The following is a 57,671-nucleotide window of genomic DNA, read 5'->3' as shown; positions in this document are numbered from 1 at the left end:
AGGCTGATTTGGTTCCCTGTAAGTGAAATTGACCACTAATCTATCAGCAGTCAGTTCCAGATGGAGCAGAGCAGACATAAAGGATGTATTCAGATGGGGGAGCACAGGCCAATCTGGAAAAAAGGCCTGTGTTTGTTTGCAGAAGAGAAGGTGAGGAGGCTTATCCCGTCACCATCAACCGGATGGCATCCAGTCTCAGGACCGCTTTCTGAAGGGATTGATGGCCCAGAGCCGCCTGGGTCTTCAGGTGCTCAATCTCTTCATCACGAACATTGGGGTTCACGGCTTTCAGGGCGGCCAGCCGCTTGATCTCCTCGGTGACATCGGTCAGCAGGTTCTGGCAGGCTTCCGTTACTATGGGCTGAACCCGGTTCTTGGCGTAATCTTCCGCTTTTTCCAGCATGTTCAGGAAGGGCTCACGCTGAGCCTTCACCAGTTTTTTCGCCACGCCTTTTTTCAGGGGTTGCAACTGAGCATTCAGAGTATCAAACGCCACTTTCCCGGAAAGATCGTTCATGCCAGGATCTATCAGGCAGCGAACCGGAGTGGCAGGCAGATAACGATCCAGCTGGAGTGTTTTGTCGGCGCTGGTTTCCACCACGTAAATGGCTTCCAGCAGCATGGTTCCCGGCTTCAGTGCCTTGTTTTTCAGCAGGGCCACTGAGGTGTTGCCCAGTTCAGTGGTTAACACCAAATCCATGCTCTCACTGACAATGGGGTGCTCCCAGGTGAGAAAATGCATATCTTCCCGGGACAGGGCCATTTCCCGGTCAAAGGTCACGGTCATGCCATCGGCAGGCAGTCCGGGGAAGCTGGTGATCATGTGGCTGCCCGGGCGAATCACCAGGCAGTGTTTTGAATGGTCCTCGGACTCAACGCCAAACCCTTCAAACAGTTTTTCCATGAATCGCTTAAGCTGTCTGGGCTGCTCCTGCTCCTCAATATCATTGATCATGTCTTCATTGGAGACGGTGCCACGGGAGTTGAGCTCCAGCAGTCGGTCACGTCCTTTATGGAGGTGATCCAGTTGCTCCCGGTTCAGTTTTGCTGCCTTTTCCAGAAGTGGGGCAAGGTCCTCCGGGGTAATACTGCTGTCAGGTTGGAGCAGAGGGTGCAGTTCCTCCCCCAGTTCACGTTGCACCATGCTGCCCGCCGGGCAGGTGTCGGCAAAGGCATTGATGCCCTGGTCATACCACTGGAACAGAACCTCCTGGCCGGTTCCCTGAAGGTAAGGCACATGGATTTTAATGGTTTCGGTCTGGCCGATCCGGTCCAGGCGCCCTATGCGTTGTTCAAGCAGGTCGGGATGTGCAGGAAGATCGAACAGCACCAGGTGATGGGCAAACTGAAAGTTGCGCCCCTCACTGCCTATTTCTGAGCAAACCAGCACCTGGGCACCGTACTCTTCATCCGCAAACCAGGCGGCGGCGCGGTCACGCTCTACAATGCTCATGTTTTCATGGAACACGGCTGCTGGAATGCCGGATAGGATACGAAGGGCGTTTTCAAGATCCAGGGCGGTGTTGGCCTGGGCACAGATGACCAGCACTTTCTGTTTTTTCAACAGCTTCAGCAGGTTGATCAGCCAGTCTATACGGGGATCCACTTTCCACCAGGGGTCCATATCATCCACACAGATCTGAGCCTGATAGGCCAGCTCGGGGTAGAGATTGTGCTGATAATCCGTTTCTTCTTCCAGAGCAATCTGGTAAAGCTCCGGCAAGGGTTGGGGGTAGCCCTGAATAGCGCGTCCCGGGAAGCCTCCAACGGCAGCCCGGGTATTTCTGAACAGGACCCGCCCGGTGCCATGGCGATCCAGCAGCCGGTTGAGAAGCTGGTGGCGTGCGGCGGACTCATCGGCCAGGCCCAGGCTGTCAATCAGCGGCTGGCAGTCTTCTCCGAGAAAGCCCGTCAGGTGCTTCCGTGCGGTTTCCGGTAGTGCCTGGCCTTCGTTGTCCAGAAGTTCCTGGACGGCTTCAGCTACCGGCTCATAGCGCTTTTCTTCGTCCTGGTAGGAGGTCAGATCATGAAAACGGTCCGGATCCAGCAGTCGCAAACGGGCGAAATGGCTTTCCGGCCCCATCTGTTCCGGTGTTGCGGTTAGCAGCAACAGCCCGGGGATCTGCTTTGAGAGCTGTTCTACACACTGGTACTCAGGGCTTGGTTCGTCTTCTGACCAGACCAGGTGGTGGGCTTCATCAATGACCAGCAGGTCGTAGTCCGCCTCCAGAACCTGCTGCCGACGCTCTTCATTCTGGCTGAGAAAGTCCAGGCTGCAGATGATCAGCTGCTCTGAATTAAAAGGGTTGTCGTCGTCTGTATGACGGCAGCGCTCTTCATCAAACAGGCTGAAACGCAGATTAAAGCGCCGGAGCATTTCCACCAGCCATTGGTGAACCAGGCTTTCTGGCAGAAGAATCAGAACCCGGCTGGCGCGGCGGCTGATCAATTGCTGATGCAGAATCAGACCTGCTTCAATGGTTTTACCCATGCCCACTTCATCGGCGAGCATAACTCTGGGGGCATGGCGCTGGGAAACTTCCCGGGCGATATGCAACTGATGGGGGATCAGGCTGGTTCTCGGCCCCACCAGCCCCCGCATTGGGGATTTGCGCAGGCTGTGGTTGTAATTGAGGGTTTTGTAGCGCAGGGTGAAGTTGCTGTTCTGGTCAATCTGACCGGCCAGCATGCGATCCTGGGGTTTGTTGAACCGGATGTGGTTGCCCAGGTTGGATTCTGGCAGCTCACGGATAGCGCCATCCGACAGCAGGCCGGTATAGGTCAGAAGACCATCCTGTTCAATCACTTCGGTGACGGATAGGGTCCAGCCTTCATGGCTCTCTACTCGATCTCCCGGATTGAAACGAACCCGGGTCAGGGGACAGTTGCTCCTGGAGTAAAGCCGGGTTTCACCGGTCGCGGGAAACAGGAGGGTGACCATACGACCGTCGAGGGTGAGCACGGTGCCCAGGCCTTGTTCTGTCTCGGTGTCACTAATCCAGCGTTGTCCAGGAACGAAGCTCGTCATGTTTGACTACTAACCTTGTCTGACAAACAGCCCCGTTGGCATTCGACATCATTAAAGATGCCGCTCAATAAGCGCCGAGGGCTGTGTTCAATAAAACTGTGTACGATGAAATCCACTGATTGCCGGAGCCTGCCATAAGGCCCCCTGGGGATTTCGTAATGATCATACTCCCTTGGGGCTGGTTTTGCCCCGGGTTTATGATCCTTGCCGCTCTCTTGGCACCCGGATAGTGTTATCAGGGCACTGTAAAAAGCGCGCTATATTAGCGGAATCCGGTGAAAATGCACTACTGTGAAGACCGAAATTCCAGCATCAGGGGGAGTATAGTCAGCATACATCAGTTGCCGCCTGCCTGAGCGGGAGCTTTGGCAGGCGGGGGGGGGCTTATTTTCCAGGGTTGTCGAACCAGTCGAGTTGATTTGAGGTGTCTGGTGTGGACTGAGTTTGCTCTTCCGTTACGTTGGAATGAGGTACGGTTCCTGGGTCGCGGTCCTTATTTTCGGGTAATACAGGGTAGGCATTGATTGGTGAGTCTTGGGCAGCCTCTTCCATTGAGGCGGATGGACTCTTTTCCTGACTTTCTATGTCTCTCTGCCACTGGGGCTCCAGGAATTTTTGCTCATAATCGTATTCCCACTCAGAGGCGAATTCGCCAGCCCAGCCACGATTGGCAATTTCATCCCGTAAATCCCGTTTACCTTTGTTTGAATTTGTTCCTTTTTTCTGGTTTGGGTTTTGGCTCTTTTTATTATTTCGCTTAAGAGGCAGGTTGGGGGCAGATTGTGGCTCCTGCTTTTTATGGTTTGGGAATGGGGGCTTTTTGCCTCCACCATCGCCGCCCATACCGGCTGAGTTTGTTGTTGCATAGCCTCTGGAGGTCCAAGTCTGGGTACCACCTTCAGTTTGGCCTCTTTCAGGTGGCGGATTGGTGTCCGGGTTTCCAGATGGGTCAGCGGTGTGGGTACGGACAGGGTATTCAGTATCAAAATCCTCAATGGGCTGCAGCCATGCTGTACTGCCCTGAATATGAATGTCAGTTCCCCCGGTCAGGGTATAGGTTGATGTTGTGCCTGATTTGGCTGTGAGAGGGTATTCACCAGGAAAGATCAGAGGTTGTCCAGTGTATAGATAACGACCTTCAGCGGTTAATTTCCTGATCATTATCGGGCAATTACTTTCGGCAGGTGTGGAGTAAGGTGTTTCAGGAAGCTCAGGTATACAGGGTCTGATGGTGTTCAGTGCTATTAATATCGGGCTTTGAGGGTTGGTCTGGTGTAGAGCCATGGTCGTCCAGTCATTGATGTAAGAACTGTCTTCAACAGAAGCAAAGGTGATTTCAATTCCTTTAGAGGAGAATAAAAGGGTTTTGTCCAGAGGGCGGTATTGTAACTGAAAGACAATGGATTGTTCTGAGTATGGATCAATACCTGTAAAAACTGTTTTCATTATCCACCTGTCTTTCAAATAGAAAGTATCCATATGCCACTCTATTCTCTGTTTTTGATTTGAGGGCAGGGTGGTGGACAAATCAGGAAGGGTTTTTATCTGCGTTTTGAATGAAGCTGTTTTTTCAAAGGCCAGGCTTGCCGTTTCTTGCTCAGAAGAAGAGGGGCTGAAAGTTCGAAAATCTACTGGCATGCCCGGTAATTTCAAGGCGTAGGCTTTAAGTCCATCCCCGGCGTAGGAAGTACTGCCTGTAATGGGAATAAGTTGCTCGCTGCCCAAGCAAAGGGTGGGTGCTGCCAGGGCGGTAATCACTGCCGCTGTTTTCATCATTATCATCAATGCCTCATGCTGATTAATGGATAAGGGCGTTCGTCCCTGAAAATAAATAGGGATCAAGAATCCTGTGGCGATGAATATAGATGAAGTTTTCAAAGCTGACTTTTTTTATGCTGATAAAGAGTGTACTTCCCAGCTTTTATAAGGGTGTTTTTGATTCAGGCTCTTTTCCTCTACGTTGGGTATTGGTCAAGAAATCTGAGAGGAAGAAGGGCTTTATTAAAAGGTTTCTGAAAGAAAAGCGCCTTCGGGAGGTGAAAGGATTTATCAGGGGGGAGTAAAGAGGCCAGTTTACCACTGGCCTTGTCACTTCATCGCTTTCAGGCGACGGCTTCGGCAATGCTGACGGTATTGTCTTTCTGGTCAGGGGATTTCTGAATCTCCTGGAGCAGATCCGGTTTGCCTTTAAAGGCTTTGGCCAGAATGTCCTTGTTGCGGGACATCAGCAGGCCGATCTCTTCTGCCAGGGCTTCGTCGATCTCAAAATGGTTTTCCAGCATACCGGTAATGCCATCGGCAAGCTCAAGCATCCGGTCGTGTTCTTCAGCGGCTTTCTTGTCTGTAAACATACTTCCATCCCGGTCAACTCGCCACATGGGGGTAATGGACATGGGCTCTCTCCTGTATAAGGCTTATAAGTACTGTATATAAATACAGGTTTCGTGTCTAGCAGCCTGTCGTAAGTCCGACAGGCTGCTAGCTCCCCCTGTGGCCTGGCTCCTGGGAGTTACCGGCTCCGGCGCGGCTTCTGGGTGAAGCGTTTGCCCGATTTTGGTTTTCTCTGGACCTCGTTTTTCTTCAGGCGCTCCTGGGGCTTTTTCACGTAAGCCGGTGCTGGAGGCAGATCCACCAGAGCGGCCAGTTGGTCAATGTCTTCCTTTCCCAGTTCCTGGAACTGGCCCTGGCGCAGGCCGTCGGGAATGATCAGACTGCCAAAGCGCACTCGCTTCAGGCGGCTGACGGTGAGTTCCTGGGATTCCCACAGGCGGCGGACTTCCCGGTTACGCCCTTCAAGAATACAGACATGGAACCAGTGGTTGATGCCGGAACCACCGGAGTCCACAATATCCGTAAACCGGGCCATACCATCTTCCAGTTCCACCCCGTCAAACAGGTTTTTGACTTTCTGGGGGGTAATGTCCCCCATGACCCGGACCGCATACTCTCTTTCAACGGTATTGGAAGGGTGCATCAGTCGGCTGGCAAGCTCGCCATCTGTGGTGAACAGCAACAGGCCGGAGGTGTTGAGGTCCAGCCGGCCAATGGCAATCCAGCGTTCGCCCTTGAGCCTGGGCAGCTTGTCAAACACCGTAGGGCGGCCTTCCTTGTCAGACCGGCTGCAGATTTCGCCTTCCGGTTTGTTATAGGCGATAACCCGTCGTATACCGGAGGCGTATGCATCCAGTTTCACGGGGCGGCCATCAACGGAGATGGCATCGGTCAAGGTGGCACGGTCGCCGAGCGTTGCCGTTTCACCATTGACCGAAATCCGGCCGTCGGTGATCCAGCGCTCCATCTCACGGCGCGAGCCAAGGCCGGCGCCCGCCAGGATCTTCTGCAGTTTTTCGCCTTGCGGAGGGAGTGTGTCTTCAGTTGTCATGGGGTATTGGCGGGTGACCGCCTGTTTCTCAATAGGGTGTAAAGAAGGCAGGGAGTATAGCGGTACGCTGTCAGGCAGACAATCCGCTGTTCCCGAAATGGATGGAAGCCAGGGATTGTCTGGTATTGGGTGTTACGTTGAGTCGGCATTTCAGGTTAATGGAATGTTTCATCCGACTCGGTGGGAGGGTTTAGTTCAGGGTCAGGAAGACCAGAGGTGTCATCTGCCTGCAAGGCACTATTCTGATCCACTGGCTCCTCTTCATAACCTGGATGAGATGATGGGGCCTGCTCCTGGGCTAAAGGCGGTTCCACCGGAGAAGGGTTGCTCTCCTCTTCCCCCAGATCCAGGGAGTCCACTTTCTGTTTTTTGATCATGTCATCAAAGCCTTCAGGCAGATCCGCTTCCATGGCATCCAGTTCTTCAAACAATTCCTGGGCGGAGCGTTCTTCAATGACTTCCTGCTCTTCAGTTATTTCTGCGGGATCGGCTTCATCGCTGGTTGAGGCCTGGGCTTCCAGTTCTTTGGCGGCGGCCTCAAGATCCCGGATTTCAGAGAGCGTGGGCAGCTCATTGAGGTTCTTCAGGTTGAAATAATCAAGAAACTGTCGTGTGGTGGCAAACATGGCCGGTCGCCCTGGAACGTCCCGGTGCCCGACCACCCGGACCCACTCTCGCTCCTGAAGGGTGCGGACAATATTGCTGCTGACACTGACGCCGCGGATCTCTTCGATTTCCCCCCGGGTGATGGGTTGGCGATAAGCGATCAGAGCCAGGGTTTCCAGAAGGGCACGGGTGTATCGCTGGGGTTTTTCTTCCCACAGGCCGCCAATCCAGGGAGCCAGCTCCTGGCGAACCTGGAACCGGAAGCCGGAAGCCACCTGTTTCAGTTCAAAGCCTCTCTCTGCGCAGGCTTCAGAAACCGTGACCAGGGCTTCCCGGATATCATTGCCGTCGGGGCGCTGGTCTTCCGGAAACAGGCCGGCCAGCTGGTCAAGGCTGAGAGGCTTGTTGCTGGCCAGGATGGCCGCTTCCAGGATCAGGTGCAGTTCGGGTTTTTCGATCATCTATTCAATCCGGGCTTTGACGTGGATTGGGCCAAAGGGTTCACTCTGTACCAGTTCGATCAGGGATTCCTTGATCAGTTCCATAATGGCCATAAAGGTGACGACCACCCCCAGGCGGCCTTCGTCCACCCGGTAGAGAGCGACAAACGGGGTGAATCGCTCCGGTGAGAGCATGGAGAGCACTTCGCTCATGCGTTCCCGTACGGAGAGGGCTTCCTGTTCCACCTGGTGGTTTTCAAACATATCCGCCCGGCGTATGACTTCGCCCATAGCCAGCAGAATCTCCTGAAGTTCGACCTCGGGGTGGGCCTGGGTTCTTTCATAGTCCGGAGCCTGGACATTGACAGACCAGGTATTCCTTCCCATGCGGGGCAGGGCGTCTATGTCTTCTGCGGCCTGTTTGAAGCGTTCGTATTCCTGCAGCCGTCGAACCAGTTCTGCTCTGGGGTCTCCTTCCTCTTCCTCCCCTTCACTGACCCGGGGCAGCAGCATGCGGGATTTGATTTCAGCCAGGGTGGCGGCCATCACCAGATATTCTGCCGCCAGCTCGAACTGGGAGCTCTGCATTAACTGCACATACTCCATGTACTGACGGGTAATTTCTGCCACCCGGATATCCAGGATTTCCATGTTGTTGCGTTTGATCAGGTACAACAGAAGGTCCAGAGGGCCTTCAAAGGCTTCCAGAAATATTTCCAGGGCATCTGGGGGAATATACAGGTCGTCCGGCAGCTTGGTGAAAGGCTCGCCTCGAACCAGGGCCAAAGCATCCCGGGTCATGGCTGATGATCCGGGCTGTTCGACCTGGGGTTCACCCTCTTTTCCATCAGAGGTGATGGGTAGCGCTTCTGATGATTCGGCCACGGCTTCCGTCGTGGTCATGGGCATTTCACCTCGTGTCTTTATCCATTAAGTACTCTGCAGGGGCTGCATGAGTTATTGGATTGTGCAATGGCTGATCAGTTCCATCATGCCTGCAAGAGGGCCGGGCTGTCCAGTGTACAGCCCTCAACGGTAATCCAGGCCAATGGCTTCCCGGACTTCCTTAAGGGTATCCTGGGCTTCATCCCGGGCTTTTTCACAACCTTCAGCAATGATGTTTTTAACCACGTCCTGGTTGTTCTCCAGCTCCCGGGCTTCGATGCGGATGGGCTCAAGTTCTGCCTGAATGGCTTCAATCACCGGTTTCTTGCAGTCCAGGCAGCCAATACCGGCACTGGTGCAGCCCTGGTGAACCCATTCCTGCCGTTGCGGGTCGGAGTAGAGTTCATGAAACTGCCACACCGGGCACTTCCGGGGATCCCCGGGATCATTCCGGCGGATTCTGGCCGGGTCCGTGGGCATTTTCCGGATTTTGGTATTCACCTCATCAGCCGGTTCACGGAGGGTAATCGTGTTACCGTAGGATTTGGACATTTTATGCCCATCCAGCCCCGGCATTTTGGCCTGGGGGGTGAGTAAAGCCTGGGGTTCAGGGAGAATCACCTTGCCGGTCCCTTCCAGATAGCCAAACAGTCGCTCCTGATCCCCGAGGGTGATGTTGTTCTGTTCCTTCAGCAGAGCCCGGGCGGTTTCCAGGGCTTCTTCATTCCCCTGCTCCAGATAGCTTTTGCGAAGTTTCCGGTAAATGGTTCCCTGTTTTCGCCCCATTTTGCGGATGGCCAGCTCGGCATTTTCCTCAAACCCCGGTTCGCGACCGTAAAGGTGATTAAACCGGCGGGCGATCTCCCGGGTCATCTCAACGTGAGCTTCCTGGTCGCTGCCAACGGGCACCATGCCGGCGCGGTAGGCGAGGATATCGGCGCTTTGAAGCAGCGGGTAGCCCAGAAAACCGTAGGTGGAAAGATCTCTCTCTTTGAGTTTTTCCTGCTGGTCTTTGTAGCTGGGTACCCGCTCCAGCCAGGACAGAGGTGTCATCATGGACAGCAGCAGGTGAAGCTCTGCATGCTCAGGCACTTTCGACTGAATGAACAGGGTTGAGGAGCCTGGGTTGATGCCCACGGCCAGCCAGTCCACCACCATGTCCATCATATGCTGCTGGAGGTTCTCTGGATGCTCGTAATGGGTAGTCAGGGCGTGCCAGTCTGCCACAAAGAAAAAGCAGTCGTATTCGTGTTGCAGCTCCAGCCAGTTTTTTAACACTCCGTGGTAGTGGCCAAGGTGTAACTGGCCAGTAGGTCGCATGCCGGACAAGACTCGCGACTGGGGGTCTACAGCGCTCAAGGGATTCTCCCGAAATCTTCCTGAAAAGACAGGGTACGACAGTTTTAATCCAGTGGAAAGAGAGGAGTTTTCCCGGGTTTCCGGTAAAAATGTAAAAACTTGAGTGCTCAAAGATGAAAATTTTCAGCTTTTGGCCGTTATTTTCTGGGAAGCGCGTAGAAAACGGTTAGAGAGATTTCAGGCAGTCACCTAAAACATCATCAGGGACGATAACTATGATCATACCAAAGGCAGGGTTTGCTGCTTTACTTGTGTTGTTTCTTTCCCAGGCCATTGCAGGGCCTGATCCCCGGTTCCGGGAAGACAGCCCTGCCGCCAGGGATGCCCGGACAGCGGTGGAGCAGGTCCTGATCCGGGCGTATCAGGAAACTCTAGATTCTGGGCTGCATTCTGCCGAGCTGCTGACGAATGCCCCTATATCCGGTAAAACGGGGATGAGGGGGCGTCATCTGCTCTCCTTTTCCGCCTTTAACCAGTTCCCACACCTGGCTGAATGGGGGCTGGAGCATGAAGCTTATATCAGTCTCGGTGACAAAGATGAAGCCAGCATGTTGAAAATGGCCCTGGTTAATTTTAACCCGGGCATGGTTCAGTTTGCCCTTGAGCAGCAGGCCAGCCCAAACCTGCTGATGGGGGATGGCGGGGACACGATGCTGGGGGTTCTGGTTAAGTGGGAATGGCCAGCGGTTGGCTTTTTCATGGCTCGTGATTATGGCGCCAGACCCGTTTCGGAAGACGAGAGAAAGAAAGTAGTCAGTTACCTGAAAAGTCTGCCTGAAGATCAGCTGACTGAAAATCAGGGGTTCTGGGAGTGGTTGCTGCCTTTCTGGTTTGGGCGGGGGCAAAGTCTGGTTGAATACTTTGAAACCGTTGAGTTGATCGAAGAACCGGTCCTTCGTGCAGGCAGGGCAATTGAGATTGATACCGTTATGGCGGAAGTGATGGACCGGCATTTATTGGAAGCCATTCGCAGCGGTGAGCTCCCGGAAGACACTTTACTGGCCTTTGACTCCATGGGGAAAAATTTTGACGCCTTTCTGGCATTCAATGGTTTTCCCCGGACTCTGGGGTACAGGCTGAAAAACTCGGATAAGGGCTCTGAGCTGGTCAAACGGAAAGATCAGGACGGGGGAGATCTGCTGATTGCTGCAATCAAGAGTTTAAATGCAGACACGGTTGAGGCGGTGCTTTCGCAAACCCGTGAAACCGTTAACTCAGAAATATCCGCTGGCGAAGGACAATACAGTGGAGGTGACCGGCCACTCCACATTGCGGTCAAGTGGAACGTGCCTTACCGTATTTTTGAGTTGCTAATGAACAATGGAGCTGACCCGAAGCAGATCAATGGTAGTGGCAATAGTCCAGCCCAACTTCTGCGGAATTATTACCGTCAGGAATGGGTCAAGAGCAGGCAGGAAGAAAAATATAAGAGCGTCCTTGATCTGTTGGAAGGGAGACCGGTTGCTCCCCCGGCTCAGCCTCCTGCCCCGACTCCGAAAAAGCCCAGAAAGCCACGCCGGCCAAGAAGGTAACCTCAAAGGGTTGATCAGGCGACCTGGAAGGGGGTGGTATCCCCCTTCCCGGTTCTCAATACTTCCGGCACATCCTCCAGCAGGCTGATGACAGAGGTAGGCTCCATACCTCGATAGCCCCCGTCAATAATCAGATCAAGCTGTGGCTCAAGGGTCGCGCGAATATCATAGGGGTCCAGCATCGGTTCCTGGTCACCGGGCAGCTGCAAGGTTGAACTCATCAAGGGTGTCCCCAGTTCCGCCAGCAGGGCCTGCACTATGGCGCATTCGGGGACCCGGATACCGATGGTTTTTCGTTTCGGGTGCATCAGGCGCCTGGGCACTTCCCGGGAGCCTTTCAGAATAAAGGTGTAGGGGCCGGGGGTGTGGTTTTTCAGCATCCGGTACTGGGTGTTGTTGACCTGGGCGTAGGTGGCCAGTTCTGACAGGTCTCTGCAGACCAGAGTGAAGTTGTGCCGATCATCCAGCCTTCGAATTTGCCGGATACGGTCCACCGCTTTTTTGTCGCCAATATGGCAGCCCAGGGCATAAGCGGAGTCGGTTGGGTAGGCAATTACCCCCCCGGATCGAATGATCTCCACAGCCTGGCGGACCAGGCGCAGCTGGGGGTTTACAGGATGAATCTGAAAAAACTGGCTCATGGCAACTGTCAGCATTGTGTTGGCCTGCCTGGAAATCGGTCGAAGTGGATTTCTCAGGTTGTCGGCCAACCACATAAAGGGATGAAGAGTTTGGCTCCTGGCGGAAGAATAGAGGTTCATGGAGGCGGCTGCTTCATGGGTGGTCTCTCATTGGCAAGAGACCATTTGGCAAGGGGCCATGAAAACCGTTATTACGCTGAAGCGGTGGACGATCATAGCACTGCTGATCAGCTGAAAGAAGAGGCTGCGGGGTTGTTTTACCAGTCAGCCCAGACGGGAGTCGTTCCAGCAGGGAGAGTAGGAGGCAGCCGGCCAACATCGACCCAGGGGTAATCAGGGTTATGAAAGTCGCTGCCCTGGGAGGCCTTGAGTTCAAACTGCTGGCAGTAGCGTGCCATTTGCTCAACCTGACTGGGAGGGTGGTTGGAGCCCTGAACTTCCATGGCATGGCCTCCCGCCAGTTTAAAGTCTTTGATCAGAGCTCTCAGCTTCGTGGCCGTCATACGATATTTTCCAGGGTGGGCGAGAACGGCTGTTCCACCGAGAGCCCTTATCCAGGCAACGGCCCGACTCATGGGAGGCCAGAAAGCCTTAAGATTACCAATCCGACTGTTATCCAGGTACTTTCGAAAGGCGCTGTCGGCATCCGTGCAGGCACCCATCTGTATCAGCCAGTGGGCAAAATGGGGGCGGCCAATCTGAATCTGATCCGGATCCAGTGTGAATTGGTTTGGGCTTTTTTTCTGTCGTTGCATGGCTACTGACAACACCTCGGAAAAGATCCTGTCTTCAGGGAAGTCCGGCAGGCGGCGGGATAACCTCTGGGCGATATGAAGCGACCGCTTTCTTCGGGCCTCTCCCTGGTGTCTGATGATGGGGGGCAGGTCGGGGTGGTCCAGAGGAAAATTAAGCCCGACAATATGGATTTCCGCTCCGGACCAGGTGGTGGACAGCTCAATACCGGTAATCACCTTCAGGCTCCCGGCAGGCTGGAGGCCTTCAGCTGGTGGGTGCTTTGCCAGGAAAGTATGGGCGGCTACGGTATCGTGGTCGGTAATGGCGAGTATCGACACCTCTCTTTCAATGGCTCGCTGGCAGAGTTCAATGGGATCAAGGGAACCATCAGAAGCGGTGGTGTGGCTGTGTAAATCAATGGAAATCAAAATTGTACAATGCCCTGAAGTTCTTTATTTTCACTGTATAGTCCTGAGTTCATGATAAAGCCTTTTGCCAATGAAAAGCATAAGTTGCTTTACCGCCGGACGTTGCTGAGAATCACAGGATTGAGGTTCAACCTGAAATTGTGGTTTGACTGTTATTGCCCACGGGCTCAAACTGCCAACCAAGCTGAGCAAGCCTCTATGATCGGCGAGCTGTCAGCCTGTTATGTTACCCTGACTGGCCAGATATGAAACAATTGATTGACTTTATACCCCTGATTCTCTTTTTTGTGGTGTACAAAATGGACCCTGCCATGATTGAGGCAGGAGGTCTGACCGTTGAGCTGGGGGGGCCCTTTAGTGCCACTCTGGTTCTGATGCTGGCTTCAGTAATTGTTTATGGAGGGATGTTTCTGAAGCACCGGCAGCTGGAAAAAAGCCAAATGATCACGCTGGGTGCAGTGGTGTTGTTCGGGGGGATGACACTGGCGTTTCATAATGAGGCCTTCCTCAAATGGAAGGCGCCCATCGTCAACTGGATATTCGCCGCTGCGTTTCTGGGAAGTCAGTTCATTGGTGAAAAGACACTGATTCAGCGAATGATGGGACACGCCATTACGCTCCCGGATGAGATATGGGTGAAAATGAATCTCAGCTGGGTGGTGTTTTTTGTGCTGCTGGGGGCTGCAAACCTGTTTGTTGCGTTTACCTTTCATGAGATCTGGGTGGATTTCAAGGTCTTTGGCAGCCTGATTCTGACCTTCCTGTTTGTGATTGGCCAGTTCCTGTTGATTTCGAAACACATTCGGACCGAGGAGAAGTAGATGATCTATGCCATCATCAGTGAGGATGTTGAGAACAGCCTGCCCAGAAGGCTGCAGGCCCGGCCAGCCCACCTGGCCCGACTGGAGCAATTGAAAAAGGAAGGGCGGTTGCTGATGGCTGGACCCTGTCCAGCCATCGACAGCGATGACCCGGGTGAGGCCGGGTTTACTGGCAGTCTGGTCGTCGCTGAGTTTTCTTCACTGGAAGAGGCTCGGGCCTGGGCCGACTCTGATCCTTATATTGAAGCGGGTGTATATCGACAGGTTTCAGTTAAACCTTTCAAGAAAGTACTGCCTTAAATTGGAAAGCGATGTCTGTGAGTGGTCAGTGAATAGTCCGATGTCTATTGTGAAAGACGCCTTTCGTTCGAGCCTGTTTTTATCAATCCTGTGCGGGAAACACGTTTTTTATTGGTTGAGAAAAGTGCGTGGGGTTGCGATTCTGACCCTGGTTCTGTCTTCTCAGGCCACGGCGGAAACCCGGTATATCACCGATGTTACCTATGTGCCCATGCGATCCGGGCCTGGGAATGAGTATCGCATCATTCACCGGGGGCTGAAAACCGGGACCAGGCTGGAGCTTCTGGAAGAGAGTGCTGGAAATGGTTTCAGTAAAGTCCGAAGCGTTGGACAGGAAGGCTACATTCCTTCTCAGTACCTGATAAAAACGGTTCCTGCTGAACAGTTGTTGCCTTCCATTCAGGAAAAAATGGCAAAGCTCAGTGCAGAAAACACGGAGCTGAAAGCGATGCTGTCGGAGAGGGATGGCTTGCTGGAAGAGGTGACCGGACAGCTGAGTCGGACTGAAGAGCAGCTGAATCAGCAAAAGGTTGATATGCGTCGTCTGAAAGAAATTACGGCGGATCCGCTGGCGATTGATCGCAGAAACAAACAGCTGGTCGAAGAGAATCTTCGGTTGACCAATAACAGCCAGGTGCTCGAGGCTGAGAACCGGCAGCTGTTAAAGGACAATCGTATCCGATGGTATCTGGTAGGTGGCGGCACGGTTTTGCTGGGTGTTCTGCTTGGCTTGTTGCTTCCTTTGATCAGGCCCAGAAAGAAGGACAGTAGCTGGGTCTGATCTCGAACGGCTTTTGCCTTTCACCAGGCAACTTTCTTTCTCTGGTGCGAGAATGAAGTTGCCTGGTTGTCAGCTACCATTCCAGGCGTCACAACATCAATAACGGTTTTACCGGTCGTTATGACCCAGGTCCCTGCCCGGGTCAATGCAATCCCTTACGGCCTGTTTTATTTGTTTCGGTTGAGGGAAGCCGCCGTCCCGCTTTCTTTCCCAGATCTCAGCCCCGTTGAGGGTAATGACAAACACCCCGCCGGTGCCGGGTTTCAGTCTGACCTCCCCAATATCGGTTGAAAATGTACTCAGCAACTCCTGGGCCAGCCAGGCTGACCTCAGCAACCACTGGCACTGGCTGCAGTACTCTATCTCTACAATGGGCTTTTCAGTCATGGACTCCTCCCTTAGAATCCGCCGGTTATTGTTATGGCTTCAAAAGCAGAGCTTGAGAAGGTTACTGGACATCAGGAATGAGTAAAGTAGAGCCCATGGATTCCATCGTCAATCCGGCTATTGAGCAATATTGTCACGATTTCACTTCTGGAGAGTCTTCTGTTCTGGCAGAACTGGCTCAGGCAACCGTTGAAAGGACACGTTACCCGGGTAATCTTTCGGGCCGGCTGGTTGGGCAGACATTGAAAATGCTGGTTCAGATCAGTGCCAGCAAAAGGGTTCTGGAAATTGGCATGTTTACCGGCTACGCAGCCCTGTCTATGGCGGAAGGCCTTCCACTGGATGGTGTCGTATATGCCTGCGAAACCAATCCCAGGGCGATTGATATTGCCGAAGAGTTTTTTGACCGTTCACCCCATGGTAACAAAATTCAGGTTATGTTCGGGCGGGCACTGGATACGATTCCCACTATTGAGGGGCCTCTTGATCTGGTGTTTATTGATGCGGACAAAAAAAAATACCGGGATTATGTTGACCTGGTACTACCCATGTTACGCCCGGGAGGACTGCTGGTGATTGATGACGCTCTCTGGAAGGGAAGAGTGATGAACCCCGAGGACGAGCGGGATCAGGTTATTGCTGATCTGAATGAGTACCTTCAGGGACACGATGGGGTGGAGAATGTTTTGTTGCCGGTGAGGCACGGGCTTAACATAGTTAGAAAGAATATTAATATTTCACAATAGTCTTTGTAGTTATAATAGCGTGGCCATATAGTTCCTGAATTGCACATCGACTTGAGAGCAGGCTATGGATCTGGATGCCATTAACCGGGAGTTATCCTTAAAAACACCGGAAGAAGTGATTCGCTGGACCCTGGACAGGGCAAAGCAACCGGTGCTGACCACCAATTTTGGCCCCCATGAGGGAGCCATACTCCATATGGCTACCCGGGTAATGCCTGACGTACCGGTAGTGTGGATTGATTCCGGTTATGGAACCCGTGCCACCTACCAGTTTGCGGACCGGCTAATTAAAAGGCTTGAGCTGAATATCAGTGTTTACCATCCACAATACAGCCGGGGGTTTCGTGATGCGGTTCAGGGAAGCGTTCCCGAGGTTGATACTCCGGAACACGATGAATTCACGCGACAGGTGAAACTGGAGCCTTTTGCCCGGGCTATGACCTGCGTTTCTCCGGACTACTGGTTGACGGCGATTCGAAAAGATCAGACGGCTTTCCGGCAAGGGTTAGAGGTCATTTCCCGAACACGGGAGGGTTTTTACCGGGTGGCGCCGTTACTCAACTGGACAGAGTTGGATGTTGAAGAGTACCTGGTGACTCATGATCTTCCCATTGAGGAAGATTATTTCGACCCCACTAAAGTATTCGGTCACCGGGAGTGTGGGCTTCATACTTCTTCGTGACCCATAAGCCCGACAGGCTCCTATGGTTAAAACAGAGAGTATCCTGCATTGGGTCTTGGGATAGCCTTCGGGCTGATTAATATTCTTGGCCAGCGATGTCTGGGGTGGCAGCTCTGAGGATGCTCTTCTGTGACGATATAGAGCAGGGAGTCGCAACCGTCTGTGGCCACCAGGCCCTGAATGAACTGGTCAGTGGCCAGTGGGAACCAGTGACTTTTACCCTGAGCATCTTTTTCCATAAAAGCCTCCACCACAATCTTAACCGGCCGGGGATTGAAACGCGCCCAGGTGCCTTTTTCAATGGATTCCCGGCGTGCCCAGCCACCCATTGGAAGGGAGCCGGGTTGTTGCTCCCTTCTCCCCCAGGGCACCATAACCCGGAGGCCATTTCTGGTTAACACGGGTAATTGGGCTTCTGGGTTGGGGAAGTAACAGTTAATGAACTGATACTCTTCCAGGTAGAATCGGGCTCCAGCACACATTGTGACTTAATAATTACTTGTTACTGCCTCCTCTGCAGTCAGGCGTTTCTGGGGCGCTCTGCTTTCTTTGCTGCCACTCTTCAGGGGTATAGGTGTGCAGGGCAAGGGCATGAATCTTCTGGCTCAGTTCATCCGCCAATAGCGAATAAACGATCTGGTGTCGTTTAACCGGAAGCTTGCCCATAAAGTCACTGCTGACCAGAATGACCTTGAAATGGGATTCAGATCCGGGAGGTGTGTTATGGAGGTGGCTTTCATTGATTATTTCAATAAACTCCAGCTTAAATGATTCAGTCAATTTATGGCTTAAATGTTCTTTCATATTCATCGGCACACCTTATTTCTCAGCCTTTTTCGGCCGGGGCACGGTTCCTGAATTCAGTATATCACTGACCCTGGTCGTTCAATAGGGGAATGAGTTGAAAGCTTCGTGGCCGAAAAAAAATAATGGTCTATCCTCAGTATCACCTGAATCCATCGACTTGTTTTCAGGCTCCGTTCTACAGGCGATTCTCGCCTTAACGTTTCTAAAGGTATAGATACCATGGGTAATCCTGTTGCTACACCTGTAAAAAGTACATTCCGCTTTGCTCTGACGGCTCTGGCTTCGGCGGCACTGATTGCAGGTGCCTCTAATTTGGCATTTGCTGGCTACGATGATGATGATGATGAGGTTGAGCCTCCCGTTAAGGTGGAAAAAACGGCAACGGAAGGAGGGCTAAAGTTTCCATCCTATCTTGTAGAATCTGGTGAGTTGGTCGCTGGCCATATATTTAGTGATTTCAGGTCTGAGACAGGGGCAGCACGTCCCCTCAGTAGTCTGAAACTGATGTCGGGAACGAAGGCGGTTGATTTAAAGCGAGTTTTCGCCAGGGATAAGGACAATAACCAAGTTCCCCTGACAGATGTAGATGGCAAGGTCGTTGATGGCGAGTTTGTCACTATTATTGATAAAAGGATGGTGGGGCAGCTGGTTGCTATCCTGCCAGCCAAGGATCCATCAGATCCGAAGAAACTGCTAGATCCGAAGAAACCGTTGCAAGGACCGGAAGCTCGTATTTTCAGCGTAACAGCGAAGGACGGCAAGACCGAAAACATCCTCTTTAATTCAGACCCAACTTTCGGTAATGAATTTGAGTTGAATCTCACAGAGAAGTTCTGTTCCCACTATGAGATCTTTCCCAGAGCGGCTATTGAGGAAACCAGCGAGCATGCACAATTTGCTAAAAAGTCAGTATCGGTTGATTTGTGGGAGCATAATTCAGTACTTGTGAATACGAGTAAGAGGCTGGAAATGCCGACGAAGGTTGAGGGCTATGGCTTTAAGCGCACAGTTGATGTCCTGGATGGACGTAATTTTGTTGTAATGTGTGCTCATAACTCTGAAGTCATGGTGTCACGCTCCACGAAAGCCAAGGACGAGCTTTAGTTCACAGAAGTTTGATATTGTAATACTCACTGTGCAAGCTGATGGTATTGAGATTGAAATAAAAGGACTGCAAGTTGCAGTCAGTGTTTAATCTGATGCTAAGGCTTTGTTTTCAGTAACAACACCAGGTGGTGCCCTGCTCTTGCCTGTTGGTATAGCCAGGCAGTGAAGGCATCGCCTGCCTTTCTTTTAACAATCAATTCTAAATTCTTTCCCTTCATTACAACAGTGGTGGCATCAACGCTGTATTCCTGGCCTTCCGGGGCGATGAGTTTGATCTGGCTTTCGGGCTGCAGAGCTAATAGATGTCGGAGGCTTAAGCTCAGCTTTATAGATGTGGAGTCCAGGTGCTCAATGAGGGCAATGACGGTAGGGATTTCCTGTCTTGCCGGAAGCGATAAGTCCAGATCGGTCTCCACCTGACTCTGGCAGGCCAGTATCAAATTTTGATCGATTTCATTCTGGGTAAGGTTTTTCTGGCCGCCCGAAGGTGGTCTACCTTTATCGACTTTTAACAGGCATGAGTGGCAGTAGCCTGAACGGCATGAAAAAGGAACCCGAACCGGGTGGCGCAGCATTCCGTCCAGTAGATTTTCATCACAGTTTACGTTGATTCTCTGTCCACTGAAGTGAATGACTGGCACGGGCAACTTCCTTTTGAAAGGCGGTTTCTGCAGCTTACAGTGGTGAGTAACCTCAGGCCATTCTTTTTCTGTGTTTTTGAAAAGGAGTGGGAAGTAAAAGGGGCAAAGTGAGCCTTGAATGTCTCTGGTCAATGTAATTGGTTAAGGTAGGCTGGTATACTCTTTAACCAATTAATGGTGAGCTGAAGGGTGTTGAGTTTTGCTCATTTCGGTGAGCACAAATATCAATCCGAAAAAATACAGGTTCCAGTATAAGGAATCAACCAGTTTGTGAGTCAGTGTCGTGCTGGTTCAGGTGAATACAGCGCGTGGATAAAGATCATAGTAAAGGGGTACATAAAACCGATGAGTGTTGTTGTTCGAGAAGACGACTTGATTCTCAGTGTCGCAGACGCATTGCAGTTTATTTCCTGCTACCATCCCATTGACTTTATTGATGCGGTTCATAAAGCCTGGTTGCAAGAGCCCTCCAAGGCAGCCAAAGACGCCATGGGCCAGATCCTTATAAACTCAAGAATGTGCGCCATGGGAAAGCGGCCTATTTGTCAGGATACCGGGATCGTCACGGTGTTTCTGAAAATCGGTATGGATGTCCGGTTTGATACCGACCGAACCATTGAGGAGCTGGTGAACGAAGGGGTTCGCAGGGCTTACACTCACCCTGAAAACGTTCTGCGGGCTTCTGTGCTTGAGGATCCTGCAGGCGCTCGAAGAAACACCAGGGATAATACCCCGGCCGTTATTCATATGACCATGGTTCCCGGGGATACCGTTGAAGTGCAGTTGGCGGCCAAGGGGGGAGGCTCTGAAAACAAATCAAAACTGGCCATGCTGAACCCTTCTGACGACATTGTGGAGTGGGTGAAAAAGACCGTACCCACGATGGGGGCCGGCTGGTGTCCTCCTGGTATGCTGGGCATTGGTATTGGCGGAACGGCTGAAAAGGCAATGTTGATGGCCAAGGAAGCGCTGATGGAGCCGGTGGATATTCATGAGCTTCGTGAGCGTGGTCCCGACAATCGGGTCGAGGAGCTGCGACTGGAAATCATGGAGGAAGTGAACAAGCTGGGTATTGGTGCCCAGGGACTGGGTGGCCTGACAACGGTTCTGGATGTCAAAATCAAGGATTATCCCACCCATGCTGCTTCACTTCCGGTGGCTATGATCCCCAACTGTGCGGCCACCCGTCATGCTCACTTCACTCTGGACGGCAGTGGTCCGGTTTATCAGAAAGCTCCAAGCCTGGAGGATTACCCGGAAGTCAGCCTGGATATGGATGAGGGTGTGCGCCGGGTGAATGTGGATCAGGTGACGTCTGAGGACATCAAAAGCTGGAAGCCAGGTGATACCATTCTTCTGTCTGGTAAGATTTTAACGGGCCGTGACGCTGCTCACAAACGAATGGTGGATATGCTGGCCAAGGGCGAAGAACTGCCAGTGGACCTCAAGGGCCGGTTTATATATTACGTCGGGCCCGTTGATCCTGTCCGTGATGAGGTGGTGGGTCCGGCGGGTCCGACGACCTCTACCCGAATGGACAAATTTACCCGAACCATGCTGGAAGAAACAGGGCTGGCAGGCATGATCGGCAAGGCTGAGCGTGGCAGTGCAGCCATTGAAGCGATCCGGGATAATCAGTCTGTCTATCTGATTGCGGTGGGCGGTGCTGCTTATCTGGTTTCCCAGGCGGTGAAAAAGGCAGAGGTGCTGGCGTTCCCGGAACTGGGAATGGAAGCCATCTATGAGTTTGAAGTAGAAGATATGCCGGTCACTGTGGCCGTGGACAGCCGTGGGGATTCTGTGCACCAGAGTGGTCCCCAGATCTGGAAAAAGAATATTGAAGAGCAGGCTCTGTCGATAAAATAAGCTGATTTATCTGCAGACATAAAAACGGCCTGTCAATGACAGGCCGTTTTTATTAATAGCAGCGCCTGTTGGCAGACGCTGGAGAGGTATTGATAGGCAGTCAGAGTGCCTGGATGGCAGTCAGCTGCTCTTCCAGTTTGGCTTTGGCGTCCAGGGCTTCAGAGAGTTTGCCTTTCTCTTTCTCGACCACGTCAGCAGGGGCTTTGCTGATAAACTTCTCGTTGTTCAGCTTGCCTTCAAAGCGGTTGACCTCCTTGATCAGGCGATCAATCTCTTTGGACAGACGGGCGATCTCCTTATCCTTGTCAATCAAGCCCGCCATGGGTACCAGTACTTCCATGGAACCCACCAGCTGGGTGGTGGCCATTGGGGCTTTTTCGTTCTCGGAAAGAACACGGATATCTGCCAGTTTTGCCAGGGATTTAAGGAAGGTGTCGTTTTCCTTGAGGCGGGCAATGTCGTCTTCTGAAGTGTTTCTCAGCAGCACGTCAAGGGGTTTGCTGGGGCCGATATTGAGCTCGGCCCGGATATTCCGGATGCCGGTAATAAAGCCTTTCAGCCACTCAATATCCTGCTCAGCTTTTTCATCAACTTTTGCAGGATCCATGACCGGGTAGCTTTCCAGCATCAGGGTTTCGCCATCCAGTCCGGCGCTGGTTTTGATGTTCTGCCAGATTTCCTCAGTGATGTAAGGCATGAAGGGGTGAGCCAGGCGCATAATGGCTTCCAGTACGGTGACCAGTGTGCGACGGGTGCCGCGCTTGCGCTTTTCCAGCAATTCAGCCGCTTCAGGGGAGTTGCCCTGTCCATCATCCCAGAGTACCGGTTTTGAGAGCTCCAGATACCAGGCGCAGTATTCATTCCAGATGAAGTCGTAGAGGTTCTGGGAGGCGTGATCCAACCGGAATTCGGCCAGGTTCTTCTCTATTTTGCCTTCGACCCGCTGAAGCTCGGAAATGATCCAGCGGTCGGCCAGAGTCAGCTCCACCGGCTCACCATTGGCGCCGCAATCCTGACCGTCCGTGTGCATCTTCACATAGCTGGCGGCGTTCCAGATCTTGTTGCAGAAATTCCGGTAGCCTTCCAGACGGTTCATATCCCAGTTGATGTCGCGTCCGGTTGAGGCCAGGGAGTACAGGGTGTATCTCAGGGCGTCGGTTCCGTGGGCAGCAATGCCTTCGGGGAATGCCTTGCGGGTGCGCTTCTCGATTTTGGCTGCCAGCTGGGGCTGCATCATATTGCCACAGCGTTTTTCTACCAGGGACTCCAGGTCGATGCCGTCAATCATGTCCAGAGGATCCAGTACGTTGCCTTTGGATTTGGACATTTTGTCGCCGTTTTCATCACGAATCAGGCCGGTGACATAAACGTGTTTGAAGGGAACCTGGTCGTTGCCTTCTTCGTCTTTCATGAAGTGCATGGTCATCATGATCATCCGGGCCACCCAGAAGAAAATGATGTCAAAACCGGTGACCAGGACATCGGTGGGGTGGAAGGTCTGCAGCCGGTCGGTCTGCTCAGGCCAGCCCAGGGTTCCAAAAGTCCAGAGGGCGGAGGAGAACCAGGTGTCCAGGACATCTTCATCCTGTTTCAGGGTGATCGGTGCGGGAATATTGTGCTTTTCACGCACCTCTTCTTCCGTACGACCGACATAGACTTTGCCTTCTGAATCATACCAGGCCGGAATGCGGTGCCCCCACCAGAGCTGTCGGGAAATGCACCAGTCCTGGATGTCTCGCATCCAGGAAAAGTACATGTTTTCATACTGTTTCGGGACAAACTGGATGCGGCCATCCTCAACCGCCTCAATGGCGGGTTTGGCCAGGGGGGCTGCCCGGACAAACCACTGGTCGGTGAGCAGGGGCTCAATGACAACACCGGAACGGTCGCCATAGGGAACCATCAGGGTGTGGTCTTCTATTTGCTCCAGCAGACCAAGGCCGTCCAGATCCTCAACGATCTGTTTACGGGCGGAGAACCGTTCCATGCCCTGGTAGTTTTCAGGAATGTCAGTGGCGACGGACTGATTGGGCGTTCCGTCCATGTTGTAGGCTTCACCCTGCTGGCGGATGTCGCCGTTCAGGGTCATGACATTAATCATGGGCAGGTTGCAGCGCTTGCCGACTTCATGGTCATTGAAGTCATGGGCGGGGGTGATCTTGACGCAGCCGGTGCCTTTTTCCATGTCGGCATGCTCGTCAGCCACAATGGGAATGCGACGGTTGACCAGTGGCAGGATGATGTCTTTGCCAATCAGGTTCCGGTAGCGCTCATCTTCCGGGTTGACCGCCACTCCGGTATCGCCGAGCATGGTTTCCGGACGGGTGGTGGCGACAACAATATAAGTTTTACCTTCCGCGGTGGTTTCGCCATCGGCCAGGGGGTAGCGCAGATGCCACATATGGCCTTTGACTTCCTTGTTCTCCACTTCAAGGTCGGAAATGGCGGTGTGCAGTTTCGGGTCCCAGTTGACCAGGCGCTTGCCCCGGTAGATCAGGTCATCTTCATAAAGGCGGACAAAGACTTCCTGAACGGCTTTATAAAAGCCTTCGTCCATGGTGAACCGTTCATTGTTCCAGTCCACGGAATTACCCAGGCGACGCATTTGCTGCGTAATGGTGCCGCCAGAGTGTGCTTTCCAGTCCCAGATTTTATTGATAAATGCGTCCCGGCCGTAATCATGGCGGGTTTTACCTTCTTCGGCCTGGATTTTACGTTCAACCACCATCTGGGTAGCGATGCCGGCATGGTCAGTGCCCACTTGCCAGAGAGTGTTGCTGCCTTTCATGCGCTGGTAGCGGGTGAGGGCATCCATGATGGAGTGCTGGAAAGCGTGGCCCATGTGCAGGCTGCCAGTGACATTGGGAGGAGGAATCATAATGGTGTAGGGGGAGCCTTCACCGGAGGGGGCGAAGTAGCCCTTCTCTTCCCAGGTCTGATAACGGGTGCGTTCGATCTCGTGGGGGTTGAACGTCTTTTCCATAACTGCTTTTCCCAGGCTATATTCCAAAGTCTTTTCCAGGACCGGCCTGAAAGGATAAGGCCCTGTTGCAGCGGTATAAACGCTGCCGGCCACTTCAGGTGCTTTATACAGTCCTTTACCCTGCAGAACATTGCTCATGCTCTTCAGAGGCGCAGGGGGTAGAGGTAAACAGGGTATTATACACTCTCCTCCATCCGCAGGAAGCCAGTATAAGCCCATTCATTTTTCAAAGGAGTCACGGAACCGCGTCAATACAAGCCCTTATAAATAGGCGCTTTCCTGAGTTACGCGGTTTAGGCGTGTTTATTGATGCCGCTCCAGTTTAATCAGGGTCTGGGTCTGGATCAGCCATAGGCAGCTGTAGGGAGAAGAGGGCAGGTTTTCCTGGGGAAGGCAATGGGAGGGCCCTGGTGGTTGAGGGTGCAAGATCGGTGCTTCTTGTATTTCGATGCTCTGGGTGAGAGTGGGATGGTGATCACACTGGTAGCGTTTAAGGCGATCCAGTTCCCGAAGGAGGGCGATGGCTGCCCGCCGGTTCGAGGTTAATAAGACATTTGCACTCATTGGCCACCTCATTCAGTGTGAACCGGCCCCCATACTGTGGGTCTCCGGTTTGATACCCGCTTTCTGGTAAGCACGGTATTTCATCCTTGAGGCTTCTTTCAGGTCAGGGTGTTGAACCACGATTTCACAGACTCTGGAAAATGCCCTGAAAAAATCGGGAACAGTCCGGTCAAGATTAATCAACAATGGCTTCTGGTCAAGTTCAGGGGGTTCAAAGCCCAGAGTAATGGGTGTCTCCCGAATCAAGTCTGGCTTTTTCGGGTTGGCTGAGGGCTCCTTATGTTTAGCTGAAGGCTCTGAAAGAATGGCGTGGGGAAGAAAGCTGTCTTCCCGCCAGGCCCAGAGTAGCCGGTCCATTGCTTCGCACTGCTGGCGGTCCTCTGTATGAAGGTGCATGGGGAGCCCGCCTCGCCAGGCTTTTTCCACCAGTCGGCAGGCAAATTGTTCGGCAGAGGGGCCGTGGGGATCCAGCAGATAGAAAGTAACTCGGGTCATAAGAGGGGTTTCTGGAAGGCTTCTGGGGTTGTCCTGGCCATTGTATCAGGAAATGGATGGACTCTTCACACTGGCGACCGTTTGAGTGTGGATAAATCAAGTTTTCCAGGGGCTGGGAGATAAGTATTGTGTGGCCAGTCATCGCTGTGCCAGCTCTATTTTTCCAGAAGGAGGCCGTTTATGGGTGAGGGGGTTGATCCTACAGGCTCTGATAGCAGGGTGCAGCCGGTTGTGTCTGAGGCACCGGTTCAAAAACCGGCAAAACCTGGAAAGTTTAAACGCTGGAGAACTAAGGGGCTTGAGCTAATTAAAAGTGTGTGGCCGAAAACACACCAGAAGCCTCGCTCTGAATTTCCTAAAGCTCCTAAAGGTATTGAGCTGCAGCGAATTACATCGGTTGAAGGTCGGGTGATCTCACAGCCTTCCGGTGAGCGTAGCGGAGTCCGAAGGCAGGTCAGTGTTGAGTATCCAGAGATTCGCGCATTATTGGAACAAAGGCCGGATTCAATTGAGGATTGTAAACTTCTTATACGAACCCTTGAAGCTAAACGCGATGGTCTTCTGAAAGAAAAACCTGGGACCAGTAGGACTGTCCTGGAACAGATTAATAGCCGTATGGAAGTGCTCAGGGAGCGCTTGATCAGCTCGACTTCGAGTTATCACGAGTGCCATTTAAAGCGATTGGAAACGGAAGCAGCCCTTGACCTTGTTCCAGAAAATGAGGAGCGGGGTATGATGAAATTGAGGGCTGAACTCACATCACGTATAAAACGGCTCAATGATGCTTCAAGATGGGTATCTCGAACAGATCTGCTGACAAAGGATGGGGTGGCTGGCCTGGCTAATTATCCAGAGAAGCTGGTCAAGATGATGGATAAGGCAGGCCTTAAAGTCACTGCGAAGGATATCAAAAAAAGCGTGGTTGCCCGGTTGAATCGCGAGCAATGGCATGAAGTGAGTAAACCGGGCTTTGTGATGGCCAACGGCGGAGAGTATCGTTTTCAACAGCAGTGCACACCAGGTTGCCGGATTACCGGGTCTAAAAGGGCAACCGGTGAAAGTGGGCCGGGTCAGAAAGAGGAAGCCTCTGGCATTTTTCCTGAAGATTATCACGGGCTGGGGGTTACCTCCCACGCTACTCAAAACACAGTCCATGCTACCAACTTGTTTACAAGTTGCCTGGTTAATGAGGAGACAGGACAGGATGATCTGGCGATTGTCAGACATGGTGTGAACTCTCCTTATGGTGTAAAGCCGGGCAGTGCACGCTCTGAAGGGGCGCTTAACCGGGCGAAAGAGGTGGTGGTTTCTGCCTTGACCCTGAAACCGGAGCTTCTGGAAAAGGCTTTTCGGGGAGAGGCGGTTACCCTGATGATGACATCCAACAGCCTGTTAACGCCTGACCCGTTCAGGCAGTTGATTGAGCCATCAGGCGACGAAAAGCCGATGCTGGAAGATCAGTTGAACGCATACAAGATGCTTTGTCGAGAACAGCCCGTAACGCTTAAGGTAAGAACTCCAGAGGGGAGGTTAAAGGAAGTTCGAGTGAATCTTGAGTTGATTCCCTTTAACTTTGGTGTAAACAAATTTGCAGTGGATGCGCCTCTGGACGAATTCGGTGGATGGGACTACTCCGACTCCGTCAATAGTAAGGGGTTGAAGCGTTTAGTGGGTTCTACATCCCCCGGCTCGGAAGAAGGGGGGCTGGTTGGACAATGGCTAAATGATCACCCAGGGCATCCAGATGAGGAGGTGGTGCGTACTTTGATGACGCAGGTTCGGGACATATACAGTTCCCGGGCTCATCGGACTCTCCAGGGCGGAGCCTATAAGCTGACGTCCCGGTTAATTGCCCTGACCTGGTTAATGGGCGGGGTTCCCTGTACCAACTGCAAAAGCGGTAAGGATCGAACCAGTATGTCCGTGGCAACGGCGGAGGCACTGATCGCCTATATTCGACTGCATGGCGAAGTACCCGCCTGGAGAGAGGTGGGTGAGGATCAGTCGCACCTGGTGAAGGAGTTTTGTCTTCAGGGGGGGCATCATGAGATACAGCGGATGAATACCGGGGTGCCTGGTTTTAAAATTCAGAAGGAGGTACTGCGGGGGTATGGTATGAACGAATCTGAAATTGCCCAGGTCAGGGGGTTGTCGGATACGGTATCCAGCTGATTTTTACTGGGGATAACAAAAACGCCGCTGGAACGGTCTGCCTGTTTCAGCGGCGATGGTTTTAGTGCAATAAAAACGAATCTTATACTCAAATCTTCAGTGGTTCAGGTTTAAAGGCCTGACTACTGCTCAACCCGGTTTAACAGAAACTCTACCAGCATGGGAACCGGACGACCGGTGGCGCCTTTCTCTTTCCCGGTATTCCAGGCGGTTCCGGCAATATCCAGATGGGCCCAGGGGTAGGCTTCAGCGAACTTCGAGAGGAAGCAGGCGGCGGTGATGGTGCCTGCTGCCCGGCCCCCGATATTGGCCAGATCCGCAAAGTTGCTGTCCAGCTGACGGGTATACTCTTCTCCCATTGGCAGTTCCCAGGCCTGGTCTGCTGCCCGCTTGGAGGCGTTCAGTAGCTCTTCAGCCAGTGGTTCGTTGTTGCTGAGCAGGCCGGTTGTGTGGTGACCCAGGGCAATGATGCAGGCGCCTGTGAGGGTGGCGACATCCACAACCGCTTCGGGCTTGTAGCGCTCGGCATAGGTCAGGGCGTCGCAGAGTACCAGTCGGCCTTCCGCATCGGTGTTCAGGATTTCAATGGTTTTTCCGGACATAGAGGTGACAATATCACCAGGTCGGGTTGCGTTGCCGCTGGGCATGTTTTCAGCGGCGGCCACCATGCCGATGACATTCAGGGGCAGGTCCAGCTCGACAATGGCGTTCATGACCCCGAAAATGCTGGCGGCGCCACACATGTCAAACTTCATTTCATCCATGCCTGCACCGGGTTTCAGGGAGATGCCGCCGGAATCAAAGGTAATGCCTTTACCCAATAGCACCAGGGGTTTGGCTCCCCGTTTGCCATTTTTGAACTCCATGCAGATGAGCTTTGCTTCCTGGTCAGAACCGGCGCTGACCGAGAGCAGAGAACTCATGCCCAGATCCGCCATCTGCTTTTCTGTGAGTACTTTGGTGGTCAGTTTGGCGTGCTGTTTTGCCAGAGTTTTGGCTTCGCTGGCCAGGTAGGTTGGGTGACAAACATTTCCAGGCAGGTTGCCCAGCGTTCTGGCGACATTACGGCCTCTGCCGATGGCCTGTCCCTGGGTGATGGCGGTCTTGACGGTTTCTGCTGATTTGCGGTCCGCCAGCAGGGTGATTTTTTTCAGGGGAGAAGGCTTGCCGTCGTCGTTTTTAAACTGGTTGAACTGATAGAGCTGATATTCGAAGGTTTCCACCAGTTGTCGTGCAGTCCAGAGAAGATCCCGGTCTTTGACCTGCAGGTCTTCGATCACAATAGTGGCTTCACGGGCATTGCTGTTCTTCAACTGGCTTACCAGGTTGCTGGCCAGTTTTTTGAAGGTCTTATCGGTCAGGGCGGCCTCTTTGTCACCCAGAGCAACCAGCAGCAGACGCTCACAGGGGGCTTCAGGCACATGGTGGAGCAGCAGCGAATGACCCGGCTTGAATGTCAAATCACCCCGTTTGAGCAGAGAACTCACGTACCCTTTGCTCAAGGAGTCCAGGGCCACTGTGGCGGCGGGCTGCGTTTTTTTATGAGCCCCTGCCACCAGGCAAGCTGTTTTCTGCTTTTCAGCGGCACCACTTTTTACAACGAATTCCATAATCACTCCAGGAGGACAATTCATCCAGATTCATGGATAATAATAGGTTTCAGCTATTTCAACCAGACTGTCAGGTAGCATGCCTTTTATTATTTTTCGATATCTGTCCAGGCAAGTGCTGCAGGTCATGCTTGCGGTTACGTCTGTTGTCCTGTTGATTATTATGAGCGGGCGTTTTGTTAATTATCTGGCCCAGGCGGCGTCAGGCTCTCTTAAGGCCGAGTTTCTGTTTGCCATCATGGGATACAGGATTCCGGAATTCCTGGTGATGATTCTTCCCCTGGGCCTGTTTCTGGGCATTATTCTTTCCTATGGCAGGCTCTATGTTGACAATGAAATGACCGTGCTCAGTGCCTGTGGGCTCAGGCGGGGGCGGCTGTTACTGATGACTTTGTTCCCGGCGCTGCTGGTAATGGCGCTGGTGGCGCTGTTAAGCCTGGTTGTGGCGCCTATGGGCATCCAGAAAGTGGAAACCATTTTCTCAGAGCAGGATGCCCTGACGGAATTCGATACCCTGGTTCCCGGGCGATTCCAGAAAATAGGCAGCGGTGTTCGGGTGACTTATGCGGAGCAGTTGACCAACGATCGCCAGCAAATGAATCAGGTGTTTATCGCCAACCGGAATGTCAACAGTAACAACCTTGGCGCCATGACGTTGTTGCTGGCGGATAATGCCCGGATTGATGCCCGGCCGGGTGAGGACAGCAAGCGTTATTTGATTCTGGGCGACGGCTATCGCTATGACCTGACCCCGGGCGTGCTGCAGATGCGGGAAGTTGAATTCGGCACCTATGGCATCCAGATGATTGAACGGAACCCAAGAAAAGAGGTTAGCCGTGAACAGGCGCTTCCCACATCGACGCTGATGGACTCGGATTCGCTCACTCATATTGCCGAATTGCAGTGGCGGATCTCATTGCCCCTGCTGATCCCCATTATTGTGCTGATGGCTTTGCCTCTGGCAAGGGTTAACCCCCGGCAGGGCCGGTATGTGAAGTTGCTTCCGGGAATTCTGATGTATCTGTTTTACCTGGCCCTGTTGATCAGTGCCCGTGGAGCAGTGGACGATGGGCGTTTGTCGCCCATGATCGGACTCTGGGGGGTTCACGGCTTGTATCTGTTGATTGCCCTGACACTTTACTTTTATGAGCCGGTCAAGCTGGCGGTGGCCCGTCGTATGTCTGGAAGCAGGGGGGCAGGGAATGCGTAAACTGGATCGGTATATATCTCTGAATGTGCTGGCATCAACCGTTGTTGTTTTGTTGGTGCTGGTCTTTCTGGAAGGGCTGTTTTCATTTCTCGGGCAGCTGGATGATGTGCAGGGCAACTATCAGACCTTGGACGTGTTTATCTACACCCTGCTGATGACGCCCAAAAAAATCTATGAGCTGATTCCCGTGTCGGCCCTGGTGGGCTGCCTGGTCGGGTTGGGTTCACTGGCCTCCAACAGTGAGCTGGTGGTGATGAGGGCGGCCGGGGTCTCCCTCTGGCGCATGCTGGTGGCAGTCATGAAGCCGGCATTGTTGTTGATTCTGGTGGGTGTTCTGCTTGGGGAGTACCTGGCGCCCATGTCAGAACAGGTGGCTGAAACCCGTCGGGCCATTGCCCGTTCAGCGGATGGCTCATACTCCGGTGAAGGAGTCTGGCACCGGGAAGGCAATGAGTTCATGTACTTTAATGCTGTGGAGCCCAATGGTGTGCTCTATGGTGTCAGCCGTTACCGGTTCGATGACCAGATGAAGTTGCAAGAGAGCTCTTTTGCCAGACGTGCGATTTTTCAAGGGGACCACTGGCTGTTGGAAAATGTCAGAACCAGTCGTCTGGTGGATGGCAAGTACGTCACTGAGGAATCGTTGATAGAGCCGTGGGACACCAGTTTGACCACTACGCTTTTGAAAGTGGTGGTGGTGAAACCGGAAGCCCTCCCCATCACCGGGCTGCTGGCCTACACCCGTTATCTTGGGGAGCAGGGGCTGGATGCGGGTGAATACGACCTTGCCTTCTGGACAAAGGTGCTTCAGCCATTGTCCATTCTCTCTCTTGTGCTGGTGGGTATCTCGTTTGTTTTTGGACCGCTTCGCTCAGTGAGCATGGGGTTGAGGATTTTCTCCGGGGTGATTACCGGTGTCGTATTCATGATTGTCCAGAATCTGATGGGGCCTTCCAGCCTGGTGTTTGGTTTTCCACCGGTATTATCGGTACTGATCCCCGTTTTGATCTGCCTGGTCATTGGCTCCTGGTTGCTCAGAAAGGCAGCATGATAAAGCTTTTTGCTGCGAAAAATCCTGACTGCCCCCTGCTTTTTCAAGCAGAGGGTTGTCTTTGTTTTTGAGGGAAAAACGGATGCTTCAGGAATAGTAGCGACGCTGCCTCTGGCGTTGCTGTGGTGACTGCTGCCTGACCGGGCAGTACTCCCTGCAGGGTTGCAGGTTGTTCTGATGGCTCTGTAGGCGATACAGGGCTTCTTTCAGCTGACAGATAAACTGCTCAAAAATTTGGGTGTTCATACAACCTGTCTCACTTTTATCCGCGAAAAAAAGTTTGTGCACTCGTTCTTCACAGGGGGGAGTGACGCAAACCGTTTTTCTTTCGCTGTGTGCATTTGAATCAGTAACAGGGTTGGAAGGAGCTTGTGAAACAGGCCTGAGTGATCAGGGCTTTTCGGGTAGCAGTGATCCAACCCTCGGCTCCAGTTTAATTTGAGATAGGTAAAAATACCAACATTTATTTCGGAAAATCCAGTGTTGGGTTGGCATCTCTTGAGTGGCGCGCTCTCCCATACAGTTGCTTATTTGGGTAGAAGAACGGTCCGGGTGGATGAGCTGATGTCCTGCCAGCTTCTTTTCTGCTGATCCATCAATACCCAGAGCAGTCCTATGCCTGCCAATGCCAGGGAAAAGAAAGCGGTGGTGAAGCGAATCAGGGTTTGCAGGGGGGTGACGGATGCTCCGGAGGGGTTGATGATTTTTATTCGCCAGGCCTGCATGCCCAGTGTCTGTCCCGACCGGGTCCAGAAAAAACCAAAAAAGCCGTATATAGTAACGAGCAGTACCCCATAAAAGGGCAGTCCATCCAGGGTGTGCCCCTGCTGGGTCATCTGCATTAACTGTCGTTCACCGTAAATCAGTATCTGAATGCCCAGATTGATAAAGGCAACCAGAAATACCAGAGCCAGAACCAGCAAGGAGTCGTACAACATGGCGGCAACCCGACGCCAGAGTGGCGCAGGTGGGTGACTGACCTTTTCCATTGAAATCCTGTATTTATTCATCGTTCGCGAGAATTTTAACAATAAATATCAGAGTATCCCAGACAGGGCTGTTGTAACTGTTTTGTAAACACTGTTTAGGCGGATCGGCTTTTTTTTCCCGGCTATTTTGCATAGTATGCGTGCCTGCTGTGTAAAGACGGGTAAATGACAGTTGAAGCGTGTAGTGGTGACCGGGATGTCGGCATTGACTCCAATCGGTAACGAATGGGGTGAGGTTTATCAGCACCTTCTCAAAGGGGAGAGCGGTATTGTCTTCAAGGAGGAGTGGCTTGATATTGAAGGCATAGGAAGCTTTCTTGCTGCACCGGTTGAGTTGGGGGCCATTGATCACCTGCCTCGCAAGGTATTGAGAAGCATGAGTCGTGTTTCTCACATTGCTGCTGATACTGCCGGCAGAGCCCTCTCCCAGAGTGGACTGCACCTCAACGAAATGGATCTGGAAAATGTAGGCATTGCTTACGGCTCCTCCTTTGGCTCCTCCCACCAACTCCCTGTATTCGGGAATGTCCTCGCCAGGCGCAAAGTCAGAGGGATCTCTCCCACTGCATATGTTCAACTTATGAGTCATACGGCAGCGGTCAATTTGAGCCTGTTGCTTGGTATTAAAGGACGGCTATACCCTGCCAGTTCAGCCTGTGCCTCGGGGGGGCAGGCCATAGGCTATGCCTATGAAGCCATCCGTCATGGAGTTCACCCGGTGATGATAGCGGGCAGTGCTGAGGAGCTGTCGCCGGTACAGGTGGCCGTTTTTGACTCGTTTTATGCAGCCTGTCGTGCAAAAGAAAATCCTGCAGGGGCTGCAAAACCTTTTGCCACTGACCGGGATGGCCTGGTGGTTGGCGAAGGTGGGGCTACCCTGGTGCTTGAGGACCTGGAGCATGCCCGGCGTCGAGGGGCTCCTGTTCTGGCTGAATTGGTGGGGTTTGCCACCAATATGGATGGCAGCCATGTGGTTCGCCAGGATGTTTCCATGATGAAGAGAGTGATGGAAAAGGCACTGGATTCAGCTGCTATTCAGCCTGGACAGATAGGCTACATCAATGCTCATGCTGCAGGCACACAAGGAGATGCTGCAGAAGCCGAAGCGATTCGTCAGGTGTTTGGTGACAGAGTGCCTGTGGCCAGCAGTAAAGGTCATATTGGGCATGCCCTGGGAGGCTGTGGCTCCATAGAAGCCTGGCTTACGGTTCAGATGATGAATCAGGGATGGTTTGCTCCGACCCTGAACCTGGAAAGCGTAGCTGAAGATTGCAAAGGGCTGGCTCATGTGGAACCGGGTGGCCTGGCCCAGTCCTGTGAGTATGTCATGACCAATAATTTTGCGTTTGGTGGTGTCAACGTTTCACTGATATTCCAGCGCTGGTCCTAGCAGCCTCGTGGAATGGAGTGCCGAAGCCCTGTGGTTGGGCACCCCATATGCGCAGTCAGGCACGCCTGTTTTTTTACTTTTCCACCGTATATACGACAACCAGATTGATGCCGGGTGTGCCGGTATTCATTGCTCATGGTGGTCTACCGAAGCGCTTAAGGTGGAGTGTTTAAAAATTGCTCGAGCAGATAAGGCTTTACGCAGTTTGTAGGGCGGTTCTGTCTAGTGACAGGGTAGTGAGTGGTGGTTAGAATGGCCTACGTATTTCTACTGTCGTTTAATATTGGTGTCCTGCATTGATCATAGCCTTCGTAACCAGGGCGTGCGGCAGACTGTTTTTTTGAGTGTAACCAGAGTGTTGCTGGAGTTCATTGGAGTTGAGTTTGTACAACCAGGAAGAAAAGATCAGCGCTGTAGAAGCAATCTCCCGTGCCCAGAAAATTGCTTACGCTCCCATTATGTTTCAGGCGGCGAGGCTGCTTTGCAAGTTTGGCATCCTGGCTGAAATCGAAGCCGCTGGCGATGAAGGTAAAACGCTTTGTGAGCTGGTGGAAGCGACCGGAATATCCGCTTATGGCGTCGATGTGTTGTTGTCCATGGGGCTCAGTGCAGAACTCGTTTATAAAAAAGACGATCGGTTTGTGATCACTAAAACGGGCTACTTTCTGCTGACGGATGAGATGACCCGGGTCAATATGGCCTTCACTCACGATGTCTGTTATCAGGCCATGTTCCACCTTGAGGCGTCCATTAAAGAGGGGCGGCCAGCGGGGCTTAAGGTCTTTGGTGACTGGGATAACCTCTATCAGGGGCTGACCCGACTGCCGGAACCTGCAAGGAGCAGCTGGTATGAGTTTGACCACTTTTACTCGGACGGTGCCTTTGGGGATGCCCTGAAACAGGTTTTTGAAGATAAGCCCGCCACCCTGTTCGATGTGGGAGGGAATACTGGAAAGTGGTCACTGGCCTGCGCCCGCTATGACCAGCAGGTGCAAATTCGCTTGCTGGATTTGCCTGAACAGCTGGAGGTGGCCGGACAAAGAATTCATCAAGCGGGTTTTTCGGATCGGATTAAAGGCTATGCCATCAACCTTCTGGACGAAACTCATCCATTCCCTGGCCAGGCGGATGTGATCTGGATGAGCCAGTTTCTTGACTGCTTCGCCCCACAAGAGATTGTCAGCATTCTGACCCGTGCCTCTGCTGCCATGACCGCAGACAGCTCCCTGTACATTATGGAGACGCTCTGGGACCGGCAGACATTTGAAGCGGCCTCGTACAGCCTCAATGCCACGTCTCTCTATTTTACGGCAATTGCCAACGGGAACAGCCGAATGTACGGGCAGGAGGAATTGGTGAACCTCATTCATCAGTCCGGACTGGAGGTAGAGCGCCAGACCGATGGCCTCGGATTCTGCCACACCCTGTTCAAATGTCGTCTTTCCAGAGCCTGATTGCACGGGGGCCATCCTATGAAAAACGGTTTTGACGGCTTTGAGGGTTTTGAGATTGCCCGCTGGGATGCCTGTTGTGGAAGCATACGCTCCCAGGAGGACTGGCAGGGGGTGTTGATGAAGCCGCTTGAGGGAATACCCAATGAGGCCGTTAAGCCTGATCTCATGGCCACACCTGAATGCCTTTATCTGTCGACCCGGCAGAGAAGGCGATTGAGCTCCATCAGCAAGATGGCGCTGGATGTTGCCTTTGGTTGTGGTGCTGCGGAAGCCGAAGTGCCTGTGGTATTTGCCTCTCGGCGGGGAGAGGTGAGACGGATGGCACGTTTGCTGGAAGCTATTTGCTCCGGGGAGGAGGCTTCACCCACGGACTTCAGTCTGTCTGTGCACAATACGGCCTCAGGGCTTTTGTCCATTCAAACAGGCAATGAACGGCCCTCCACTGCTGTTTCATCGGGTCATGACTCTCTTACAGCAGGATTGATTGAAGCGATAGCCCAACTGAGCTCCGGACTGGGGCAGGTGTTACTGGTGGCTTTTGAAGACCGGATGCCGGATGTGTATCAGGCATTCTCAGAAGAGGATGAATACCCGGTCGCCGCCGCTTTTCTGCTTAAGGCTGGGGGGGCAATGACTTTGGCCATAGAGCCCGTTGTCTCTAATGAAACTGCAAATGTTCGCCCTGGCTCGATGTTCACTCAGCTGACGGCTTTGATTGACGTTTTGATTCACGATGAGAACGGCCAGCGCAATGCGGTAATAACGGGGGAGCGGCTTCGGTGTACAGTGACTCTGGGCTAAAGACCGGCCCGGTTACCCGGACAAAACGGGCAAAACAGGTATTGCTCATGAACATCAGGCGCCTGGCCACCGGTTTCAGTTTTCTGGTGTTTGGTCTTGGGGCCCTAGACCTGGCATTTGTCGTATTTCCCGTGATCATGTTGACCACAACCTGTGCTGATAAAAGGCGACTGAGAATCCAGCGGGCCATCAGCTGGAATTTCCGGCTTTTTCTGAGGTTGATTCAGTGGCTGGGAGTGATGCGGCTGCAGTTGGAAGGGGTTGAACGTTTACGGGAAGATCAGGGGGTTCTGATCATTGCCAACCACCCAACCCTGATTGATGTAGTGGTTCTGATGGCGTTTCTGGGGGATGTGGACTGCGTGGTGAAGGAGGGGCTGAACCGGAATCCTTTTCTCTACAGAATTGTCCGTGCTGCCGGTTACATCACCAACTCAGGCCCTGAGCATTTGATCAGGGACTGCCAGGACCGCCTGGAACAGGGGCGTAACCTGATCATTTTTCCAGAAGGGACCAGAACACAGCCAGGCTGCAGTCCTCACTTTCAAAGAGGGGTTGCACGGGTAGCGATTCAATCCGGGTGCCGGATCCGGCCCGTGTACCTCGACTGTTCGCCGGGCACTCTGGCAAAAGGGCAGCGCTGGTATGACATTCCGGAACGCCCTTTCGTCTTCAGCCTGTGGGTGGGAGATCTGATGGATGTCTCTCCCTGGCGGTCAGACCTTATGTCCGTTTCAATCGGCAGTCGAAGGCTGACACAGTTTTTAGAGCAACATTTTATACAGAATATTCAGACAGTTTGTCCTGAAAAAGTCTGAGGTTATGGCTGAACTTATGGAAAAACCGATGGAGCAAGAAGTGACTGAACTCAAGCAGGAGTTGAAAGAACTCATTATCTCGTCTCTGGACCTGGAGGATGTCAGTGTGGATGACATTGGTGATGATGAGCCTTTGTTTGTGGAGGGGCTTGGCCTTGACTCCATTGATGCCCTGGAGCTGGGGGTGACCATAAAAAGGAAGTACCAGGTTCGGCTGGATGCGAATTCAGCGGATAACAAAAAGCACTTTGCTTCCATTAACAGCCTGGCCGCCTTTATCCAGTCTGAAGCGGCCTGAAGCGCCCTTGAAATAACCGTGATTCAGGACAATCCATGAATAAAGACGACATTCTTTCAGAACTGAAAACGATTCTTGAAGACCATTTTGAAATAGAGCCTCAGGCGGTTACCCTTGACGCGCATTTATACCAGGATCTGGATCTGGACAGCATCGATGCTGTCGATCTGGTGGTGGCCCTGCAGGGGCTGACTGGGAAGAAGATCAAGCCGGAAGAATTCAAGGCGGTTCGAACTGTATCGGATGTGGTTGAGGCAACCGAAAGCCTGTTGGCTGCCTGACCATGAGATGCCAACTGCCATGAAAAAAAGCCTGCCGTTTATTCTTGCTCTGGTGGTAGCTGTTTACCCAGTGATTGTTTACTTCGGGCTGGAGAACCTGCCGGTAAGGGGGCTGGCTGTTTTTTTTCTGGTGCTGTTCGGGTTCAGGTTATTGCTTTCGAAAATGCCTGTAGCGAAAGAAAAAACAGGCGCTCAGGTGCTTGGGCGAATCACCGTGCCCGGGGCTGTGTGTGGGCTCAGTATGGCTACGCTGTCATTGATGTTTGACAGTGACAGGGCGCTTCTCTTTTATCCGGTTCTGGTCAACGCCACCGGGTTGGCTGTGTTTGGCTGGAGTCTGTTGAATCCCCCCAGTATGATCGAAAGCTTTGCCCGGCTTATGGACCCGCACTTTGCTGATGACGCTTTTCCTGAAGAAGCGGTGGCTTACACCCGCGCAGTCACCTGGCTCTGGTGTGGTTTTTTTGTAGTGAATGGGCTTATTGCTCTGTGGACTGCCATGAGTGGCGATAGAGAAGTATGGCTGTTATACAACGGCTTTCTGTCGTATGTGGCAATGGGCTTCCTGCTGGGAGGTGAGTGGATGTATCGCAAGTGGGTACTTAAAGTTTGATACAGGATGCAGTAAATCCAGCTCAAGTAAACCGGGCTTCAGTCACTCCTGGGGGGCTCTCTCTCCGGCAGTTGTCTCTCTGGTTGTCACAAGAGCCGTCATCTTTTCCAGGGGCTGCTGATCAATCCGTGCTACTGGAGGCTGAAGGACTCTGTGATCGAAAGACCTTCATGGCCCAGGTGGCCGGTCTGGCAGAGACTTTATGCCATCGCCCGGAACAGGACTGGGTTCTGGTGAGTCGTGATTGTGGGCTGTTTATCCGGGGACTGCTGGCATTGATTTTCTCCGGAAAAACCATTTACCTCCCGGCCAACGGTCAGCCAGGTACTCTGAAGGAGCTTCAGCCACTGACCCAGGCCCTGTTGACCGATGATTCAACGTTGAAAGAATCAACGGATGACTCAACTTTCCAGCTTCTCATGAGTAAAGACCGTTTATCCGGGCAAGGCTCGCACAGTCCGCTGGATGCAGAAAAGGTAAAACAGGCTGCCATTGTATTCTATACCTCCGGCTCCAGTGGTCAGCCGAAACCCGTTGTCAAACAAATCGCCCAGCTTGAACATGAAATCCAGGCTCTGGAGCTGCAGTGGGGTTCAGTCCTGGAAGGGGCTGTGGCTCTGTCCTGTGTGGCTCATCAACATATTTACGGAGTGTTGTTCAGAGTGCTCTGGCCGTTACTCTGTGGTCGGCTCATCGACACCCGGCAGTATGAATATCCGGAACAATTGATTGCCAGCACAGCCACTCACCCTGTGGTTAAGGTGATTGCTTCTCCGGCACAGCTGGACCGCCTCCCCCTGGAGCTGGACTGGTCTGCAGTTCAATCTTCCAGAGTGAGGGTTTTCTCCTCGGGTGCCCCTCTTTCCCCTGCAGGGGCTGCCAACGCCCATCAGTGTTTCGGTGTTTTGCCTTTTGAGGTCCTGGGCAGTACGGAAACCGGAGGTGTTGCCTGGAGGCAGCAGCAGCCGGGGCAGACATCCGGCTGGAAGCCATTACCCGGGGTTCGGGTGTCCTTTGAACAGCCCTCTATATCCCCAGACATGGAACAGGAGCTACTCAAGGTATACTCCCCCTGGCTGGAACAACCCGGTGAGGGATACCAGATGGCGGATAAAGCCCGGCCTTTAGATAACGGCGGGTTTCTGCTGGAGGGCAGGGCTGATCGCATTGCCAAAGTGGAAGGCAAGCGGGTTTCCCTGACTGAAATAGAGAAACGGCTGTGTTTCAGTGGGCTGATCACGGAAGCCTGCGCCCTGGAAATCAAGGGTAAGCGCTCTGTGGTGGGTGTCGTAGCAGTGCTTTCGGTAAAAGGACAGTCACTATTAGACGAGCGCGGCCGACTGTTTTTGACCCGGGCTCTAAGGAAGGAGCTGGCCGACTTTTTTGATGGGGTGGTTCTGCCTCGAAAATGGCGTTTTCCTTCTGCCCTGCCCGTCAATCAGCAGGGCAAGCGGGTTTATGGGGAGCTGGTTCAACTGTTTGAGCCTGACAACTGTTTATAAAGGCCATTGCTATGAAAGCCATTCTTGAACCTTTAATACGGCAGGTTGAATCTTCCCCGGAGCAGGCCATTCTGACTCTGTTTGTGCCGGAAGAACTCTTTTATTTTAAAGGGCACTTTCCAGGGCACCCTGTCTTGCCAGGCGTTGTCCAGACCGACTGGGCTATTACCTATGGTGCCCGGTTCCTGGGGCGGTCGACTCAAATTAAGCGGCTGGAAGTGATTAAATTTCAGAACCTGATTCAGCCAGATACCACCCTGGAGTTGAAGTTGAACCTCAAGGCCAGTGGCAAGATGACCTTTGCCTATGGCTGCGGCGGCCAGATGATGTCTTCCGGAAGAATTGTTTACCGGGAGGCGCCATGACCTTCAGGCCTTGTGCAGTGATCCCGGTTTATAACCACCATGAGACTCTGGCCTTCGTGCTGGACTCTCTGAAACATCATGACCTGCACTGCATCGTTGTGGACGATGGCAGCAATGACCTGACCCGACAGACACTGGAGGTTTTGTCTGAGTCCCTGGATCATGTCACATTATTCCGGTTGAGCTGGAACCAGGGCAAAGGCGCCGCAGTGATGGAAGGCCTGATGCGTGCCCGGGAACTGGGGTTTACCCATGGGGTTCAGGTGGATGCGGATGGGCAACATGACTGTAATGCGTTACCTGCTTTGCTGAAAGAGGCCAGACAGCACCCGGAAGACCTGATTAACGGCAGTCCGGTATACGACGCAACCGTTCCCCGTTCCCGGCTCTATGGTCGCAAAGTGACCCGATTCTGGGTCTGGATAGAAACGCTGTCCTTTGACATCAGCGATGCGATGGTGGGCTTCCGGGTATATCCACTGGCGTCAACCTGTGGCCTGATTGAGCAGACCGACCTGACCCGGCGCATGGACTTTGATATTGAGATTATTGTCCGGCTGTTCTGGCAGGGGCTTGGGGTTCGCTCCGTTCCGGTCAAAATTGTTTATCCGGAAAACGGTGTCTCACACTTTGATGCATTAAGGGATAACATCCGGATCAGTTTGCTCCACAGTCGTCTGTTTTTCGGCATGTTAAAACGGGTGCCAACCCTGCTGAAAAGACATCGCCGTTCCGAGCGTCACTGGTCTGATATTCAGGAGAGAGGCGCTGAAGCGGGCATCCGGTTGATGTTGTCCACCTATCGGTTGTTAGGGCACAGGGTCTTTTCCTGGTTGCTGGTGCCTGTAATGGTTTACTTTTTTGCCACGGGCCGAAGTGCCCGTCGAGCCTCTCGGGACTATCTGGAAAAACTCCATCGGTTTTACCCTGACTGCCTCCCGGCATTACCAGGCTCTGGTCTTTCTTTTCGGCATTTTCTCTCTTTCGGTCATACGCTGGCGGATCGGTTTGCCGCCTGGTCCGGCCAGTTGACCCTTGACCAGCTGGATATACAGGGCCAGGAGGCTCTGGATGAAAAGCTTTCTGCTGGTCAGGGCGTTGTGCTGCTGGTTTCACATCTTGGCAACATCGAGATGTGCCGGGCTCTTGCCAGAGTGAAAACCGATGGGGCCCCATTAACGGTCAATGTCCTGGTACATACCCGTCATGCGCCGGCTTTCAATAAAATATTGAAAGAGGTTAACCCTCAGGCAGTGGTTAATCTGGTACAGGTAAGCGATATTGGCCCTGATACCGCCATCATGCTCAGCGATAGGCTAGACAGAGGTGAGATGGTGGCCATTGCCACAGATCGTATGCCCCCGGGAGAGGCAGCAGGTGCTGTTTCAGAAAGCGCTGTTTCAGAAAAAGCTGTCTCAGGAAAAGAGATCAAAGCAGACTTTCTCGGGGAACCCGCCTGTTTTCCGTCAGGCCCCTTTATTCTTGCCTCTTTGTTGCGTTGTCCGGTGTTCACGTTGTTCTGTACCCGTCAGGACAATGGCCGCTTTTTGCTGGATATAGCCCCTTTTGCAGACCCCCTGAGCCTGCCCCGGAAGCACCGGCAGGCTGCCCTTGAAACGTCGGTAGCCAGATATGCCCGGCGGTTGCAGAGCGCCTGCAGGCGCTCTCCCCTTGAGTGGTTTAATTTTTTTGATTTCTGGCGTCCCACCGGAGTGAGTGAATGACATCCTATGAGCCCCCTTATAAAAACACCCTGAAGCAGTCCACAAAAGAGTCCATAAAAGAGTTCCCCAGGGAAACCTGGCTGGAAGAACAAACCGTGATTTTAGGCCAGGGACGTCTGACCATAGAAGACATTAATGCGGTAGCCAGAGGGGAGCGCTTCTGCACGCTGAGTGATGACCCAGCATTTCGTGAAAAAATCCACCGGGGGACGGCGTTTCTGGACCGCCTGCTGGCGGAAGAGGGCGTTATTTATGGTGTAACCACTGGTTATGGCGACTCCTGTACGCGGGCCGTTCCGGTTGAGTTGGCCAATGAACTGCCCCTGCATCTTACCCGTTTCCACGGCTGTGGTCTGGGACGTTACCTGGATGAGTGTCAGGCCCGGTCGGTGATGGCCACACGGCTGACGTCGTTAACACAGGGCGTGTCCGGTGTCAGTGAAGCGCTGCTGGAAAGGATGGTTCAGCTGATGGATCTGGGTATTCTTCCGGTCATTCCGGAAGAGGGATCGGTAGGTGCCAGCGGCGACCTCACCCCCCTTTCCTACATTGGGGCCATGCTGGTGGGTGAGCGTAACGTCTACTACCAGGGTGAAATAAGAGCCACCGAAGGCGTCTACGCTGAACTGGGAATTGAGCCTCTGGCGCTCAGGCCCAAAGAAGGCCTGGCTCTGATGAACGGGACTGCCGTGATGACGGCACTGGCCTGCGAAGCCTTTGGTCGCGCTGAATACCTGGCGAAACTCTGTGCCCGGATTACCTCGCTGGTGACTCTGGCCATGAAAGGCAATGCCAACCATTTCGACGAAAAACTATTTGCCGTGAAACCTCATCCGGGACAAATCGAGATTGCCGGGATGATCCGTGGTGACCTGGAGCAGAAAGTCTCTCCAAGGAACTCAAACCGGCTTCAGGACCGATATTCGATCCGTTGTGCGCCTCACATTATTGGCGTGCTCCAGGACAGCCTGCCCTGGATGCGGGGCTTTATTGAGAACGAACTGAACAGTGCCAACGATAATCCGATCATTGATGGCGAGGGGGAGCATGTTCTCCATGGCGGCCATTTCTATGGTGGACACATCGGTTTTGCCATGGACGCCATGAAGAATGCGGTGGCCAACCTGGCGGACCTGATGGACCGGCAGATGGCGCAGTTGATGGATACCAAGTTTAATAATGGACTGTCGTCTAATCTGTCCGGGGCTACCGGTGAGAGAGCCCCCATTAATCATGGCTTCAAGGCGGTTCAGATCGGTATTTCGGCCTGGACTGCAGAAGCGCTGAAGCAGACCATGCCTGCCAGTGTGTTTTCCCGTTCCACTGAGTGTCATAACCAGGACAAGGTGAGTATGGGGACCATTTCCGCCCGGGATTGCCTGCGGGTATTGCAGTTAACGGAACAGGTGGCAGCGGCCTCTCTGCTGGCGGTTCACCAGGCCATCGAGTTGAGACTACGATCCGGTGAGATTGACCGGCAAGCCCTCAACCCGGATCTGATTCGTCAGCACGATCAGGTGATGTCGGACTTCCAGTTTGTGACGGAAGACCGGCCGCTGGAAGCGGATCTACGCCGATACATTGATCGGATTCAGCAACAGCACTGGTCGCTCTATTGACCTGCGGCCAACTCTCTGGAAAAGAAAATGAACGACAGGATATCGGAATCCGTTGAGATCCAGGTGCCCTTCCATGATGTGGATATGATGGAGGTGGCCTGGCATGGACACTACCTGAAATATTTCGAAGTGGCTCGCTGTGCCCTGCTGGATCGTATTGACTACAACTATGGAGAGATGAAAGCCTCCGGCTATGCCTGGCCGGTAGTGGATATTCGGGTGAAATACGTTCGCCCGGCCCGGTTTGGCCAGACTCTAAGGGTTACGGTCAGTGTTGTCGAATATGAAAATCGACTGGTGCTGGATTATCTGGTACAGGATTCGGTCAGTGGTGAAAAGCTGACCCAGGGCCGGACCACCCAGGTGGCGGTCTCTATTGCAACCGGTGATTTACAGTTGGTCTCTCCCTCAGCGCTTTTGGAAAAGGTGGAACAGGAGAGGGTGCCAGCATGAGCAGTGGCCTGAAAAAAGTCGGTGTAGTGCTTCTTTCACTGATCCCTTTGATGTCCTGGTCTATGGCTTTTGCACACTCCATTCAAAGCACCGATCAGAGCGTCGATCAAAGCGCAAATGAAAGTTCAGTTCAGGGCAGCTTACAGACAGTGTTAAAGCCATTTTCCCGGGTTCAGGTGATTTCCGGTCAGTTTGAGCAGCAGAAAAACAGTCCGATACTTTCTCGTCCATTTGTGTCCAGTGGTCGTTTTCTTTCCGTGAGGAACCGGGGGCTTTTATGGGAAACGGTGAAGCCTGCGTCCTCACGTTTACTGATGACACCGGGAAAGATGGTCCAGGAAGTGGCGGGCAGGAAAAATGTGTACCAGGCAACGGGCTCAGCCTATGATGGCCTGGCTCTGCTGCTGCCAGCTCTGCTTGAAGGGGATGAGGCCCTGTTGCACCGCTATTTTTCTGTTGATGTCAGGCTTCCCGATAAAAACAGCGATAACGGCTGGGTGCTTGAACTGGTACCACTGAGCTCAAAACTGACTGATCTGGTGCAGTCTGTCTCCGTATATGGGGAGGCGGAAGCACTGAAGAAGCTGGAGCTGACGGGGGCGGGTGGTGATACAACACGCATCCGGTTTGATGAGGTCATAATGAGTAATGAGGCGCCGGATGTTGCACAACTCCAGCCGTTTGAGCAGGACGGATAACAGTTACTTATCCCGGGGGCTTATGCTCTGGGGCCTGATGATGGTACTCATTCTTTCTCTGGCGGCGTGGATGACCTGGCAGCAGGGAGGGTCTCGCCTTTCCACTGACCTGTTGCAGTTGATGCCGGCCACCGAACAGGATCCCGCCTCGGAGATGGCGGCTGATCGGTTTACCCGGAATTTCAGTCAGCGGGTGACCTTTATGCTGTCCTCTGCCTCCCGGGATTCGGCCAGGCAGGCGGCATCCGATCTTGAAAGAAGGCTTGCAGGGACGCCTGTTTTTGAGGAGCTGGTATTCCGTATTAAGCCTGAGCTTTGGGATAATATAGCCCGCTACTATTACCCCCATCGATTTCAATTGCTCAGTGCCTCTCAGCGGTCAATGTCCGATCACCAGTTGGGCGAGCAGCTGGTTGAGAATAGCCTGAATTCATTGGCCGGTCCCATGGGGATGTTAAACAGTGGGCAGCTGATCAGTGACCCGTTGTTGTTAATGCCGGGCTGGTTTCGCTCACTGCAGGGCTCCAACAGTGATCTGAAGCTGGACGAAGGCATCCTGGCGAAACAGTCTTCCGATCAATATCAGTTGATGATGACCGGATTGCTGGAAGAGGGTGTTCTCACCCTGTCCAGACAAGCCTTCATTGTCAATGCTCTCAATGAAGCCATGAACCGGACCCGTTCAGCCCATCCGGAGGTCACCATTGTGGCCAGCGGTCTGATTTTTCATGCCCAGGCCGGGGCGGATTCTGCAAGAGCGGAGGTCAGCACCATCGGTGTCGGTTCACTACTGGGCATAGTGCTCCTGATTCTCTCGGTGTTCCGGAGTATACGTCCTCTGTTGCTCTGTCTGATGTCGATAGCTACTGGCATTCTGGCGGGTTATCTGGCGACAGTGGCTGTGTTTGAAACCGTCCATGTGATGACGCTGGTGTTTGGGGCGAGCCTGATTGGCATTTCCATTGATTATACCTTCCACTACCTGGTGGAGTGGCAGCGGCAGGGTAAACAGTGGCAACCCCTTGCCGGGCTGAAGCATATCTTGCCGGGCATCACCCTGGGGCTGTTGACCAGCCTGCTGGGCTATGTGCCCATGCTGATGACGCCGTTCCCGGGTCTTCAACAGATGGCAGTGTTTTCCTGTGTGGGCCTGACCGTTGCCTGGGTGACCGTGGTGCTGGCCTACCCCCGATGGCTTAAAGGCTGCTTTCGTGCTTCACCTGGAAGGAAAGGAGGCCGGTGGCTTGAATGCTGGGCTGACGTTTTCTGGTCTGGGTGGTGTCGGCTGTTTACCGGCCGTCGCCTGATCTTAACGGCCAGTGTTGCTCTCCTGTTGCTTGGGGGGCTGATGAAGCTGACGGTGAATGATGATATCCGGCAGCTGCAGAAACGCTCGTCTGCTCTGGAGTGGGCTGATCAGCAGGTAAAAGATATGCTGGGGGATGTGGGTGATGGGCGTTTTTTTCTGGTGTACGGTGACAGTGAACAATCGCTGCTTGAACGGGAAGAGGCTCTGGATAAACAGCTTGATCTATGGGTGAACCTTGGTGAGCTGTCCGGGTACCAGTCGGTTTCCAGGTTAATGCCTTCTATCCGGTCCCAGCAGGAGAGTTATGACAAGCTCGCTGCTATTTACCAGAATCAGCTGCCGGATTTATGGCAGCGGTTGGGGATCAATGAAGCTGCTCAGGCTGCTGCCCATTCTGCCTTTGCTGAAGGAAACCACCAGTGGATTCGTCCGGAGGAGTGGCTGGGCAGTGATGCTGCCAGCCTTTATGGCTATCTCTGGCTGGGGGCCATCGGGGGGCGTTATTACTCTGCGGTGGTGATTCAGGGGGCAGATGCTGGCTGGCAGCCGACCCTTGCTAAAAGCCCGTTGTCGGGCGTACTGTTCGTGGACAAAACTGGAGAAACCTCTCGGCTGTTTGGTCGCTACCGGGTGCTGATGGGCTGGTTGCTGGTGGTTTCCTATGGACTTATCAGTGTGCTTCTGAGTGTGCGTTACGGTTTCAGGGGATCCATTAAAGTGGTTATGCCACCGTTGCTGTCGGTTTTGCTGACGCTGGCTGTTCTTGGCTGGACCGGCGAAGCTATTAACTTGTTTCATGCCCTGGCCCTGCTGATGATTCTCGGGATCGGTGTAGACTACACCCTGTTTTTCCGGGAGGCTGGCAGTGGCCATCGTTATACCCTGATGGCGATCACCCTGTCGGCTATGACCACGCTTCTCTCTTTTGGTTTGCTGGCCCTTTCAGAAACGGCCGCGATCCGTGGGTTTGGTTTGACAGTACTGACAGGCATCAGTTTCTGCTATCTGTTGTCACCTTTTGCAGCGGGAACCACTGGGGGTCAGCCTATGGCCAGTCCCGTGCAGGAAAGGAGGCATGATGATGTTTAATTGGCGACGGTGGCTCCTGAAGTTTCATGAAAGCAACTCTGGAAGCCTATCAATTCTGGATTTCCGGGTGCTTTTTTTATGCCTTTGGTTAACCGGGTGCAGTGGATTGTCCGTTCCTTTAAAACCGGGCCTGGTAAAAACAACACCCGAAGTTTACCTGACGGACAGGGTAAGCTGGCACTTGCCTCCCCCGGATACGCTGACGGGGAGCTTCAGTGCTACCCAACTGGTCAGCGGGCGTTTTCAAAACCAGTCGTTTGACCTTTTGTTTCAGGTGGAAAAAACACCAGGGCAGCTATCTCTGGTTGGCATGACCGTATCGGGCCAGCAGGTGCTGCAGCTGGTCTACCGGGGAGGAGAGGTCTCAGGGTCAGTGAGTCCTCTGGCGGGGAGCAGGGTTAAGCTGTCGTATCTGGTTTCAGATCTGATGCTGGCCTATGGTGAGCCTGGTGCTTTAAAACAGTCGCTGGCTGTTCCAGGTCTGGAACTGGTGGAGAATACTCCTGTTGAAAGAGTAATCCTGCAGGGGGTAGAGCCTATTATTTCCATTCGATCATCAGTGCAGCGTAAGGGTGGTGGAACCAATGGAAAACAAAACTGGCCTGAACAGGTCACTTACCGTAATCGCTCGTTGGGTTATGAATTGAGTATCAAAACATTAAGTAAGGAGCCCTTATGAGCTCAGCCCCACTGTATCTTTCCGCTATGGGGATGAACTGTGCCTTAGGCTCAGGGCGTGAGGAAATACTGACTCATTTGCTGGAAGGCAGCCAGAAGGGGATGGAGGTGGAATCGGGTATGATTCCCGGCAGGCCGCTGGTACTGGGAAAAGTCTGCAGCGCTCTTCCGGAATGTCCGGACAGGGCTGAAAACAGCCGGAATAACCGGTTATTACTGTCGGCTCTGGAGACCATCCAGCCTGAAGTGGACCAGCTGATGCACCGTTACGGCAAAGCCCGCCTGGGTATCGTTCTCGGGACCAGTACTTCGGGAACATGGGAAGCCGAGCAGACAATGACGGAGCGTCTGTCCGGGAAGTCCTTTCCTCCGGGCTATGATTACCGGATTCAGGAAATGGGTGACCCAAGTCGTTTTCTGGCCGGGCACCTGGGCATTACCGGACCGGCTTATACCGTATCTACCGCCTGCTCTTCCAGCGGCAAAGTGTTTGCCAGTGGCCGTAACCTGATCAACGCTGGCCTTTGTGATGCGGTTATTGTGGGCGGGGTTGACAGTCTCTGTCGTTTGACCGTGAATGGTTTTGCCGCCCTGGAGTCAGTTTCTGACACGCTTTGTCAGCCCTTCAGCGCGAATCGCAATGGCATCAACATTGGAGAGGGGGCCGCGCTATTTACGTTGACCAAAGCCACGCTGGTAAAAGACCAAGCTCCCGTGGCTTTGCTGGGGGTGGGTGAATCATCGGATGCCTGGCATATTTCAGCCCCTCACCCTCAGGGGAAGGGGGCGGGGAAGGCTATGGCTGCTGCCCTTTGCGATGCCGGTCTGACGCCGGAAGCGATTCATTACCTGAACCTCCATGGCACAGCAACCCCCCTGAACGATGCCATGGAGAGCCATGCCGTGGCCAGCCTGTTCGAGAAGGGGGTGCCCTGCAGCTCCACGAAAAGCATGACAGGTCACACCCTGGGGGCAGCCGGTGCCATTGAAGCGGGTTTTTGCTGGCTGCTGATGTCGGATTTGAACCAGGAAGGGAGGCTTCCTCCTCACCTCTGGGATGGAGAGGCCGATCCGGAGTTGGCCGAGATTGCATTGACCCGGCGACAGCAAAGGTTACCCTCTGGTCCCTGGCGGATGATGAGTAACTCATTCGCGTTTGGGGGGAGCAATGTCTCGGTGCTACTTGGGCAGGTAAATCACAGGGGATGATATGACAAAAGCGACACTGACTGACGAATTGGATTTGACGCCGGAAGCGGTACTTCCCCATGAACACCCCATGATTTTGCTGGATGAAATTGTTGGTTATGGCGAGCTGTATACCGAGGCGCTGTTCACCCCATCGGTTGGCAAACCTTTTGCCGATGACAGTGGCTGTGTCCCCATCTGGGTGGGGATGGAGTATATGGCCCAGACCATTGGGGCCTACGCCGGAATTCAGGCCTGTTTGGCAGGAGAGCCGGTGAAAATAGGGTTTCTGCTGGGCACACGGGCTTATGACTGCAGTCTTGAACGGTTCTGCTCCGGAACCGCCTATCGCGTCAGGGTTGAGAAAGTCTATGAAGGCGATGGGCTCAGTTCCTTTGACTGTTCTATCTATCGCACAAGTTACAGCACAATTGATCAACCTGGCCGGGCAGGCTCCGAACCGGAGCGGGTAGCCAGGGCAACTATTAATACCTTTCAGCCGAACGATATTCAGGCGTTCATGGCAGCAAGGCAGGGAGAGAGAAAAGGTGAGTAAGTCTGTTCTGGTCACTGGCTCAAGCCGCGGGATTGGCAAGGCCATAGCGCTGCGGCTGGCTCAGTCAGGGTATGAAGTGGTTGTTCACTGTCGTAAAGGTATTGATCAGGCAGAGCAAACCCTGGCTCTGATCCGTGAAGCGGGTGGCCAGGGCCGCCTGTTGGTGTTTGATCTGGCGGATCGGGAATTGTGTCGGGCTGAGCTGGAAAAGGATATAGAGACTCACGGTGCTTATTACGGTGTCGTTTGTAATGCCGGTATCACCCGGGATGGGGCGTTTCCGGCCCTGACGGATGAAGACTGGGATTCAGTGGTGCATACCAATCTGGATGGTTTTTACAATGTCCTTCAGCCGGTGGTCATGCCGATGGTGCGCAGGCGCCAGCCAGGAAGAATCGTTACCCTGGCTTCTGTGTCCGGTTTGATTGGCAATCGGGGACAGGTGAATTACAGTGCGTCAAAAGCCGGGATCATCGGAGCCACAAAAGCCCTGGCCCTGGAACTGGCAAAGCGAAAAATTACGGTGAACTGTGTGGCACCGGGGCTGATTGAAACCGATATTATTGAGGATGCGCCCGTGGAGGAGATCCTGAAAATGGTACCAGCCCGGCGTGCCGGTACACCGGAAGAGGTGGCCTCCCTGGTTAATTACCTGATGTCAGAAGAGTCCGGGTACATCACCCGCCAGGTGATTTCAGTGAACGGGGGGCTGGCCTAGTGGAGAGAAGGGTGGAAGGAAAAGTGGCTGGAACAATGGCTGGTTCAGGAACAAGAAGGCGACGTGTTGTTGTCACTGGAATGTCCGCTGTGACCTCTATTGGCAGTGACTGGCCAACTTTTGAGGGAAGTCTGAGGGCCGGAAAAACGGGTATCTGTCGTCTGCCCGAATGGGAAGCCGTTGACGGACTGAATACCTCTCTGGCGGGGCCTGTTACGGATTTTGAGCGTCCAGGGCATTATCCAAGAAAGAAAATCCGAAGTATGGGGCGGGTTTCATTGATGGCCACCGTTGCTACAGAAAGGGCTCTGGAGCAGGCAGGCCTGCTGGGTGATCAGCGGGTTTCCGGTGGGCATATGGGGATTGCCTATGGTTCTTCCACGGGCAGCACAGACCCCATTCGTGCCTTTGGTCACCTGCTTGAGCACAACCAGGTGGCCGGGGTGAATGCCAGCAGTTACATTAAAATGATGTCTCATACGGCTCCGGTGAACCTGGCCCTGTTTTTTGAAGTCCGTGGTCGTATTATTCCCACCAGCAGTGCCTGTACATCCGGAAGCCAGGCCATTGGCATGGCCTATGAGGCCATTGCTGATGGTCGCCAGGACTGGATGATTGCCGGAGGTGCTGAGGAGCTGTGTGTCACGGAAGCAGCAGTGTTTGACACCCTTTATGCCACCAGTGTTCGAAATGAGCGGCCCGACCTGACACCCCGGCCCTTTGATCGTGACCGTGACGGGCTGGTGATCGGTGAAGGGGCCGGTACCCTGATCCTGGAAGAGCTGGAGTCGGCCCTGTCACGGGGGGCCACCATTCTGGCTGAAGTGGCGGGTTTTGGCACCAATATGGACGGTGCCCATGTTACCCAGCCCACCGCAGAAACCATGGCCATTGCCATGCAGCTGGCTCTTGAAGATGCGGTGCTTCCCAGTACGGCCATTGGCTATGTGAATGCCCATGGAACGGCCACTGACCGTGGGGATATTGCTGAGTCCAGAGCGACACATGCTGTGTTTGGAGAAAATATGCCGATCAGCAGCCTGAAAAGTTATCTGGGACATACGCTGGGTGCCTGTGGTGCTATTGAGGCATGGTCGTGCATCAATATGATGAACCAGGACTGGTACGCGCCGACGGTGAATCTGGAAAATGTGGATGAAAACTGCGGGGCTCTGGATTACATCATGGGTGAAGGCCGGGTACTTCAGAATGAATACGTGATGAGTAATAACTTTGCTTTTGGCGGGATTAATACGTCGCTTATATTCCGGCGTTGGGGTTGATAAGAGCAGGTTGGGGAGCGCCTGCTCCCCAATACAACCCGATGTTACAGGCTGGTGTTGAGCAGTGCCTTCTGAATTTCCCGATCCAGAAGAATGACCCACTTGTTGTAGTTACGATGGATCGTATCGCCTTTGTGATCAAGGTTGGTGCTGTTTTTATAACGGATGCTGTAATGGGTATCTGAGTAGTCAATATCAACCACGGCAACGTGGTCCCGGACATGAACAGTGGCTTCAAGTTTACCGGGAGCCAGCTCCTTGACCTGCCAGCCCTTCTGGTTGGCTGCTCTCAAGATAGCCTTCTTCACATCCTGGGTGGAGGCAGTGTGAGTATTCACGACATTCACTGTCGCATTTTCAACATTGTAAATTGGCTTTGAGGTGTTGCAGGCTGCCAGAAAGATGCCGAGCACGGAAATGGCAAGCACTTTGACTAATTTCACTGTTGTCTCCCTATTGTTTCAGTGAGGGCGTTGAATGGATGGGTGGTTAAAGGGCCTGTGATGAACAGTGAGGCGTGAAGGGATTATAAAGAAAATTCGCTTTGTGGAAAGGGCATGTTCAGGCTTTGTTCAGGTTTGGGAGCTTTGGGCGGGACAAGTAAATGGGTTCTTTATGATCAACCAGCCTTATGGGCACGTTAAGCTCTAATCCAGGAGTATTAAAACTCAGGCAGGCTATCAAAAGACCATCTTATTGGAGGTATTTCCCCAGGACTGGATTGTCTGGACGTTGTCTAAAGTTGTGCTAACTAACATAGACACTTGCAAGGTAAAGTGGAAAGAGGGTTGGCATATGAAAGTCTTTGGAATCAGAGGGCTTCGTGAGCGCAGCGGTGATCTTTCCCGTACGGCTGAATCAGGCCAGCTTGCTATGGAAGGTGCGAATAAGTCCCCGATCATGAGATAATGTTTCTGTCGTCTCCACCTTGAGTCCCTATCCATGAGCCAGCTCAGTTTCGCAGACAGTGAGTTTGTACAAAAACGCCGAACTACCCGCAAAGAGCGCTTTCTGGCAAACATGGAAAAGCTCGTGTCATGGCCCAGGCTCATCAATGTCATCGAACCCCATTACCCAAAACGAGGTAACGGTCGCCCTCCTTACCCTCTGGATGTCATGATCCGTATTCACTGCCTTCAACAGTGGTACAGCCTTAGCGATGAAGGTATGGAAGATGCCTTGTATGAAATTGCATCCATGCGCCTGTTTGCGGGGCTGTCGCTGGATAAGCCGATTCCTGATCGCACGACGATCATGAACTTCCGGCATTTACTCGAGAAGCACCAGCTGGGACGGGCTATTTTCATCGAGATTAATAATTGGCTGACGAACTCTGGCATCATCCTGAAAGAAGGCACCCTGGTGGATGCCACCATTATTGAGGCGCCGACGTCTACCAAAAATAAGGAGAAGCAGCGAGACCCTGATATGAACCAGACGAAAAAAGGAAATCAGTGGCACTTCGGCATGAAGGCTCACATTGGCGTTGATGCATGCACTGGGCTGACTCACAGTCTCACAACAACAGCCGCCAATGAGCATGACCTCAATCAGGCTGGTGAGCTTCTTCATGGGGATGAGGGATTCATATTCAGCGATGCCGGTTACCGGGGAGCAGAACAACGTCCGGAACTGCAGGATGTCTCTGCTGAGTGGTTTATTGCTGCAAATCCATCCCGGCTTAAAGAGCTGAAGAAGCACCCTCGCAAGAACAAAGATGAGCTCAAGCTTGAGCATTCAAAAGCAAGCATTCGAGCTTTTGTGGAGCCCCCCTTCCGGATAATAAAATGCCAGTTTGGTTTTGTGAAAGCCATATAAAGGGGGCTTAAGAAAAACGACAACAAACTGGCAACGCTGTTTGCCCTGGCGAACATCGTCAGGCTGGATCAAATGATCCGGGCATAGGGTGAATCCGCACGAAAACCGTGAAAGCGGTTAAGCACTGCCGCTTTCAATCAGCTTTTGGTGAATTATTCACCATAACAGGTAGGAATGGACTGTTTAAACGGTTCCAAAAGGTGAATTTTTAAAATAGCAGAGGTTGTTCTCACCTTCACCAGGCTGTTTTCAGTTCCTGAAACGGGTCGTACTGTCTGTCAGAAGACGGTTGTCAATCCATGAATCGGCGTGCTCTAAACGATAACAAAGTGATGAGAGTGGCGTTTCTGATCTACCTCCCCCACAGGGTTCCGGTTGGTTTTACGGGATCTGTGCCCTGTTATTTTACGTTTTTTACAGATAAAATCGGAAAAAAAGAGTACGGAAATTTCAGGCATGTACCAGCTGGCTATCGATGGTAAAACGGATATCGGGCAACAGCGTGATGAGAATGAGGACGCCCTGTTCTGGAGTTCTGAAAGCGGTACTTTTTCATTTATCATCGTTGCCGATGGTATGGGCGGCTACCATGGCGGTGCCTTGGCCAGTCAGACTGCGGTGCAACAAATCTCCCAGCGCCTTGGAGCCCTGCAAACGACCTTTTCCAGTTGGACCCCCCAGCAGCGTCCGCTCATTCTGAAGTCGGAAATCTACCAGGCCATTCAGGATGCCAATCAGGGAATTCTGACGAGAAAACTTCAAAATCCGCAATTCCAGCAGATGGGAACCACGCTGGTGATGGCTCTGATCTGGGAAAAAAAGCTGATTGTAGCCCATATCGGTGATTCCCGAGCCTATCTTTGGTCGCCTCGGGAGGGGCTCAGGCAGCTCACCAAAGATCACTCAGTGGTTCAACAGATGATTGATTCCGGCGCCCTGTCCGAAGAGGCCGCAAGAACCAGCAAGGTCAGAAACCAGTTAACCCGGGCATTGGGCGTTAGCCCCGATATCAATCCGGTGATCAGTGAGTATGATCTATGCGGAGAAAGCCTTTTGCTGTTGTGCAGCGATGGCATGACGGAATATTTCAATAATCAGCAGATTGAGCACATTCTGGCTACCCACAGGCCGACACTGGAATGCTGTTACCGGTTTATTGAAGAATCCAACCAGCAGGGTGGGAAAGACAATATTACTGTGGCCATTGCCGAGTATTCCCCTTCAGAGACGCCTGTGGTTGTGCCCCCCTCCCCGAGAAAAGACAAGACGGTTCCGTACACTCCTTGAGAACCCTTTTGTATTCCACTGGCCCTCATGGTGAGTCGGGCTTCACTGTGTTCCGTAAAGGGGATCCGTCAAAAAATCCCGAACCGGGAGATCCGGGACGGGATGATTCTCAGGGAAGCTGCCCCGAAGAGCAGGTAATGGCATTATTCAGATCCTGGTTCGCACTCATCCTCTTCGCAGCCGAAGTCAAATTCAAAGCCTGCTTCACCGGCCGCTGTTGCTTCCGTGGGAAGGGTCAAGATTTCACCGACGCCATTGTAGCCATTTTCTACCAACAGAAATTCACCTGCCTCCGGCCTTTCAAGACTGTTGGCGGAGAAGCTGAAATTGTTGATCTGCGTAAAGACCGCCGGGTCGATATTACCCAGCTGATTGACCAGTTCCTGGGCTTCGCTGTTTTGTGAGGCCTGTTCACCCAGCTCGTAAATGTTCAGCTGACGATTACCGGAATAGGTAAAACTTACATTAGCAGTCTGGAGCCCATTGACGTAGAACCGGGGGGAATAGAAGTTGGGAGTGTTGAAGTTCACCGAGCCACCGAACGTGGTTTCGATATCAACGGGCACATCCTGGGAGCCGATCTCCTTGAGGGCTGTGAAGCTCACTTCCTGAGCTTTTACATGATATTTTTCCTGACCGGTGGCTGTTCCCTTGTCTTCAGCCCTGATGCTGCCTCTGTCGGCGACCACATCGACCTTTTGACCTTCAGCGTAGAGCCCATTAATTACGATATCACCCTGGGTGGCCGTGACCTGAACGTTACCCTGGCTCTCAATGTTGTCGATCTTCAAGCTTTGCCCGGATGTTACTGTTGCAGAGCCACCGGTTTCAGCATGAATCACATCCGTATTGATAGTGGCGGTCAGATTTCTTCCCGATTTAATGGTTAATGCTTCAGAGTTGCTGGAGACCAGACTGACATCCTCGCCGGCTTCAAGATTGATCTGGCTGGCATGGATGTTACCACTGATTGAGCCCTCCGCCTTCAGAGTGATGTCATTACCAGAACCGGTATCCAGGTTACTGATATCGCCACTACTGGTGGCGGTTGCCGAGTGGGCATCAAGGTTGCCGGAAAGGTTACCACCTGCAGTGAGGTTCAACTCATCCAGAGAAGTGTTCGCAAGCTGAAGGGTATGAGAGCCTGCAGTGATTTCCGAGCCCGACATATTGAGGTGCAGATCACCATCGGTATTCAGGCTCAGGAGGCTGGTACTGTGGGCGAGTTTTTCAAACCCTGTAAACACTTGTCCACCCACCCGGGTCACCGTTGATAACAGCTCCCAGCCCAGGTTGGTAGTCTTGTTCTCCAGCAGATCACCGGTGTCTCCCCCCCCGGAGAGAGTGACCAGACTATCCACTTCACCTTCAATGGTCACACGGTCATTGCCGAGGCCGGTGTTGATGGCGTTTAACCCTGAGAAGTTAACGCCATTGGCTTCCAGGGATTGATTGCCGAACCAGTGCACCGTGTCGTCACCATCGCTGCCCAGCAAGGCACCTTCACCGGACCGGTCTTCCACGGTGGCCAGTTGGGTAAAGGTCATTCCTTCGGTCATCAGGGCATGGAGCGTTCCCTCCAGTTGCCAGTTTCTGGCCGCTTCGCTGATCAGGGTGTTGGCCCCTTCACCGGCAATAATGGCCCGGATATCCTTTACCTGCATGCCTTTGGTGTGCAACTGCCGGTTGCCCAGAACGGTAAATTCATCCCCCTCATCGGTGCCTGCCAGCTGATCCAGATGACTGCCCTGACGGGAATCGGTTTCATTTTCATGAATCAGGCTGATACTCTGGAACTGCAGGCCACTGGCATCCACGGCATTATCCGTGCTTTTCAGTTGCCAGAGAATGCTCATGCCGGCCTCACTGGTGACTGTGTTTTCACCACCGTCGCCATTGACCGACAGGATATCGGTAAATGCAATGCCATCGGTTTTCAAGGCCCCGTTCCCGGTGATGGAAAATACGTTATCATCACCGGTCGCTTCAATGCGGTCCGTGCCATTACCGGTAACGGCCTCAATACCGGTTACCGTAATGTTATTGTTTCGGATGGAGTTGGTATCCAGACCCAGTACGCTCTTCTCTGAGAGTGCAAGCAACTCCCAGATCGTACTGCTACTGGTGACCGTATCACTCCCTTCCAGGCCATCAATGTTATGGATTCCAGAAAAGTGGATACCTGCGGTAGCGAGGCTGTGGTCGCCGGTCAGATGGAAGCTATCATTGGCAGTGGTGCCCTGCAGATGCCCGGTTCCGGTATCATTGGCCTGTTCAATAGAGCTGGCGGTTATACCCGCTACCGTCACGGTGTTATCCTCGGGGTTGTCATTGCCATCCAGAACCAGGCTCCAGGTCTGGTTTGCGCCAGAAACGATATCGCTTCCCCCGCTGGCATCAATGCGGTTAAAGCCACTGAATTGAACACTTTTACTGGACACTGCTGTGGTGCCGGTTACCGTAAAGTGGTCATTGTTCTCTGTCCCCACCAGGACACCTGTTCCGGACTCATCAGATACTGCGCTGATATTGGTAAACAGGCTCCTGTCGTCAGTATTACCACCGTAGTCAGTGGCGATGGTGTGATTGTTCTGACTTCCCAGATACCAGGTACGACCAGAACCTTCCAGGGTATCGTACTGACCTGCGGTGGCGTTTCCGGTATAGCTACGGCTGCCTTCAAACAGGATACCCGACACAAGGTAACCGTTGTCTTTGACGGAGACATGCTCGCTGCTACCGGTTTTATTGATAACTGAGGCATTGCCAGTGACCTGGTCAATCTGGGCAAATACCATTTGCCCAGTGGAAGCTGTATTGGAGCCCGTCAGTGTCCAGCTTTGGTTACTGCGCTCATCAATTACAGTATCTTTCTGCAGATTACCGATGTATTGGCTGGCATTGGCAAACACAAGGTGTCGTTGATCGACGGTGCCGTCATGATTCAGGCTGACGGTCGTCAGATAATCCGTATCGCCAACACTGACCGCCATATCGCTACCCGAGTGATTGGTGACCGAGCCGGTGGTTTCAATCCGGTTAATCTGGTTGAAGTATACGGTGGGGGTGGAGGCCGCATTCAAGCCAGTCAAATGCCATGCCTGGCTGCTGCGTTCATCAATGACGGTGTCCGTCTGGCTGCTACCGGTATAGCGACTGGCTTCAGTGAATGAAAGAAAACGCTGCTTGACGGTACCATCTCCATTCAGGCTGACTGTTTCCAGATGACTGCTGTCCCCTGTGGCCACTGCAAGGCTGCTACCCGTGGCATTGGAGACTGTACCGGTGGTCTGAACCTCTTCCACCTGGTCAAAACGAATACCGGAAGCGGTGGTGCTGTCCAGGTCATTGATTGCCCAGCTTTGGTCGGCTGCAGCCCGGCCATCCACGACGGTATCGGTTTTACCGTCCGCATCGGTGCCTGCGTAACTGGCTGCATCTTTAAAAGTCATCTCAGCGGCACTCAGGTTGCTGTTTGCAT

52 protein-coding genes and 1 pseudogene are annotated in these 57,671 nt (G+C 53.0%); 32 read left to right on the top strand and 21 right to left on the bottom strand.

What is annotated here, in order from left to right:
* Positions 1–160: 160 nt before the first annotated feature.
* The 7 genes from rapA to ACNRUY_RS06290 all read right to left on the bottom strand — a co-directional run bounded on the left by rapA (position 161) and on the right by ACNRUY_RS06290 (position 9,700).
* Entirely contained in the window at positions 161–3,028 is a 2,868-nt protein-coding gene (gene rapA, locus ACNRUY_RS06320; RefSeq protein WP_488110795.1) for an RNA polymerase-associated protein RapA, read from the bottom strand.
* 384 nt (positions 3,029–3,412) lie between these two features.
* The gene (locus tag ACNRUY_RS06315; protein WP_488110794.1) at positions 3,413–4,786 is read right to left on the bottom strand and encodes a hypothetical protein; all 1,374 of its coding nucleotides are present in this window, start codon (positions 4,784–4,786) and stop codon (positions 3,413–3,415) included.
* 344 nt (positions 4,787–5,130) lie between these two features.
* Positions 5,131–5,421, bottom strand: a complete 291-nt coding sequence (locus ACNRUY_RS06310; protein WP_488110793.1) for a YebG family protein — start codon at positions 5,419–5,421, stop codon at positions 5,131–5,133.
* 116 nt (positions 5,422–5,537) lie between these two features.
* A complete protein-coding gene (gene rluB, locus ACNRUY_RS06305; RefSeq protein WP_488110792.1) occupies positions 5,538–6,410 on the bottom strand; it encodes a 23S rRNA pseudouridine(2605) synthase RluB in 873 nt (290 codons plus the stop codon).
* 155 nt (positions 6,411–6,565) lie between these two features.
* The gene (gene scpB, locus ACNRUY_RS06300; RefSeq protein ID WP_488110791.1) at positions 6,566–7,477 is read right to left on the bottom strand and encodes an SMC-Scp complex subunit ScpB; all 912 of its coding nucleotides are present in this window, start codon (positions 7,475–7,477) and stop codon (positions 6,566–6,568) included.
* Positions 7,478–8,257, bottom strand: coding sequence for a segregation and condensation protein A (locus ACNRUY_RS06295; RefSeq protein WP_488110814.1), 780 nt, complete (start codon positions 8,255–8,257; stop codon positions 7,478–7,480).
* Positions 8,258–8,485: 228 nt separating this feature from the next.
* Positions 8,486–9,700, bottom strand: coding sequence for a tryptophan--tRNA ligase (locus tag ACNRUY_RS06290; RefSeq protein WP_488110790.1), 1,215 nt, complete (start codon positions 9,698–9,700; stop codon positions 8,486–8,488).
* A 215-nt stretch (positions 9,701–9,915) separates the two neighbouring features.
* On the opposite strand from ACNRUY_RS06290, the gene ACNRUY_RS06285 reads away from it, so the two are divergent.
* Positions 9,916–11,232 carry an ankyrin repeat domain-containing protein gene (locus tag ACNRUY_RS06285; protein WP_488110789.1) on the top strand — a complete coding sequence of 439 codons (1,317 nt, stop codon included), beginning with the start codon at positions 9,916–9,918 and terminating at the stop codon, positions 11,230–11,232.
* A gap of 14 nt (positions 11,233–11,246) precedes the next feature.
* Here ACNRUY_RS06285 and ACNRUY_RS06280 read toward each other — a convergent pair whose 3' ends face one another.
* Both ACNRUY_RS06280 and ACNRUY_RS06275 read right to left on the bottom strand, forming a co-directional pair.
* Positions 11,247–11,873, bottom strand: coding sequence for an L-threonylcarbamoyladenylate synthase (locus ACNRUY_RS06280; protein ID WP_488110813.1), 627 nt, complete (start codon positions 11,871–11,873; stop codon positions 11,247–11,249).
* Between the two features lie 257 nt (positions 11,874–12,130).
* Entirely contained in the window at positions 12,131–13,036 is a 906-nt protein-coding gene (locus ACNRUY_RS06275; protein WP_488110788.1) for a PHP domain-containing protein, read from the bottom strand.
* Between the two features lie 245 nt (positions 13,037–13,281).
* On the opposite strand from ACNRUY_RS06275, the gene ACNRUY_RS06270 reads away from it, so the two are divergent.
* From ACNRUY_RS06270 to ACNRUY_RS06260, 3 genes are read left to right on the top strand one after another with little or no spacing between them, the layout of a single operon-like run.
* Positions 13,282–13,857 (top strand): septation protein A, encoded by a 576-nt coding sequence (locus ACNRUY_RS06270; RefSeq protein ID WP_488110787.1) that lies wholly within the window; start codon positions 13,282–13,284, stop codon positions 13,855–13,857.
* Positions 13,858–14,157: a YciI family protein gene (locus ACNRUY_RS06265; protein WP_488110786.1), complete on the top strand. Its 300-nt coding sequence runs from the start codon at positions 13,858–13,860 to the stop codon at positions 14,155–14,157.
* A 40-nt stretch (positions 14,158–14,197) separates the two neighbouring features.
* Positions 14,198–14,938: a TIGR04211 family SH3 domain-containing protein gene (locus tag ACNRUY_RS06260; protein ID WP_488110785.1), complete on the top strand. Its 741-nt coding sequence runs from the start codon at positions 14,198–14,200 to the stop codon at positions 14,936–14,938.
* A gap of 108 nt (positions 14,939–15,046) precedes the next feature.
* Here ACNRUY_RS06260 and ACNRUY_RS06255 read toward each other — a convergent pair whose 3' ends face one another.
* A complete protein-coding gene (locus ACNRUY_RS06255) occupies positions 15,047–15,325 on the bottom strand; it encodes an Rdx family protein (protein WP_488110784.1) in 279 nt (92 codons plus the stop codon).
* A 77-nt stretch (positions 15,326–15,402) separates the two neighbouring features.
* Between ACNRUY_RS06255 and ACNRUY_RS06250 the strand changes: the two genes are divergently transcribed.
* Together ACNRUY_RS06250 and ACNRUY_RS06245 are read left to right on the top strand one after the other, a co-directional pair.
* The gene (locus tag ACNRUY_RS06250) at positions 15,403–16,071 is read left to right on the top strand and encodes an O-methyltransferase (protein ID WP_488110783.1); all 669 of its coding nucleotides are present in this window, start codon (positions 15,403–15,405) and stop codon (positions 16,069–16,071) included.
* A gap of 64 nt (positions 16,072–16,135) precedes the next feature.
* Complete coding sequence (locus ACNRUY_RS06245; RefSeq protein ID WP_488110782.1) at positions 16,136–16,753, top strand: phosphoadenosine phosphosulfate reductase domain-containing protein; 618 nt, start codon at positions 16,136–16,138, stop codon at positions 16,751–16,753.
* Positions 16,754–16,779: 26 nt separating this feature from the next.
* On the opposite strand, the gene ACNRUY_RS06240 is transcribed toward ACNRUY_RS06245, so the two are convergent.
* Positions 16,780–17,154, bottom strand: a complete 375-nt coding sequence (locus ACNRUY_RS06240) for a hypothetical protein (protein ID WP_488110781.1) — start codon at positions 17,152–17,154, stop codon at positions 16,780–16,782.
* Positions 17,155–17,248: 94 nt separating this feature from the next.
* Positions 17,249–17,563 (bottom strand): BolA family protein, encoded by a 315-nt coding sequence (locus tag ACNRUY_RS06235; protein WP_488110780.1) that lies wholly within the window; start codon positions 17,561–17,563, stop codon positions 17,249–17,251.
* Between the two features lie 216 nt (positions 17,564–17,779).
* On the opposite strand from ACNRUY_RS06235, the gene ACNRUY_RS06230 reads away from it, so the two are divergent.
* A complete protein-coding gene (locus ACNRUY_RS06230; protein ID WP_488110779.1) occupies positions 17,780–18,664 on the top strand; it encodes a hypothetical protein in 885 nt (294 codons plus the stop codon).
* Between the two features lie 98 nt (positions 18,665–18,762).
* Here ACNRUY_RS06230 and ACNRUY_RS06225 read toward each other — a convergent pair whose 3' ends face one another.
* A complete protein-coding gene (locus ACNRUY_RS06225; protein WP_488110778.1) occupies positions 18,763–19,308 on the bottom strand; it encodes a 2Fe-2S iron-sulfur cluster-binding protein in 546 nt (181 codons plus the stop codon).
* 345 nt (positions 19,309–19,653) lie between these two features.
* Between ACNRUY_RS06225 and ACNRUY_RS06220 the strand changes: the two genes are divergently transcribed.
* Positions 19,654–21,174: a fumarate hydratase gene (locus tag ACNRUY_RS06220; protein WP_488110777.1), complete on the top strand. Its 1,521-nt coding sequence runs from the start codon at positions 19,654–19,656 to the stop codon at positions 21,172–21,174.
* A 100-nt stretch (positions 21,175–21,274) separates the two neighbouring features.
* Here ACNRUY_RS06220 and ACNRUY_RS06215 read toward each other — a convergent pair whose 3' ends face one another.
* The 3 genes from ACNRUY_RS06215 to ACNRUY_RS06205 all read right to left on the bottom strand — a co-directional run bounded on the left by ACNRUY_RS06215 (position 21,275) and on the right by ACNRUY_RS06205 (position 25,216).
* Positions 21,275–24,157: a valine--tRNA ligase gene (locus tag ACNRUY_RS06215; RefSeq protein ID WP_488110812.1), complete on the bottom strand. Its 2,883-nt coding sequence runs from the start codon at positions 24,155–24,157 to the stop codon at positions 21,275–21,277.
* Between the two features lie 303 nt (positions 24,158–24,460).
* On the bottom strand, positions 24,461–24,721 hold the full coding sequence (locus ACNRUY_RS06210) for a hypothetical protein (protein WP_488110776.1): 261 nt from the start codon (positions 24,719–24,721) through the stop codon (positions 24,461–24,463).
* A 12-nt stretch (positions 24,722–24,733) separates the two neighbouring features.
* Positions 24,734–25,216, bottom strand: a complete 483-nt coding sequence (locus ACNRUY_RS06205) for a DNA polymerase III subunit chi (RefSeq protein ID WP_488110775.1) — start codon at positions 25,214–25,216, stop codon at positions 24,734–24,736.
* 732 nt (positions 25,217–25,948) lie between these two features.
* On the opposite strand from ACNRUY_RS06205, the gene ACNRUY_RS06200 reads away from it, so the two are divergent.
* On the top strand, positions 25,949–27,388 hold the full coding sequence (locus ACNRUY_RS06200; RefSeq protein WP_488110774.1) for an inositol phosphate phosphatase SopB: 1,440 nt from the start codon (positions 25,949–25,951) through the stop codon (positions 27,386–27,388).
* A 122-nt stretch (positions 27,389–27,510) separates the two neighbouring features.
* On the opposite strand, the gene ACNRUY_RS06195 is transcribed toward ACNRUY_RS06200, so the two are convergent.
* Positions 27,511–28,998, bottom strand: a complete 1,488-nt coding sequence (locus tag ACNRUY_RS06195) for a leucyl aminopeptidase (protein WP_488110773.1) — start codon at positions 28,996–28,998, stop codon at positions 27,511–27,513.
* Positions 28,999–29,077: 79 nt separating this feature from the next.
* Between ACNRUY_RS06195 and lptF the strand changes: the two genes are divergently transcribed.
* On the top strand, positions 29,078–30,208 hold the full coding sequence (lptF, locus tag ACNRUY_RS06190) for an LPS export ABC transporter permease LptF (protein WP_488110772.1): 1,131 nt from the start codon (positions 29,078–29,080) through the stop codon (positions 30,206–30,208).
* Positions 30,201–31,259, top strand: coding sequence for an LPS export ABC transporter permease LptG (gene lptG / locus ACNRUY_RS06185; protein WP_488110771.1), 1,059 nt, complete (start codon positions 30,201–30,203; stop codon positions 31,257–31,259). The genes lptF and lptG overlap by 8 nt, the downstream gene beginning before the upstream one ends.
* An 87-nt stretch (positions 31,260–31,346) precedes the next feature.
* Here the strand turns inward: lptG and ACNRUY_RS06180 are convergent, their stop codons facing one another.
* Both ACNRUY_RS06180 and ACNRUY_RS06175 read right to left on the bottom strand, forming a co-directional pair.
* Positions 31,347–31,505, bottom strand: a complete 159-nt coding sequence (locus tag ACNRUY_RS06180; protein WP_488110770.1) for a hypothetical protein — start codon at positions 31,503–31,505, stop codon at positions 31,347–31,349.
* A gap of 281 nt (positions 31,506–31,786) precedes the next feature.
* Entirely contained in the window at positions 31,787–32,248 is a 462-nt protein-coding gene (locus tag ACNRUY_RS06175; protein ID WP_488110769.1) for an RDD family protein, read from the bottom strand.
* 184 nt (positions 32,249–32,432) lie between these two features.
* Between ACNRUY_RS06175 and ACNRUY_RS06170 the strand changes: the two genes are divergently transcribed.
* The 19 genes from ACNRUY_RS06170 to ACNRUY_RS06080 all read left to right on the top strand — a co-directional run bounded on the left by ACNRUY_RS06170 (position 32,433) and on the right by ACNRUY_RS06080 (position 51,085).
* Positions 32,433–33,638, top strand: coding sequence for a beta-ketoacyl-ACP synthase (locus ACNRUY_RS06170; RefSeq protein WP_488110811.1), 1,206 nt, complete (start codon positions 32,433–32,435; stop codon positions 33,636–33,638).
* A gap of 377 nt (positions 33,639–34,015) precedes the next feature.
* Entirely contained in the window at positions 34,016–35,092 is a 1,077-nt protein-coding gene (locus ACNRUY_RS06165; protein ID WP_488110768.1) for a methyltransferase, read from the top strand.
* Positions 35,093–35,110: 18 nt separating this feature from the next.
* Positions 35,111–35,893: a beta-ketoacyl synthase chain length factor gene (locus ACNRUY_RS06160; RefSeq protein ID WP_488110767.1), complete on the top strand. Its 783-nt coding sequence runs from the start codon at positions 35,111–35,113 to the stop codon at positions 35,891–35,893.
* A gap of 47 nt (positions 35,894–35,940) precedes the next feature.
* A complete protein-coding gene (locus ACNRUY_RS06155; RefSeq protein WP_488110766.1) occupies positions 35,941–36,711 on the top strand; it encodes a lysophospholipid acyltransferase family protein in 771 nt (256 codons plus the stop codon).
* Positions 36,712–36,727: 16 nt separating this feature from the next.
* Entirely contained in the window at positions 36,728–37,009 is a 282-nt protein-coding gene (locus ACNRUY_RS06150) for a phosphopantetheine-binding protein (RefSeq protein WP_488110765.1), read from the top strand.
* Positions 37,010–37,044: 35 nt separating this feature from the next.
* Positions 37,045–37,290, top strand: coding sequence for an acyl carrier protein (locus ACNRUY_RS06145; protein ID WP_488110764.1), 246 nt, complete (start codon positions 37,045–37,047; stop codon positions 37,288–37,290).
* A gap of 19 nt (positions 37,291–37,309) precedes the next feature.
* On the top strand, positions 37,310–37,903 hold the full coding sequence (locus tag ACNRUY_RS06140; protein ID WP_488110763.1) for a COG4648 family protein: 594 nt from the start codon (positions 37,310–37,312) through the stop codon (positions 37,901–37,903).
* A 128-nt stretch (positions 37,904–38,031) separates the two neighbouring features.
* Positions 38,032–39,405, top strand: a complete 1,374-nt coding sequence (locus ACNRUY_RS06135) for an AMP-binding protein (RefSeq protein WP_488110762.1) — start codon at positions 38,032–38,034, stop codon at positions 39,403–39,405.
* 11 nt (positions 39,406–39,416) lie between these two features.
* Entirely contained in the window at positions 39,417–39,770 is a 354-nt protein-coding gene (locus tag ACNRUY_RS06130) for an ApeI family dehydratase (protein WP_488110761.1), read from the top strand.
* Positions 39,767–41,494, top strand: coding sequence for a glycosyltransferase family 2 protein (locus tag ACNRUY_RS06125; protein ID WP_488110760.1), 1,728 nt, complete (start codon positions 39,767–39,769; stop codon positions 41,492–41,494). The genes ACNRUY_RS06130 and ACNRUY_RS06125 overlap by 4 nt, the downstream gene beginning before the upstream one ends.
* Positions 41,491–43,113, top strand: a complete 1,623-nt coding sequence (locus ACNRUY_RS06120) for an HAL/PAL/TAL family ammonia-lyase (protein WP_488110759.1) — start codon at positions 41,491–41,493, stop codon at positions 43,111–43,113. Before ACNRUY_RS06125 ends, ACNRUY_RS06120 begins: the two co-directional genes overlap by 4 nt.
* Before the next feature lie 27 nt (positions 43,114–43,140).
* The gene (locus ACNRUY_RS06115; RefSeq protein WP_488110758.1) at positions 43,141–43,566 is read left to right on the top strand and encodes an acyl-CoA thioesterase; all 426 of its coding nucleotides are present in this window, start codon (positions 43,141–43,143) and stop codon (positions 43,564–43,566) included.
* The gene (locus ACNRUY_RS06110) at positions 43,563–44,264 is read left to right on the top strand and encodes a LolA family protein (protein WP_488110757.1); all 702 of its coding nucleotides are present in this window, start codon (positions 43,563–43,565) and stop codon (positions 44,262–44,264) included. Before ACNRUY_RS06115 ends, ACNRUY_RS06110 begins: the two co-directional genes overlap by 4 nt.
* 37 nt (positions 44,265–44,301) lie before the next feature.
* Positions 44,302–46,662 carry an MMPL family transporter gene (locus ACNRUY_RS06105; RefSeq protein ID WP_488110756.1) on the top strand — a complete coding sequence of 787 codons (2,361 nt, stop codon included), beginning with the start codon at positions 44,302–44,304 and terminating at the stop codon, positions 46,660–46,662.
* Positions 46,649–47,341 carry a DUF3261 domain-containing protein gene (locus ACNRUY_RS06100; protein WP_488110755.1) on the top strand — a complete coding sequence of 231 codons (693 nt, stop codon included), beginning with the start codon at positions 46,649–46,651 and terminating at the stop codon, positions 47,339–47,341. The genes ACNRUY_RS06105 and ACNRUY_RS06100 overlap by 14 nt, the downstream gene beginning before the upstream one ends.
* Positions 47,338–48,549, top strand: a complete 1,212-nt coding sequence (locus ACNRUY_RS06095; protein WP_488110754.1) for a beta-ketoacyl-[acyl-carrier-protein] synthase family protein — start codon at positions 47,338–47,340, stop codon at positions 48,547–48,549. Before ACNRUY_RS06100 ends, ACNRUY_RS06095 begins: the two co-directional genes overlap by 4 nt.
* A gap of 1 nt (position 48,550) precedes the next feature.
* Entirely contained in the window at positions 48,551–49,084 is a 534-nt protein-coding gene (locus ACNRUY_RS06090; RefSeq protein WP_488110753.1) for a hotdog family protein, read from the top strand.
* On the top strand, positions 49,077–49,802 hold the full coding sequence (gene fabG, locus ACNRUY_RS06085) for a 3-oxoacyl-ACP reductase FabG (protein ID WP_488110752.1): 726 nt from the start codon (positions 49,077–49,079) through the stop codon (positions 49,800–49,802). Before ACNRUY_RS06090 ends, fabG begins: the two co-directional genes overlap by 8 nt.
* Before the next feature lie 35 nt (positions 49,803–49,837).
* Positions 49,838–51,085, top strand: coding sequence for a beta-ketoacyl-ACP synthase (locus ACNRUY_RS06080; RefSeq protein WP_488110751.1), 1,248 nt, complete (start codon positions 49,838–49,840; stop codon positions 51,083–51,085).
* 44 nt (positions 51,086–51,129) lie between these two features.
* On the opposite strand, the gene ACNRUY_RS06075 is transcribed toward ACNRUY_RS06080, so the two are convergent.
* Positions 51,130–51,528 (bottom strand): hypothetical protein, encoded by a 399-nt coding sequence (locus tag ACNRUY_RS06075; RefSeq protein WP_488110750.1) that lies wholly within the window; start codon positions 51,526–51,528, stop codon positions 51,130–51,132.
* 499 nt (positions 51,529–52,027) lie between these two features.
* Here ACNRUY_RS06075 and ACNRUY_RS06070 point away from each other — a divergent pair.
* Positions 52,028–52,990: pseudogene (locus ACNRUY_RS06070) on the top strand (IS5 family transposase).
* A 369-nt stretch (positions 52,991–53,359) separates the two neighbouring features.
* Positions 53,360–54,190 (top strand): Stp1/IreP family PP2C-type Ser/Thr phosphatase, encoded by an 831-nt coding sequence (locus ACNRUY_RS06065; protein ID WP_488110749.1) that lies wholly within the window; start codon positions 53,360–53,362, stop codon positions 54,188–54,190.
* Between the two features lie 143 nt (positions 54,191–54,333).
* Here the strand turns inward: ACNRUY_RS06065 and ACNRUY_RS06060 are convergent.
* Positions 54,334–57,671, bottom strand: a 3,338-nt coding sequence (locus ACNRUY_RS06060; RefSeq protein WP_488110748.1) for a hypothetical protein, incomplete at its 5' end; no start/stop codon positions are given.

The organism is Endozoicomonas sp. Z74 (assembly GCF_057680865.1).
Note: the sequence above shows the minus strand (reverse complement) of the source record. Positions and strands in the feature narration are given on the sequence as shown.

Coding starts and splice junctions, on each gene's coding strand:
- rluB (WP_488110792.1), bottom strand. CDS start 6,410: ATGACAACTGAAGACACACTCCCTCCGCAAGGCGAAAAACTGCAGAAG.
- ACNRUY_RS06115 (WP_488110758.1), top strand. CDS start 43,141: ATGAACGACAGGATATCGGAATCCGTTGAGATCCAGGTGCCCTTCCAT.
- ACNRUY_RS06105 (WP_488110756.1), top strand. CDS start 44,302: ATGATGGTACTCATTCTTTCTCTGGCGGCGTGGATGACCTGGCAGCAG.
- ACNRUY_RS06280 (WP_488110813.1), bottom strand. CDS start 11,873: ATGAGCCAGTTTTTTCAGATTCATCCTGTAAACCCCCAGCTGCGCCTG.
- ACNRUY_RS06160 (WP_488110767.1), top strand. CDS start 35,111: ATGAAAAACGGTTTTGACGGCTTTGAGGGTTTTGAGATTGCCCGCTGG.
- ACNRUY_RS06270 (WP_488110787.1), top strand. CDS start 13,282: ATGAAACAATTGATTGACTTTATACCCCTGATTCTCTTTTTTGTGGTG.
- ACNRUY_RS06110 (WP_488110757.1), top strand. CDS start 43,563: ATGAGCAGTGGCCTGAAAAAAGTCGGTGTAGTGCTTCTTTCACTGATC.
- ACNRUY_RS06250 (WP_488110783.1), top strand. CDS start 15,403: ATGAGTAAAGTAGAGCCCATGGATTCCATCGTCAATCCGGCTATTGAG.
- ACNRUY_RS06245 (WP_488110782.1), top strand. CDS start 16,136: ATGGATCTGGATGCCATTAACCGGGAGTTATCCTTAAAAACACCGGAA.
- ACNRUY_RS06215 (WP_488110812.1), bottom strand. CDS start 24,157: ATGGAAAAGACGTTCAACCCCCACGAGATCGAACGCACCCGTTATCAG.
- ACNRUY_RS06255 (WP_488110784.1), bottom strand. CDS start 15,325: ATGACTGAAAAGCCCATTGTAGAGATAGAGTACTGCAGCCAGTGCCAG.
- ACNRUY_RS06080 (WP_488110751.1), top strand. CDS start 49,838: ATGGCTGGTTCAGGAACAAGAAGGCGACGTGTTGTTGTCACTGGAATG.
- ACNRUY_RS06310 (WP_488110793.1), bottom strand. CDS start 5,421: ATGTCCATTACCCCCATGTGGCGAGTTGACCGGGATGGAAGTATGTTT.
- ACNRUY_RS06180 (WP_488110770.1), bottom strand. CDS start 31,505: ATGAACACCCAAATTTTTGAGCAGTTTATCTGTCAGCTGAAAGAAGCC.
- ACNRUY_RS06120 (WP_488110759.1), top strand. CDS start 41,491: ATGACATCCTATGAGCCCCCTTATAAAAACACCCTGAAGCAGTCCACA.
- ACNRUY_RS06125 (WP_488110760.1), top strand. CDS start 39,767: ATGACCTTCAGGCCTTGTGCAGTGATCCCGGTTTATAACCACCATGAG.
- ACNRUY_RS06295 (WP_488110814.1), bottom strand. CDS start 8,257: ATGACCCGGGATGCTTTGGCCCTGGTTCGAGGCGAGCCTTTCACCAAG.
- scpB (WP_488110791.1), bottom strand. CDS start 7,477: ATGATCGAAAAACCCGAACTGCACCTGATCCTGGAAGCGGCCATCCTG.
- rapA (WP_488110795.1), bottom strand. CDS start 3,028: ATGACGAGCTTCGTTCCTGGACAACGCTGGATTAGTGACACCGAGACA.
- ACNRUY_RS06260 (WP_488110785.1), top strand. CDS start 14,198: ATGTCTATTGTGAAAGACGCCTTTCGTTCGAGCCTGTTTTTATCAATC.
- ACNRUY_RS06200 (WP_488110774.1), top strand. CDS start 25,949: ATGATGAAATTGAGGGCTGAACTCACATCACGTATAAAACGGCTCAAT.
- ACNRUY_RS06210 (WP_488110776.1), bottom strand. CDS start 24,721: ATGAGTGCAAATGTCTTATTAACCTCGAACCGGCGGGCAGCCATCGCC.
- ACNRUY_RS06235 (WP_488110780.1), bottom strand. CDS start 17,563: ATGAATATGAAAGAACATTTAAGCCATAAATTGACTGAATCATTTAAG.
- ACNRUY_RS06100 (WP_488110755.1), top strand. CDS start 46,649: ATGATGATGTTTAATTGGCGACGGTGGCTCCTGAAGTTTCATGAAAGC.
- ACNRUY_RS06155 (WP_488110766.1), top strand. CDS start 35,941: ATGAACATCAGGCGCCTGGCCACCGGTTTCAGTTTTCTGGTGTTTGGT.
- ACNRUY_RS06090 (WP_488110753.1), top strand. CDS start 48,551: ATGACAAAAGCGACACTGACTGACGAATTGGATTTGACGCCGGAAGCG.
- ACNRUY_RS06285 (WP_488110789.1), top strand. CDS start 9,916: ATGATCATACCAAAGGCAGGGTTTGCTGCTTTACTTGTGTTGTTTCTT.
- ACNRUY_RS06145 (WP_488110764.1), top strand. CDS start 37,045: ATGAATAAAGACGACATTCTTTCAGAACTGAAAACGATTCTTGAAGAC.
- ACNRUY_RS06130 (WP_488110761.1), top strand. CDS start 39,417: ATGAAAGCCATTCTTGAACCTTTAATACGGCAGGTTGAATCTTCCCCG.
- ACNRUY_RS06065 (WP_488110749.1), top strand. CDS start 53,360: ATGTACCAGCTGGCTATCGATGGTAAAACGGATATCGGGCAACAGCGT.
- ACNRUY_RS06175 (WP_488110769.1), bottom strand. CDS start 32,248: ATGGAAAAGGTCAGTCACCCACCTGCGCCACTCTGGCGTCGGGTTGCC.
- ACNRUY_RS06230 (WP_488110779.1), top strand. CDS start 17,780: ATGGGTAATCCTGTTGCTACACCTGTAAAAAGTACATTCCGCTTTGCT.
- ACNRUY_RS06195 (WP_488110773.1), bottom strand. CDS start 28,998: ATGGAATTCGTTGTAAAAAGTGGTGCCGCTGAAAAGCAGAAAACAGCT.
- ACNRUY_RS06140 (WP_488110763.1), top strand. CDS start 37,310: ATGAAAAAAAGCCTGCCGTTTATTCTTGCTCTGGTGGTAGCTGTTTAC.
- lptF (WP_488110772.1), top strand. CDS start 29,078: ATGCCTTTTATTATTTTTCGATATCTGTCCAGGCAAGTGCTGCAGGTC.
- lptG (WP_488110771.1), top strand. CDS start 30,201: ATGCGTAAACTGGATCGGTATATATCTCTGAATGTGCTGGCATCAACC.
- ACNRUY_RS06220 (WP_488110777.1), top strand. CDS start 19,654: ATGAGTGTTGTTGTTCGAGAAGACGACTTGATTCTCAGTGTCGCAGAC.
- ACNRUY_RS06265 (WP_488110786.1), top strand. CDS start 13,858: ATGATCTATGCCATCATCAGTGAGGATGTTGAGAACAGCCTGCCCAGA.
- ACNRUY_RS06150 (WP_488110765.1), top strand. CDS start 36,728: ATGGAAAAACCGATGGAGCAAGAAGTGACTGAACTCAAGCAGGAGTTG.
- ACNRUY_RS06205 (WP_488110775.1), bottom strand. CDS start 25,216: ATGACCCGAGTTACTTTCTATCTGCTGGATCCCCACGGCCCCTCTGCC.
- ACNRUY_RS06095 (WP_488110754.1), top strand. CDS start 47,338: ATGAGCTCAGCCCCACTGTATCTTTCCGCTATGGGGATGAACTGTGCC.